We start from the raw sequence: 55,666 nt of genomic DNA, 5'->3' as shown, positions 1-55,666 counted from the left end.
CCATCGCCTGGTCACCGAGGCAGCCACGGCCTGGCAGGCGCATGGCCGCGATCCCGACCTGCTGTGGCGCGGTGAGCGCCTGACCGCGATAGACCGTCTACGCGACCGGCTCAACCCGGTCGAACGTGACTTCCTCGACGCCGGCCTGACGGCGCAGAGCCTCCGCGAAACCAGGCGACGCCGACGGCGACGCCGGCTCAGAGTGCTCATCGCCGCCCTGTCGGTTCTCGTCGTCCTGCTGACGGGAGCCGTCGGCCTGGCCGTCACGGCGAAAAGCGAAGCCGACCACCGGAGAAACGAGGCCATCAGCCTGCGCGCGGCCGACACCGCCCGCGCCCTCCTGCTCACCAAGCCGCGCGACGCGGCGGCGCTCGCCCTGGCCGCCTACCGGATCAGCCCCACGGCCGAGACCCGTGCGGCGCTGATCCTCGCCCACGCCGCAGCGGGGGCGAGGATCCTCGGTGAGGGGTACCAGGACACGTCCGTCCGGGTCGCCGTCACCCCCCGGACCGTTCGGTCTGGCAAGTACTCCGGTTATCGACTCTGGCGCCGGGACGGCACCGCCTGGCGGCCCGGCGGCGTCCTGCCCAGTGGCGCTTTCCTCTACAGCAGCAGCGCCGACGGACGCCGCCTGCTCACCTGGCACGCGCCTACCAGATTCCATCTGTGGGACGTCTCCGATCCTGACCATCCACGAGAGATCGCCGTACCGGACGATCTCCCGATAGTGAACGACCTCACCCGTGACGGCGGACTGCTGGTCGCCACGGGAACCGACCGCAGGACCGTGGTGTGGCGGGTCGCCAATGGATCGGTTCGCCGGCTCCCGGCCAGGGACGTGGAGGGTGCAGCGCTCGTCCCCGACGGCTCAGGGATCGTGCTGACCCGCCGCGACGGCGGGCAGTACGCCGTCGAGCTGTGGAGCCTCGACGGTGCGCGGATCGCAACCCTTATGCGCACCCCAGACGTGGTGTATCCCTACGCCGGGCCCGCCGGGACGGTGGCCGTGGTCGGAACGAAATCGGGGAAGCTGACCGTGCTGAAGGCCACCGACCCAAGGTCGCCGCGCACGATGGTCCACGTCGACGGCATGGGGTCTCCGACCTGGGTCGTCTTCGATCCGCAGGGCCGTACGGCCGCCGCGCTGGACGACGACTCGATCAGAATGTGGGACCTGTCCTCAGGAGCCGTCGTCCTGTCCCTCCACTTCGACGGCCTGCCGCTGACACGCCCCCGGCTGCTGTCCGCGACCGGCGAACTGCTGGTCCTCAACTCCGAAAGCGGCGCCCTGTGGCAGGTGGACCCCAACCTGTCCCGAGTGATCCACCACACGTGCGCCAGCCGGGTGGAACTCGACTGGAATCGGTACCTCCCCGACACGCCGCGGGTCTCCTTGTGCGGATGAATCCACGAGTCTCACCATCTGCGTTCGGGATGGGGTCACGTCCAGGAGAAGACCTCCTCCTGGGGAAGACTCGCCGATCCGAACCGGACGGCCGAGGTGAAGGCGGCCGGCCGTCGAGCACGGAGGACTGAGCCGATTTCTGAGGTGGCATCCCCGGCGAGCGTGCGCGGGATCTGCAGCAGGCCGGACATACAAGCGCCATCAGGAGATCGGCACCGCGCGCACCACGCATGACGCCGCGCAAGGTCGGGTAACCGGGCCCTCTTCGAGGCGCCCGGCCGAACCGATCACGTGCAGCACCCTGTCGACTTCGTCCTCCGTCATGAAGAGGTTGAGCAGGGTCAGTTTGAGCCACACGGACGGCGTCCCCGTGTGGAGCTCGGTACGTCCGACGACGGCTTTGCCCTCTGCCAGGATTCTGCGGCGGAGGGAGGCGTTCACCGCGTCTGACGCCTCCGGAGGACGGCGGCGGTGTCCAGAGGGTCAAGTGGAGGGCAGGAGACCGTCCAGCCGACATCCGTCGGTGGTCTTGCCGTTGTCGCAGTGGTCGAGCTGCAGGCTGTCCAGCGCGTAAGCGAAGGTCTGGCCGGACGGGCTGACCACGGACAGCTGCGCTGTGGCCGCGCCGGTCGGAGCGACCGCCGAGACGCTGTACTCCTGCCAGTTGGAGTTGAGGGCGTAGGTCGCGCTGTCGCTGCTGGAGATCGGCGCGTTGGAGGAGTTGTACCACGACAGCCGCAGCTTGACGTTACCGGAGGTGGCGGTCGTCACCCGGGCGAAGAACTTGTACCGCTGTCCCGCCGTCACCGCCGGCTTGCGGGTGAGCGACAGGATCCCCTCAGACCACGACTGGACGTTCATGGTCAGGGACCGGCGGCCGTCGAAGTACCTGGCTGACACCTGGGCGTCCGATCCCGGTGGGGTGACCTGCATCCAGCCGCCACCGGAGAGGGTGAAGCCCGCCGGGAAGCCGTACGACGCCACGGACTCGATCCCGCGTCCGCGTTGGACCGCCCGCGCGCCAGCGACCGGAGGACATCCTGTTCGCGTTCCGACAGCTCCGGCAGTGGCCTCCCGGTGCGTACGGCGAAGCGTTCGATGACGCCGCGAGTCGAGGCGGGGAAGACCAGTGACTCGCCCGAGGCGACGACGCGGACGGCTTCGATCAGTTCCTTCGGCGGCACCTTTCCAGTACGAAACCGCTCGCACCCGCTCGAAGCGCGTCGAAGACGTACGCGTCAACCTCGAACGTGGTCAGCACCAGGAGGCGGGGAGCGTCCTTCGCGACGGTGATGCGGCGGGTGGCCTCCAGGCCGTCCATGCCCGGCATCCGGATGTCCATCAGGACGACGTCGGGGGGCGGGGAGCCGCCGGTGAGGGCGAGCGCGGCCTGGCCATCGCCGGCTTCGGCGCTCACCTCCCAGTCGGGCTCGCTGGACAGAATGGCGCGCAGGCCGATCCGCACCAAGGGGTCGTCGTCGACGATCGCGATCCGCACGAGCGGGAACCGTGATGACCTTGACTCAGATCTGGTCGCTGACCGTGGGACCACCGATGGGCCACTACATCGCCTACAGCGTCGTCGAGATGTCCGCCACAGCACTCATCACCGTCCTGGCCTGGCGCTGGGTGCGGCGGGACCGCCACTTACTGCGTACTGATCCCCCAATACATGCTGCGCCCCTCCGCTGCCGGCTGTGTGTCCAAGACCCTCAGCCACGAGTACGGCCATCACGGCCGGCGGTCCACACGACTGAAGTGGCTGAAAGGGATATCGCTCGGGCAAGCCAGGTGCGTGCGGCACATGGTCGGCCCCGAAGAGCGAGGTCACGTGACGAGCCAACAGCACCGTACAACCGATCCTGAACCTGAAGAGCTCCCGGTTGATGCGCCGACCGGCCCGCCGCCTCAGGTACGGGTGAACCTGCCGATGGCCGCACCCCCAGACCGCGCGTGACGATCAAGTTGGCAACCACGCTGAGCTGTTCTTGAAGGCTCTGGCCGGGTTGGCTCCCGCTGGGAGCCTCGACACCGGCTATTTCGACAGCTCCGCACCGTGGGTTGGACCGCTGGCCGGTTGAGAAGTGGCGGCCAGAAGATGGTCGCTGATCATTTGATGTCTGAACTGGTAGTACGGGCCGGATCGGCGCAGAATGCCAAGGTCGTAGGCGTATTCCAGAAAGGGCATCAGGCGCAGAGGGGCGCGGCCACGCAAGGCGAACCACAGGCGGGCGGAGGCGAAGCGGGCGGAGGCGCTGGACGCCTGGGACATCAGACCAAGCCCGCCGCCGGACGCCAGGGCGCTGACAAAGGCACCGAGGATGGCCTGCTGCCAGGTGGGGAGGCCGAGGCCCCACGCGTGGTGGGTCTGGAGTGCCTCCTTCAGGCTGTGGGACAACCTGCTGCCTAGCAACGCACCGTCGATCCCGCCCACGAGGGCTCCCGCAAGCGCGCCAAGCCCCCAACTGTAGGCCGTCGCCTTCCGGTCGTTGCTGAGATAACCCTCGGGGGTACCGGCTTCCTTGGGAATGGCCTCCTCGTGCAGTGAACGGGCGATGCCGAAGGTCAGTCCGTAGATGAGAGCGTGGGCCACGACGTACGACATGCCGTCGAAGAGGAGGGCGCTGTCGATTCCGCCCATGACTGCGCCGACCACGCCGAAACCGATGCTGCGATAGAGGGAGCGCCGGGGGTTCTTCTTGTCGCGGATGCTCGGCGCCGACCGACGTGGGGCGTCGGGGCCGACGAGAGTAAGGACGAGGCCGGCCGCCGATCCTACGGCGAACCCGAGCGCAAGGCCGACCTGGAGCAAACCGAACAGTCCGAACAGGATCGCACCGAGGATCGCACAGCCCACACCCCCTCCGATGACGCGGACAATCGGAAAGAAGGCGCGCGTGCGGACAGCGCGGTGCATCTCCCACCACGCCAGGTCCCCGGAGCCCGAGTCGTGGAGGTACTCACTGAGGAAGCGCAGCGTGGTCTGCGCGACGGCCGGTCTCCACGTGGCCGGGTTCGCCCCTGGCCCGGTCAGCGCGGCGGGGATGAACGCGCTGACCAGGTGGCGCTCGATGCGGAGACGGCTGCCGTCGGTGAGCAGGTCGGCGGGTAGCGGGCGGTTGTTCCGGTACTGCGTGAGAGTCAGGAAGAGCATGAGCGGGGTACTGAGCGCGGCGGCCACCTTTCCGTCGGGACGAGTGGTCAGCTCGTCTAGAAGCGGTGCGAGGGCCTCGCTTCCGTCGCGGTCGATCAGATAGAGGGCGGCCACGTGGGCGTCCAGCGGCTGCAGCGTGGTGACCAGCGCCCCGTCCAAGAGGCGTGCCAGGTCCGGGGTGAACTGCTCGGTCCGGCTGGTGAGGACGAACGAACGGCTCCACGGATCGGAGTTCAGCGTCGCCAGGACGGGCGCCCGGCGCTCTTCCGCGAGTTCGTCGAGGCCGTCAAAGATCGGAAGCAGCAGGCCGAGCTCGAACAGCTCGATCACCGTCGGGGACGGCCCACCCCGGGAGCCATTCCTGCTGTCGTCGAGAAAGCCGTAGTCCAGCAGGAGGCGGCGGTTGATCCACGCATGCAGGGTCTCCTCCGGTGACCACGACGAAAGCGGTAGCGTGACCGGCACCGGCGCCGCTGCCGCCGGTTCGGTCATCGCGAGGGTGAGAAGCAGCGCGAAGCTGGTTTTCCCCGATCCCGGTTCCCCAGTCACCACCAGCCTTTTGGGCACCCGGCTGCGTGTGAAGCCGGTAATGAGCTCGCCGGAGTCTCCCGCGGCGGGCAGCTCGACGGCCAGGCCCCCGGCCGCCCGAAGGCCGGTCGCCCGCCAGCGGATCACCATGGGCTGGCCTTCCCAGATGCCTCGCCTGCCCGATTCACGGGTCGCCTGCGCGCGTACTTTGACGCGCAGCTTCTCGGCGCGTTCGGCTGCGCTCCCCCGGGCCGGGCTGGAGGTGCGCAGAGAGACGAGCAGCGCGACGGCCGAGACGGCAGCTGAGACCAGAGCCACCGCGGGCTCGACGTCCTTACCGAGCAGCAGAGCAACGGCACCCACAACGACGCCGGCGGCGAGCAGGAACCATAAAAGAGTGATGATCAGTCGGCGCACCGGGGACCCGATTCGTGGGGAACAAGGCTGATGACCCCGTTTCCGCGCCGGGCGAAGACCAGCAGCGGCGTCCGGGCCGATGACGTACGCGTGAGGCGCCTCGGGTGAGGTAACCGGGAAAGGTAGGCCCAGGCCAGCATGGCGTAGAGCGCGCCGACATAGGGCCGGCTACCCGTCCGGCTGTACAAGTCGTGCAGCGTCGCGCGGGTGGTGCGAAGACGGCGGCGCACCTCCGGGAGGCGCGACTCCCCCCGGGTCGCAGGAGTCGTGATTCCGGCCGCGCGGTCGATGTCGCGGTCGAAGTGGTCGTCGAGCATTTGCAGGGTCACACCGAGATCCTTCAGGAGGTCCTGTTCGCGGGCGGCCATGTACGGATGGGCCAACGTATGCAGGAGCAGATTGGCCGTGGCGCCCTTTCCACGGGTGATCTCCCAAAGCAGGTCCTCGCGGATAGCGGGGTTCTTCTGTTCGCGGGACAACTTCTGGTAGCCGTGCAACGCTCTGAGCGTCACGTGCGGCAGAGCGTCCTCGGGCAGGTCGAGGCGTAGGGCCAGGGATTGGTAAAGATCGTGGAGCAGGGCGTCGAACTCGGTCAGGGGAGTGTAGGGGCCTCCGCTGAAGAGCACATCGAGTCCGCCGTCGAGGTCGGGCCGGCCGGAATGGTCCATGAGGTCGTCGTACAGCCGCGCGATCGCGCCGCCGAGGACGAAGAGATCGGGGCGGCCCGGCTTCCTGACTGTCATGGCGTACGTCGACAGGAGAAAGCCGACCTTGAGCGAGGTGGCCCGCAGTGCTTCGCACACGTGTTGTCGCTCGCCGGGGTTGACGGCCTTGTCCACGAGCGGCGCGACCACCTCGTCGAAGGCCCTGGTGAAGACCTTCAGGTCGCGCAAGGTGAACCTGATGACCGTGGTCAGCGCCAGAAGGAGAGCGCCCAACTTCAGTCCATGTCACATAGGGCGGAGACCGTGCTTTCTCTCACTATGGCCAGCATGTGGCCCAGCTTAGGTCTCGAACGTGGCGATCAGCCAGACGATGAGCCGATCACCAGCCACCGCCGGGCACGCACGTCGAACAGGTCGACGCCCCCAAGCTGCAGAAGGGCCTTGACGATCCCACCGTCGGCGGCCGGCCGTGGTCTGAGTCGTCGAAGCGCCTCACGACTGAAACCGGATTCGCCGATCAAAAAAGACTCCGCCACATGGTCGGCTCCGCCTCCTCGTCATCGCTGAAGTAGCCGATCGGCACGCCGGACAACTCGGCCAGTGTCTTTCGGCGATGAGCGATCCTCCGGACCCTGGCGTCCCGGCAGCTAGCCTTCGCACGGCCCTGCGTAGCTCCAGCCCGGCTCGTACCGTCCCATTGATCGCTGACGTTCGGGAGCTGGTCGCTCGCCGGCTTGGGGCGGTCGGCTCGGACTCTGCCGCTCGGCGGTTCACCGGCCTCATGGCGGGCGAATCACTACCGCGGTGCTTCGAGACCCGACCCATTGGGACGAGGTGGTGACCAAGCTTGGTTTCGAGCACCTTCGGCGCCACGACCTACGGCACACCGGCTTGACGGGTATGGCCGATGCCGGCGTGCCGGTGCACGTGCTCAGAAAGATCGCCGGTCATGGGTCGTTCAGTACGACGCAGCGGTACCTTCACCCGGATGCGCGCTCGATCGCCGACACCGGAGAGGCGTTGACTGCCCATCTCTCAGCGCGCCGGTCCCACGAATGGTCCCCGGCTGCGAGCGGTGTAGCCACGCACGACAGCCGGCCGACATGAAGAAAGGTCTGTTGAACTGGGATCACTCCCAGATCGACAGACCTTTTCGTCTGTCGGGACGACAGGATTTGAACCTGCGACCCCTTGACCCCCAGGCAATGATCATGCTTCTCGGATCACACCGAACACTGCTGCCACCAGCGGCGAGATGTACGCCAACGTTCGCGGGAGTGCACTCGTGTACCCCTGCGTTGTCACTCAGTTAGACACGCACGCACAGCTGCCGGCGTAAGCCGACTTCTAGGGCGTCCAGCCAAGACCGCAGGCATTGTCGAGCACTTTGCCGAGCACTTGAGCCGGACCACACCCGCTCGACACGTCGGCACCAACACCGCCGGCGGGCGCAGCCCCTATGCAATGCTGACCGTCCGGCTCGACGATCGGGCTGGGACCGTCCGGCTCCCACCGTCACTGGAGCCAGCATGCCGGCCTGCCCGCACGGCGACCCCCGCCCCAACGCGCCCTATGCCGCTGCGGCTTCGCCCACCGCGCAGCGTCCCGTCGGGTCACTCAGTCGCTGCGTAGGTCTTTAGGTGCTCAATACTGGATGCTGACAGCAAGCTGAGAGGTGTTCAGATGCCGTTGCCAGGCGGGGCCGCCGACAAGTTGGGCAACCGGTACGAAGAGTGGTGGACCGCGCTCCGCGCGGCCGACCTTCTCCGCGGCCGGGCATCCCGCATGTGGCTGGAGCCCCTCGGACCGGCGGGCCAAGGTATCGAGTTCGAAATTGAGGGACCCGACGGTGTTTGGTGCGAGCAGGTCAAGGACGCCCCCGCTGGCGGCCGGTGGACGCTGCGACGCCTGGAAGATGTCCTTACCGCAGTAGGCGGGCACCTCGCCGAGGGCAAAAACGTCCGATTGATCCTGTCGACTGATGCCGGTGAGCTGCGCGAGCTGAGCTCCCGGGCCCGTGCCGCCGAAAGCCTGGTGGAATTCGAGCGCGTTCTCACGCAGGAACAGCGACCGGACTTCGGTTCCCTCACGGGCTTGTGGTCGGTTAGCAAGGAGACCGGATGGCACCATCTGCGGCTTATCTACGTGGAACATCACTCCCCGGAGTCACTACGCCGCCTGGTCTCCGTGACTTATGAAACGTTGGTGGAGGGCGACCCAGAGACTGCACTTGGTGTACTGCACGGCATCTTCGTCGATCAGATAAACCAGCGAATCAGCGGTCCACAAATATGGAGCCACCTGGCGGCGAAGGGCATCCGCCGACGTCTGCTTGCCGGAGATAGCAACACGCTTACGGCCTTGGCCGAGACGGTCGGGCGGTTCTCACGACGCACCCAGCGGGTCATCCCAGGCTTCGGCGTGGTCCCGCGCCCACACGCTACGCAGCTCCGAGAGCTGCTGGAAGCCGAGGGGGGCCCACAGATCGTGATCTGCGAGAGCGACGCCGGGATGGGGAAGTCCACGGTGGCCGCAGAGGTCCTATCGCTACTCACAGCACAGGGCTGGCCCGCCGCCGCCGTGCGGATGGACTCGGTGGAGACGAGCACGCAGACCGCCGCCGCACTGGGCCAGCACATGGGCCTAGCAGAGTCACCGGCGATCCTGCTTGCGGGCGTCGCCGACGGAGGTCCTGGGATTCTCCTGATCGATCAATTGGACGCTGTCAGCCACTACGCCGGACGGATGTCGGAGGCCTACGAATCGGTCGCAGAAGTACTGGAGCAGTTGCTGACCGCGCCGAACGTCAAGGCACTGCTGGTCGCGCGGACCGTCGACATCGACAGGGACCCGCGCCTGTCAGCGCTGATACGCGAGCCGAGGGTCACCCGCTTCCCGCTGAAGGAGTTGGAGGAGCAGGCGGTCAGGGCGATCCTCTCGAGCGACGGAATCGATCCGGACAACCTCACCCCCGTGACCATCAAGCTGCTCACAGTCCCGCTGCATCTGTCGGTCTTCAGCCGTCTTGCGCATGACAGCCGCCCCACGGCCTACGGCACCCTGCAGGAACTCTACGAGCAGTACACACAGGAGCGCCGAACTGAGATCGCCCGTCGGGTCCCTGGGTTGGACTGGTTCGGTATCACCAGCGCGCTCATCGACCACATGAACGACCACGAGACACTGACGGCTCCTACCCAGGTATTGCTCCCCTTTCCTCCCGAGCACGTTGAGGCGCTGGTCTCCGACGGTGCCCTAGCCCGCGACGGGCACCGGATTGGCTTCTTCCACGAGTCATACTTCGACTTCCTGTTCGCCCAAGCGTTCGTGGCGACCAACCGCGACCTCCACAGGTTCCTAGTGGAGTCCGGGCAGTTCCTGTTTCGCAGGGCGCAGACGCGGCAGATCCTCGAATACCTACACGCGAGGGAGCCGGCGCAATTCCGGGCGACGGCAGCCCAGCTCGCTGCCTCAGAGGAGATCCGCCCCCACCTTAAGGATGTCGTTGTCACCGTTCTGCGCGGGATCCAACCGACGGTCGCGGATTGGCGGGCGATCGAGCCGATCGCGTGGAGCGGCGCCAACGCGGCGGGCAAGGTCCGGGCGCTGCTAGCCCATCCGGCATGGTTCGACGCCGCAGACCACGAAGGCCGTTGGGAGCGATGGCTGGCCGACCAAGAAACCGTCGACCTCGCCTTCCAGCAACTCGTCCCCGTCGCACGGCACCGCGCCCGCCGCGTCGAACAACTCGTCCGGCCGTACATCGGCGATGACCTGAACTGGCGATCTCGGCTGAGCGGACTGGTCGCGTGGTCGCTGACCGCGGAACTGGCTAACCTTACCGTGGACCTTATCGAGAGCGGGCACCTCGACGACGTTCGAGGACCGATTGCAATCAACAGCGACTTCTGGAGCCTGCTCTACGAGATGGCTGAATCCGCCCCCGCCGCAACAGCGCGCATTATGGGTGCGTTTCTACGGCGGACCTTGGAATTAGCACAGGCGGGCGGTTCCAGCGACCCGTTCGACTCGGGCCAATTGAGTGTCCACTCGCAAACTGCGCCCACGGTCATCTCGAAGGTCGCTGCCGGTGCGCCGCGTACCTTCGCTGATGAGGTTCTTCCCTTCGTAGTTACAGTGGCTAGGGCGAGCGCACGGTCTATGGCCGGACTTCCCTTTGCCGGGAGCCGCTGGGCCTACAATCACATCGATAGAGACACGGTCGACGCAGCGCTATTCGAAGGACTCGAGCAGGCGCTCCGAGCTCTGGTCGCGCCCAATCCTTCGGCGGCGGAAAGCGTGCTCTCCCAGTTCGCCACCGAGCCGGTGCAGGAGCTACGTTTCCTGGCGTGTCGGGTGTACGCCGTGATGGACGCCCCGGATCAGGTGCTGCGGTGGCTGCTCTCTGATGAAGGTCACCTGTCTCTAGGATGGCTGGACAGCCCTCGCTGGGCCACTAGAGAGCTCATCGAAGCCGCCACCCCCCGATGTGCGGCAGACACCATGCGACGCTTAATCAACACGCTGCTCGCGCACTACCCTGCATGGGAGCTCCGGCGGAAGAAGGGATATCCCAGCGCGTGGGGCTGGTCCCAGTACGAATTGCTGTCGGCCATCGCGCCCCATCGGCACAATCAGGTTGTCTGCCGCAGGCTTAAGGAGTGGGAACGCAAGTTCTCCGGTCAGCTTCCCGCCCGGCCGAAACCGGTAACCGCACACTTCATTCGCTCGCCGATTCACGATGACGCGGCCGCGCGTATGACTGATGAACAGTGGCGGCGCGCGCTGCGCAAGTACGCGCGGAAAGAGCGTCCGTTTGGGGCGGGCGGTCCGTATGAACTGGCTCAGACCTTGGGACGTCGCGCGGAGCGGGATCCTGAACGCTTCGCCGCGTTCGCCCTCACGCTCGACCCCAGCCTGCCATCTGACTACATCATGGCAATTCTTAGCAGGACCGCCCCCTCCCTCGATGAAGACCGTCTGGCGGGTCTGGTACTGCGGGCGTTCCAGCTCGCCGGAGCTCAGGCTGCGGGAGTCATCTGCCAGGCGATCGAGGCGTCGCCCACTCGTATCCACCCCGAGTTGACGGACCTTCTCGGCCGTTTCGCTGCCGACCCCCATCCCCAGGCCGACACCGCACTTGACCGGGATGACGAGGAAGCCATCCTCACGGCGGGGATGAACTCGACTCGCGGACGGGCCGCACTGGCGATCGCGGCTCTGCTGTTCCGCAGTGACCGCCATCTGACCGCGCTTGCGCCGACCATCACCTCGTTGGCGACCGACCGCGTCCTCGCCGTACGCACCTGTGCGGCCGAGGCCGTCCGAGCCATGATGAACCACGACCAGGACACTGCCCTGGATCTTGCCCAGCAGCTGCTATCCCACCCCGACGTACGGGTGCACAACGCGGGCACCACCAACCGGCTGCTAATCGACGCGCTCATCCGTGCACCCGAGCGCTTCGCTTCCGAGTTGGCGCGCGCCCTCCAAGGGCCCGCACCTGTGGCCCGATACGCAGGCAGAACCTGGGCAATCGCGTGGGTCCGGGGAATTCTCAGTCCCGGTCTTCCCAGGACTGTCCATACCTTGCCTACCGAGGCCCGCCAAGGAGCAGCCGCAACATTCGCCTCCCAACCCGGCTACGCGCTCGCGCCGCTGATCGAGCTGCTCAACGACCCTGACAAACTCGTGCGGACTGAAGCGTCGGCTGCACTGCGCGGTATCGCCGAGCTCAACTCGGAGGACGCCAACGTACTCATCGCAACTGTCATCCATAGCCCTGCCTTCCCGGAGAGCATTCGGGACCTGGTGACCGCTCTCGGCGCGCACGCCGGAATTCTGCCAACGGCGGCGATCGACGCATGCGCGCTCGTTGTCGAGCGCGCCAGAGACGGGATAGGCGACATCAGGACGAGGGATGCAGCGATCGGGTATCACCTGGTCTCGCTCGTACCGCGCCTCTACCGGCAGGGCACGCCCGACGAGCGGAGCCGCTGCCTAGACATCATCGATACTCTCTCCGAGACGGGCGCCCTGGGCCTCGCCGAGGCGCTTGAGACCGAAGGGCGAGATCTCAGGTGATCCCGACGATCAACGGCCGCAGCGCATTGGAGAAACGAATTAGGACTACGGTGCCGGGCTGACTGGTCTGCTGGCGATGTAGCACCGCCTCGGACGCCCTCTCGGCAGCCCAGGCTCGTTGTACGCGGGTACTTTCCGCAGGAGTGTCAGGGGCCCTCACTCGGGATCAGCTGCTGGTACTTCAACTCGTAGAGGTGACCGAGGTCGGCGAGCACGGCCGGCGCGCCCCCTCGGATGCGCCCGCAGCGGCTGAGTGCGGTCCCGGCGACCAGGCTGTGCGGGTAGTACGACCATGACACCTCGACGGGTTCTTCATCGCACAGCATCAAAACGGTGTCGCAGTATGGCCCGCTCCTCGCCCAGCTCCCCGCGATGGACTTAGGGGCGTCGACCTCTGTTATGTCAATCAGGCGATAGGTGATTCTGGGCTCGGCGGGTCGAAATAGGCAGCGGTGCGGACGACAAATGGGCGCCGGTCGCGAACGAACATGCCTTCGCCGGCCCTCGGCGACCGCTTCTCCTCGAACACCCGCACCACTTCGGCGCCTTGCTCTCCGTCTCGCGCCGATGACAGCAGGAAGTGCCCATAGTGAACGTGTCAGCGCCTCGGCATGTGGCGCCACTACAGTGGTGCGCACCACCCAATCACGCAGTTGAGGGGCCCGCTCACATGGGAGAAGTGACGGAGCGCGTTGAGCGCTCGATACGGGAGATGATCGCCTCAGGCGACCTCGGACCGAGCGGGCGGCTGCCCTCGGAGCGGACGCTTGCGGCGGAGCTGGAGGCCGGCCGGACGACGATTCGGCTTGTGCTGATGAAACTCGCTGCGGAGGGGATCGTCCGGAGTGAGCACGGCCGTGGCTACTTCGCCAACTCCGGCAGTGACGAGACGCAATGACGAGTCTGCTCGTTCTTGGCGGGACGGCCTTTGTCGGACGCACGCTCGTGACCGAAGCGGTTGCCCAGGGCTTCGAGGTGACGACGTTCAATCGTGGTCGTACGGGGACAGACGTGCCAGGGGTCCGTGCGATTCGCGGGGATCGACTCGTGTCGAAGGACCTTACACGGCTCGCAGCGTCCGGGCCGTGGGATGCCGTCGCGGACCTTTCCGGCTACGTGCCTCGTAATGTGCTGACCGTTGCTCGTACCCTTGCGCCCGCCACAAGTCGCTACCTGTTTATGTCGACCGTTAGCGTCTATGCTGATTGGCCACTCAAACCGCTCACAGAGGAATCTCTACTACTTGAGTGCCCTCCGGATGCGGACGAAAGTTACGGCGTAGACGTCGAAGACGGGCCAACCAAATATGGCTACCAGAAGTCGGGGTGTGAAACCGCCGCACGAATCACCTTCGGCGAAGATCGCACGACCGTCCTTCGTCCAGGAGTTGTCCTAGGTCCGCATGAGTACGTCGGCAGGCTTCCATGGTGGTTGCAACGGATCGCCCAAGGGGGACGCGTACTAGCACCCGGATCCCCCAGTCGTACGATCCAACCAGTCGATGTCAGGGACGTTGCACTTTTCGCGCTTCGCTGCATTGCCGATGACATCTCGGGATCTTTCAACGTCACGGCGCCTATCGACGGTGACACGTTCGAGGGGCTACTACGATACTGTGCCGACGCCACAGGCACCCGACCAGATTTTGCGTGGGTTCCGGATGACATACTCATCAGAAAAGGCGTTCGCCAGTGGTCTGAGATTCCGCTTTGGCGATCGTTTCCAGGAGTATGGCAAGTCGACTCCAGCAGTGCTTATGCTCACGGTCTCATCTGTCGCCCGTTGAGCGCCACCGTAGCCGACACCTGGAAATGGCTGCTGAGGTCAGCCGGCCCGCAAGTCAACGAGCGGTCCAGCGAAATAGGCCTGGATCGCAGTCGCGAACGTGAGATCCTCGCCAGCCTTGCTTAGTTGGTCTGATCTACGGATTCTGGCTTGGCAGCTGTATCACTAAGCCAGTCGCTGATGCGATCGGCCAAGTCGTAGGCGCCGGCATCACCTCTCCAAGCTGAGGTGCTCAGCAGCGTTCTGACCCTGCTGATACGTGCCGTGAGAGAGGCATTGCGAAGCGCTGACGGGAGAGCGAAGGCAGTGCTCAGTTCTCCCTCAGCTCCATCCCGGTCGCGGAGTAGCAGGTGAGCCGCCGCCAGGTCGATCCGGGCTCCGGTGACCGGGGAGAAGGGGCGGCCGGCCTCTGGCAGCTGTGCATAGGCGTCGAGCGCCAGCTGGGCGTGGCGAGCCGCCTGCTCGCCCTCCCCCAGATGCAGCCACGCGGCGGCCGCACAGGCCGCGGCACGCGCGTCATCGAACGTGAATTCCCCACGGACCTCATCGTGAAGCTCGTCTGGATGAGCCTGAGCTGCTTCACGATCCCGTTCCGCTGTTTCCAGGATGTCCGCAACTGCCCTGGCATCACCGTTGACCGCGTGAGCACGGCTGGCGATGTACCGCAGTCGATATCGAGAAGCCCCTTCAGGAGCGACAGCCAACCCCTGCGCGATGAAGTCGAGCGAACGTTTGGGCTCATCACGCCAGAACGCCAGAGTGCCCTGCAGTCCCCGACTCCACGCTTGCAAAGATCGATGCCCAGCGAGATCAGCGTATGTGGCAGCAGAGTTAGCGAGGGTAGCTGCCGCATGCCAATTGCCCAGATCAAAGGCAATGGACGCCATCAGAATGGTGGTCTTCCCGAGAACAAAGTACAGGTCGATCAAGTCCAACGGCCTGTGTGTTCTATCGATTAGACAACGCGTGAGGTCGCGAATCGCTCGCGCGTCACCGAACACTGTCATAGGCGGCCGGGCGGAGTAAGCGCGCGCCACATCGGTGACTCGGTCATGGAGGTCACCTATGGACTCGGCGTCACACTGTACAGCCCGCAGCGCTGCGTCTTCTGCCGATTCCTGAGCGGCCGTCATCATTACCTCACGTGCTTCGGGAAGTCGAATGCCAGTCGGGACATCTTCTCCCTTTTTCAGCAGCAGAGCAAAACGTGCTTTCGCCGTCTCTGGCGCTCGCTCAAGTGAGAGGTCCAGCAACTGCTGCATCGAGGGTTGCGGAACAATATCAGGCTCCGCATCCCACTTAGCGACCGTGCGAACGCCAATTCCTAGATGCTCTGCGAACGCCTCGACGCTCAGTCGTAGGGCCGCCCTCAGAATGCCTGCCTTGCGTCCCGTCCAAAGATCGATGACCAGCATTGGTCTCCTTGGGTTCGGTTCTCGCTGTGCGTTGCCGTAGGGATAGTGCACCACAGGTGCATGGTCGATGCACTGATTGTGCATCGCCCGTGAGGCGGTCGCAGACGTTCACTTGAGTACGTGAACGAGCGCCACGTTCCGGAACTCCTTGACACTGGTGCGCACCAGTTGCTCTACTGCTGGTGCGCACCAGTTGAGAGAGCGCAAACGTAAGGCCCCAGCGGTGGTCACCGCCAGGGCCTGGAACCGATCATCCCCGTCCTCGACTCGGGGCGCCCATCCGCCAAGACGTCGCCCCGAGTCTTCTAACAAGGAGAACCCAGGATGGCACGACAAACGACGGTTCACCACATCCCCTTACACGCGGGGTGGCCCGATGGCGAGAAGCCCTCGGGGTGGCCGGGCACCGAGCCCAGCAAGAACGTGCGCGACGAGTACGACAACCAGCTCAAGACAGACGTGCGGTCCGGCCAGGTGATCGAGTGAAGGGCAGTCAGTGGCCCGCCGGCGCCAACTCCGTCCCGGCGCGCCCGCTGCACACCTGCAGTTGCGGCGCGGTCAGCTCCAGCCCGATCAACCACGACCACCAGGGCGGTGGGCGCTGATGGCCTACCTCAGGAGCAGCATCGCGATCCGGGATCCGCGGGCCTCGGAGATGCGCATCCATCCGTACGAGGAGGGAGGAGCCTTCTTCTTCAGCGTCTGCGACGACGTGTGGTTCACCCTCCGGCAGGCCACCGCCGACGTCAAGGAGGTGGAGGAGGAGGCCGCGGCGATGGACCGGCTGGCCGAACTGGCGGCCGAGGCCGCCGCCACGCTCCGCAGACGCTGTGTGCAGTGCGGCACCAGGGACAACCTCGCCCAGCAGTTCGACGCGCACGAGGACCGTCTGGTGTGGCTGTGCGCCGGCTGCCACGCCAGCGCGACCTCGCGCGACACCGTCCCGGCCACGCCCGGAGCCACCTCATGAGCCGCCGGGACGTACAGGGCTATGCCCAGGACCTGATCGCGCTGTCGGAAGCCCAACAGTCCAAAGCGGACAAGCCCAAGCCGTCGAAGCTTCCCGGGCCGGTGCTGTACCCCACCAAGCCGCGCCGCCGGTAACCATCCCTTCCATCGAGCCGCTATTGCGGGGACCCGCTCGACCACCGGTCGGGCGGGTGACCGGAGCAGCCGCTCCACCTCCCCGACGATGAAGGGACCGCTCGTGAAGATTCTGCCGATCACCCTCACCTGGACCTGCCCCCACTGCACCCAGACCGGCAACGTGCTCACCCACCGCTGCAGCCCGAGCGCGACGACCAAGAACCGCTGACGAGGCAGATCCTCGCGCCATTCCACCACTAACAGGCCGGCCCCGGCCTCACCGACCAATAGCAGCGCCGGGGCGCCCCCACCGCAGGAGGAACCACAGCTCATGAGCACCGACCGGACCGATCACGAGCAGGAGATGGAGCGCTTGGCCGTTCGCCTCGTGCAGATGAACCGCCGTGACGCCGCGCTCAGCGACACCGACCCGCGCAGCAGGGCCAGCAAGAAGTAACCGCTGATGTTGCGGGTGCCTGCTCCGGCCTTGCCGGCCGGGCGGGTGCCCGGAGCGTCAGCTCCACTACCTGGTTGAAGCGGCCCCGACCTCACCGACCAAAGCAGCGTCGGGGCCGCGCCCCCACCAACGGAGGTACCACCCATCATGACGACCGCGTCTGTCGAAACCAACCTGCCCGAAGACACCCGGCTCTACAGCATTCCCGACGCGATGCGGGTGCTCAGGCTGGGCCGCACCGTCATCTATGAGCTGATGCGCTCGGGGCGGCTGCGCTCGGTCCGCGAGGGCCGCGCCCGGCGCATCACCGCCGGCGCGATCCGTGACTACGTCGCCCTGCTGGAGCGCGAGGCCGAGCAGGCGAGCAACTGATGACCCGCGACCTGAAAGAGACCCAGCCCACAAGCGCGTCGCTCGACGCGCAGGAGGCCGCCGCGGCGGCTGCGTGCGATCAGGAGGTGCCGCGATGAGCATCACGCCCATTCCCGCCCCTGACCCCGACGAGGTCGCGCGTGGCCTGGCCGAACTGGAGCTGTACGTGGCCAAGCAGACACCTGCGGCCCCGGCCGGACCGACTGACGCTGGCCAGGGCGGCGAGCAGATCGGCGAGACCGAGCGGGTTCGCGAACTGCGTGCGCAGGTGGCCGAGGCGCACCGCCTGGTGGAGTTACAGGAGGATGAGGCGCCGCTGCTGGTGGACACGCCAACGGTGCGCAAGCGGCGGGTGCGGGTCGCCGAGGCCGCCCGGCTGCATGAGCTGGCCAACGACCCGGCCGCGCTGGCCTACCGCGACCAGAAGGTGCGCCGCACGACGACGTTCATGGTCATGTCGGCGGCGGGCATCGCGTTGGCCGTGTCCAGCATCGGCGTACAAGCCTCAGTGGCCACGGCGCTGAAGCTGGACGACAAGTCCATCGGATGGTGGGCGGCGTTCGGCGTGGAGCCCGCGCTGTCATTGCCGCTGCTGGCCGCGGTCGGCGTGCAGGCCTACAGCGCGATGCGCGGCCGCGTGGTCGACCGCGACAGCCCGGCGGGCAAGCGACTGTTTTGGACCGAGCTGCTGCTTTTGGGGCTGACGCTGGTCTTGAACTGCTGGCCAGCCTTCTCCGGGGTCTGGAACGGCTTTGACCTGTTACCGCTGATCGTGCACAGCCTGGGCCCGGTCGCCGCGGTGGTCGCGGTGTGGACGCTGCCGACGCTGTGGTCGGTACTGGCGGCGCTGCCGACCGGCGCCCCTACCAGCCCTACGTACAGGGCGAACGTCGCCGCTTTGGTGGTGCGCGTCCGCGAGCTCATCGCGGCCGGCGAGCTGCCAGCCAACCCGAGTGCGAGCCGGATCCAGCGGACGCTGCGGTGCGGGATGGACGACGCTCGCGCCGTCCGTGACGCCCTGGCCGGAGGTGCGTAATGGCCCCCACCACGACCACCGCATCCGCGCCAGCACCGGCGTCGGCCCTGGTGCGGCACCGGCCGGTCATCGCGCGCGGGGTCACTGACCTCGGCCACACGAGCTACCGGCTGGACTGCTCCTGCGGCACGACCAGCAAGGAGCACTCCGCGCGCCGCCTGGCGGAATGGGACCTGGGCGAGCACGTGGCCACCCTGCCCAAGGTCCCGGCCGGCCAGCAGTGCCGCGACGCCAAGCGGCACGACCGCCGCCACTGGGAGCCGTGCACGCTGTGCGCCGGCCAGGCCTCTCTGTTCGACCTGGGGGCGGAGGTAACCGCATGAGAGGCCGCGCCCATCGCCGCGCTGGCGTAAAGAGGATTCTGCTGATCACCGCCATCGCCCGGCCGCGCCAGCGGGCGGAGTGGCGCGAGCAGCTGCGCGCCGCGCTGCAAGGCCTGCTGGCCGTGCTAGTGCTGTTGGCCTCCGCGGCCGATGCGTGGCTGACCGCGACCCTGGGCCTGCCGCCCGCGGCCCCGATGCTGCGCCGCCTGGCCGAGGTCGTCGCCGACGCCTGGCGCACGGGCGCGGCCCGTGCGATCGACGCCGAGATCATCGATGACCCCGAACGGAAGGTGTGGCACTGATGGGCCGCCCAGACATCACCGAGCTGTCCAGCATCGAGTTCACCGGTTCGCTGGGGGCCGCGTTCCTGGCTTACGGCAAGCAGTTGACCGAGCTGGCTGAGCGCTGGGGCCTGGAGTTGGAGATCGCCGCGGTGGACGCCGAGGCCGCGATGGGCTCCATGAAGGGCCATCTGCTGCTGTTCGGCCTGGACTCCAAGGTCCGTGCCCGCCGAGTGGCCAGGCGGCTCAAGCGCGCCCAAGAGCTGACCGCCGCGATGGCCGAGCAGGGCCAGCTGCTGCACCGCACCTACCGCAAGCACTTCACACCCAAGCAGTAATCGAATCGGAGGGAGGTCGGTCATGGGGACCGGACAGGCCCGGCTGGATGAGATCGCCGGCATCGAGTTCCACGGCAAGGTGCCGGTGAAGATCACCGCCTACACCATCGCCACCCAGCAGTTCGCCCACGACCTGGCCCGCGAGCTGGACGCCGCCGAGGCCGCGGCCGAGGAGGCCATGAACCAGCTCAAGGGCCATCCGCTGCTGATGGGCGTGGACGTGCGCGCCCGCGCCTGGCGGGTGGCCCGCCACCTGCGCGACGCCCGCGAGCTCGCATTGGGCATCTCGGCCGAGGCGGTGAAGTTCAACCTGCAGTTCCGCCAGGAGTTCCTGGAAGCCCTGCAGGCGATGGAACAGCGCTCCGCCAAGGGCAAGGACTACAAGGGGAAGGTCGATCTGTGATGTCCCGCAAGAGCGCTCCTTCGCTGCAGCTGGTGCAGGAAGCGACCATGGACCGCCTGGCCGCCTCGGCGGTCTCCAAGGTCGGCGTGCTGGTCCCGCCGTGGGCCGTGCTCGGCGCCGAGGCCGCCGCCGGCGCCATCTCCCACGCCGTGTGGGGGCAGGCGCCCGCCGTCACCTGGGCCGCGGTCGGCTGCACCCTCGGCTCCACCGTGCTCACCGGGCTGACGTGGGCCATCACTCACCAGCGGCGGCTGATCGGACGCGTGCACGCCACCGCCACCACCGCCGCCGCCTCGACGTGGTTCACCACCGCCACCATCACCGGCCTGCACTCCCCCGTGGTGTCCGGGGCGCTGTTCTTCGGCGGCGCCACCCTGGCGCTGTCGTGGAACATCCGCACCGTCATCCGCAACACCACCGGCGACGGCGACGAGCACGGTGGCGATGCCCTGGGGTCGCTGTTCAACCGCGCCAAGGAGCAGGCCGGCCTCAAGGGCGCCCGGGTGCGCGCGGTCGAGGTCACCGCGCACAAGGTCAAGGGGCAGATGCAGCTCCCGCCCGGGGAGAAGACCGCCGAGGACGCTGTCAAAGCCACCGACCGCCTGGAATCCGGCATGCAACTCCCGCCAGGCAGCGTCACCGTCGCCCACGACGAGAACCGCGCCGACCGCGCGTTCATGACCGTTTCCAACCCGCGCAGCATCCGCCAGCCCGTGCCGTGGCCCGGCCCGTCCCGGCCGGGCGCCTCCGTCAGCGAGCCGATCCGCATCGGGCTCTACCAGGACGGCGAGTTCGTGACGTTCCGGTTCGTCGGCGGCCACCTGCAGATCATGGGCCGCACCGGGTCGGGCAAGAGCATCGGCGGCGCGTGGAACATCTGCGCCGAGATCATGACCCGGCCGGACGCGGCCATCTTCTCCATCGACATCTCCAAGGCCGACCAGACGATGGGACCGCTGCGCGAAGGGCTGCACCGCTTCGAAGACAGCAAGGCCGGCGCGGTGCAGCTGATCCGGGCCATGCACGCCGCCATCCCCGAGCGCACCAAGTGGCTGGCCGACCACAACTACAGCGACTGGGAGGAAGGCTGCGGGCTGACGTACTGGTACCTGCACATCGAGGAGATCGCCAAGCTCGTCAACGAACTCAGCGCCGACGATGAGGAGAAGCTGGGCGAGATCCTCAAGGAGATCCGCTCTGCCGGCGGCAGCGTCATCCTGAGCCTGCAGCGCGCCGACTACACGCAGATCCCCACCCTGTTCCGGTCGCAGATGGCCAAGATGTGCTTCGGTCTGTCCGACCCCGACGACGTCAAGTACGGCGTGTCCGCGCGCCAGCGCAAGGCCGACGTCGCCCCGCACGAGTGGGAAGACCACTACCCCGGCATGGCGCTGCTCGACATCCGCGGCATCCCGACCTCGCACTACTCGATGCCGCTGCGCACCTTCGCCTGGGGCCGCGGCAGCGCCGAAGCGCGAGCCGCCATGATGCAGCACGCCGCTGCCTACCCGGCCACGGGCAAGCAGGTGGATGAGTTCACCGCGGCCTTGGCACGCCCCACCGCCCCCACCTCATCTACCGGAGACCGAGCCATGGCCATCCCCATGCCGCCCGTGCCCGCCGCGCCGAGCAACCCGCGTGATGGAGGCGAGGAGTTCGCGGCCGACTTCGCCGAGCTGCTCGCCGACGCCGCGCACCTGGTCATCGCGACCCAGCACGCCTCACCGGCCATGCTGCAGCGCAAACTGCGCATCACCTGGGAGGACTCCCTGCGCCTGCTGGAGGCCCTGGAGCGCAAGGACATCGTCGGCCCGCCCGCCCCCGACAGCGACAACCGGCCGGTCCTGCTGGCCGCCGAAGACGCCCTGGCCGCCGATGTGGTGGCCGCGCTGCGCGCCACCGGCGACGTCGTCACCCAAACCCTGGCCCGCAGCGACGACCCCGACCCGTCCATCACCGCCGGCCCCGCCGACCCGGTCCGCGAGCCGAGCGCCCAGGAGGCCGACGCGCTGCAGGCCGACGGCCCCGCGACGACCATGCACCCGGCCGAGGCGCGCACGCTCGTTTATGCCTGGCTGCGCCACCGGCACCAGACCGGAAAGCCGACCTTCACCGCCACCGATGAGGACCTGACCGCGGTGCGCCGCAAGACCGGCAACAGTCGCCCCTGGATCTACAAGGTCCTCACCGACCTGACCGACCGCGGCGTCCTGACCGTCGCCAAAACCGGCAGCAGCCGCACCTGGACCATCACCGACCTATCCCCCCTCGACCACGAGGACTACGGCCGCGCCGCCTGACACCGGGCACCGGGCGGCCCGTGACGACGGGCCGCCCCCGCCCCTCGTGCGGCTGCGCGTGGAACGCCCACGCGCCGCGCCGATGATCTTGTCACGCGCGTTGTCACAGCCCTTGTCACGGGGCCGCTGTCACGGCGTCACACCGCCGCTGACCTGTAACACCCATCCCCGGCCCCTTTCCGTGACACCCGCGCTGTCACACCCTCCCTCCGCCCGTCCGGCGATCCCGCCATGCCTCGATCCAGGAGACCACCCATGCCCGGCCCGTCCATCCCCACCGCGCTCGCGACCCTCGCCCTCTGCCTCACCGTCCTGGCGGTGCTCGCGCTCGCCTCGGCCGTCGTCTACCGGTCCAGCCTGGCCCGCCACCCCTACACCGACTGCCGCCGCTGCAAGGGCACCGGCCAGCGCCGCAGCCGCCTGTTCGCCCACTCCTTCGGCTACTGCCCCGACTGCACCGGCACCGGCCGCCGTCCCCGCCCCGGAACCCGCCTACTCAGGGTCCGTCACCACCTCTCCCAGGAGGCCGCCCCGGCCGATGAGCAGGTGGAGCGGTGATCGGCCGGACCTACCTCGAACGCGGCCGGCCCGTCGTGGTCCTCATCCGCTGGGGACCCGGCAGCGGCCCCCGCAACGTCCTGATCCAACGCGCCAACGGCGACCTGGTCGTCCGCCCGTTCCGCGGCCTGCGCCGTCCCAAGGAGAACACCACCGATGAGGACTGACATCGTCCGCTACGCCCTCGCCTGCGCCCGGCGCGGCTGGCACGTCTTCCCGCTCGCCCCCTGCGACAAGGTGCCGCTGGCGGGGTGGAGCTGGACCCGGCAGGCCACCACCGACCCGCACACGATCCACGAGTGGTGGGCGCGCCGGGCCTACAACGTCGGCATCGCCTGCGGCCCGTCCGGTCTGGTGGTGATCGACCTGGACGTGCCCAAGCCCGGCGAACACCCGCCGGCCGAGTGGGACCGGCCCGGCATCAGCGGCGGGGCGGACGTGCTGGCGCTGGTGTGCGAGCGGGCCGGCCACAGCCTGCCGACTCCGGAGACCTTCCAAGTGCGCACCCGCCTGGGCGGAGTCCACCTGTACTACACCGCCCCCGCCGGGGTGCGACTGGGCAACACCCGCGGGGAGGACGGCAACGGGCTCGGCTGGAAGGTCGACACCCGGGCCGCCGGCGGCTACGTCGTCGGCCCAGGCAGCGTCGTCGACCTGCCCGACGGGGCTGGAAGCTACGACGTCATCCACCCCGCGCCGCCGGCGCCGCTACCCGGCTGGCTGGCCGAACGGCTGCGCCCGGCCCCGCTACCGCCGCAACAGCCGGTGAAGGTGCCGGTGGCCACCGACCGGCGCGGCTCCTACCTGCGCGCCGCCGTACTCGCCGAGCTCGCCCGCGTCACCGGCTCGCCTCCAGACGGGCACAACAACGCGCTCTACTTCGCCTCGGTCGCGCTCGGCCAGCTGGTCGCCGGCGGCGCCCTGGACCAAGCTGAGGTGTTCGCCTGGCTGTCCGAGGCCGCCGCCACGGTCGGCCAGCGCCCCGGCGAGGCCTTCCGCACCATCGCCTCCGGCCTGCGCGCCGGCGCCAAGCGTCCCCGCCGGGTGGCCGCATGACCGACGCCATCCCCGTGCAAGTCGGCTCAGGCCCCGAGACCATCCGCGTCCTCAAAGCCGCCCTGGCCCGCCAGCTGCTGCCCGACACCTACGTGTCCGGCGGCGCCCTGGTCCACATGGAAACCGTCTCCGGCCACACCAGCCCGGCCGCCGACGAAGACTCACCCCTGCCGGTCACCGCAAGCCCCATCACCCCGGCCACCCTGGCCGGGCTGCTGGCCGAACACGCCTACGTCTACCGGCTGCGCTCCCGCAAGACCGGCAAAGGCGCCACCGAGACCTACGAGGAGGAGATCACGCCGCCCCGGGAGATCCTCGCCTCGGTCCTGGCAGCCAAGACCTGGCCCAAAGTCCCACCCCTGCGCGGCGTCATCGGCGCGCCCGTCCTGCGCCGAGACGGCACCCTGCTGCAACAGCCGGGCTACGACCCGGCCACCGGCCTGTACCTGGCCGCCAAGGTCGCCCTGCCACCCGTCCCGGACCAGCCCACCCCGCAGCAGGTACACGCCGCGCGAGAGTTTCTGCTGGGCCGGTTCCTGCGTGACTTCCCCTGGGCGAGCCCGGCGGACCGGGCCAACTATCTGGCGCTGTTGGCCACGCCGATCCTGCGGCACTTCACCCGCTCGCTCACCCCGTTTGCACTGATCGACGCGACCATGCCCGCCTCCGGCAAGTCCATCCTGACCGGCGGCCCCGGCATGCTCTACGGCCAGCGCGTCATGCCCTGGGCCTACACCGAAGAAGAACTACGCAAGAGCATCACCGCGGTACTGGCCGAACAGGTCGGCGTGGTCGTCTGGGACAACCTCGCCGAAGGCACCGTCATCGACTCCCCCACCCTCGCCCTGCTCGTCACCGCCGGCGTCTGGTCAGACCGCCAACTGGGCGCCTCCCGCAACATCGCCACCGTCAACGACCGGCTCTGGATGGCCACCGGCAACAACCTCCAAGTCGGCGGCGACATGGCCTCCCGCACCGTCCGCGTCCACCTCGACCCCAACATGCCCCGCCCCGAACAACGCGACCAAACCCGCTTCGGCATCCCGCACCTGGACCAGTGGATCACCCTCCCGGCCAACCAGCACACCGTCCTGTGGCACCTGCTGGTCCTGGTCCTGGACTGGACCCACAACGGCGCGCCCCGGGCCGCCGGCCTGTCCATGCGCCAATTCACCCCCTGGGCCCAGCACCTGGGCGGATTCCTCGCCCACCACGGCATAGACGGCTTCCTGGCCAACGCCGCCGACGTCCGCGCCATCGACGAGGACGAAACCCGCTGGCGCTCCTTCCTGGCCTGCTGGCACACCCTCCACGGCGACCAGCCCATGACCGCGGCCGAGCTGCGCCGTTCCGGAGAACCGGTCTGGGTCGGACAAGGGGCCGCCGGGGAGGAACACGACCGGTGGGAAGGCCAGTTCATCACCACCCACACCGGCCGCCTGCCCAACGCTCTCGCCCTGGGCCGCCTGCTCACCGGACAAGTCGGCCGATGGCGCGGCGACTACGTCATCCGCTCCTCCAAGAACGACCGCGGCGACCGCAACGTCTTCTGGGTCGAACACCATGCCTGACCGCACCGAGCGGGCCGGAAGAACGCTGAAACATCTCCGCATCTCCGCAACCCCGCAACCGGCCCTATCACCTGGGCAAACACCTGCGGAGATCAACCTCAAGATCAACACCCCATCTCCGCAACTCCGCACTCTCTGCGGAGATGAACCCCCGTTTGCGGAGATGACCAGCCACCCCCGCACTCCATCTCCGCAACCATCCGCCCAGGTCAAAGCCCATCGTGCGGAGATGCGGAGATGCGGAGATGTTTCAGCCCCTCCCACACCAGAGCCTCCACACCTCGACGGCCAGCACCCCCGCCGCCCCAACTCACCAACCGGAAGGAACCATGAAGATCTCATCATCGGCCTGCCCGACGAAGTCACCCAGGCCGCCGACATCCTCGCCCAGATGCTCGACCTCATCGAGATCTCCGGGCCCTACTCCTGCCGCGGCACCACGCGAAACGTGCGGGTCTACGCCGAAGCGCGACTTCCCTGACGACCACCCGCAAAAGCGGCCGGCCTCACCGACCAAAGCAGCGCCGGCACCAGACACCACCATCTCGAGGAAACCGAATGACCAAACGCAGAAGCCGCGGCGACGGCGGGCTTCACTGGGACGAGTCCCGTAAGCGCTGGATCGCATCCGTAACTGTGGGATACACACCTGCCGGGAAACGGATCGTCAAGAAGGCCAGCGACAAGGACAAGACCAAAGCCAAGGCCAAGCTCAAAGAGCTGATTCGCGACTACGAGGACGGCCTCGCCATCGGCCCGGTCGGCTACACCGTTGCCGACGCCGTCACGAGCTGGCTCACCTACGGCCTACGAGGGCGGGACGGCAACACGGTGGAGAATTACCGCATCCTCTGCCACGGGCACATCATCCCGGGGCTCGGAGCACGCAAGCTGCGCGAGTTGAGCGCGGAGGATGTGGATCGTTGGCTGGACGAGAAGACTAAAACGCTGAGCACACGCACCCTGCGCCTTCTGCACTCGCGCCTCAATCGAGCGGTCAAATTCGCCCAGGCCCGAGACAAGGTGAAGCGGAACGTCGTGGCGCTCTGCGAGATACCGGAGGGAAAGACCGGGCGTCCGTCGAAGTCGTTCACTTTCGAGCAGGCGGAAGCCGTACTCACCGCTGCTGAGGGCACCCGGCTGCACGCGTACGTCGTTCTCTCGTTGCTCATCGGCGCTCGTACCGAAGAGCTTCGGGCGCTGCGCTGGACGGAGGTGGACCTCGTCGGCAAGCCGGACGTGGGCATTCCGCCTTCGGTCGCGGTCTGGCGATCCGTGCGAGCGGACGGAGATACCAAGACCAAGAAGTCGCGCCGCACTTTGGCGCTCCCCCAGCGCTGCGTGCAGGCGCTTCGCGAGCACCGCGAGCGGCAGGCCCCGGAGCGCGAGAAGGCGGGCGAGCGGTGGCAGGACCATGGCCTTGTCTTCGCCTCGAGGCTGGGCACGGAGCCCGACGCGCACAACGTGCGTCGCGACTTCCGCAGGATCGTCACCATGGCCGGCCTCGTCGGTAAGGACTGGTCACCCCGGGAGATGCGGCACAGCTTCGTCTCTTTGCTCTCGGACGAAGGCGTCCCTCTGGAAGACATCGCTCGTCTCGTCGGACATAGCGGGACGGCCGTCACCGAGGCCGTCTACCGCAAGCAGATCCGGCCCGTGCTCCTGGGCGGCGCCCAGGCGATGGATCGCATTTTCAGGGAGTAGTCACTCAGAAAGAGGAAAGGGTGTCACGCGATCTCGTGACACCCTTTCCGACCAGGCGTTACCTGGTTGGGACGACGAAATTTGGACCTGCGCCCCCTTGACCCCAGGACGTGGGGGTAGCGTTTTTGCAGCTCAACGGCCTTCAGATGGGAATGAATGACGTTAGGTGACGTGCCATACGTTCGACCGTGTGCATGACGTGTGGTCCCCAGATGGCCCCAGGCCCCAACGTGTCTCGCTCAGTAGGCCGGGTTCTTCCGCCAGTACCTATCTGGCCTGCGACTGTTCACCGCAACCGGTCGTGAGCTGGGACTATGGTTCTCAGCAGTTGCCAGCAGTTTCAGAGATCTTCCGCGTTCCTGCGGAACAGAGACGGAACCAAGTCCTGGCCTTGGGTGATGATTTCTACTACCGGCGGAAGTGATCACGCGCGCTTGCGACCTGGACTATCTCGCTAATCACTCAGATTACCCGGCATCGGCTATCCCAGCAACGTTTCGCGCCTGATTACGTGTAGCGCACCCCATTCTCAATTGATCTCGCCATTGTATTGCGCTATATGGTCCGCCAATACCGCACATTGCTCAAAGAACGCTACAGCCGCTTCCCAGGCAAAATAATCTGGCATCCCCCAGTCGTCCTCAATATAGTCAATCAAGGAGCCCCAGTGATTGTGGGCTTCTTCTAAACTTACTAAAATCTCAATTAGGCGCGGTTCATAACCGAAGTCGATAATCCGCGGGGTAACCACATCTCGAAGATACTCGACATGGGGAAGTATCGATTGAAATTTCACCCTTGAGGAATCTTCATTTAACCATTGTTGGTGAAGTTTATTGGCAACCTCTTCATTGGGAACAAAATAGATAGTTCCCCCATTGCCGGAGGGTTCCGAGCGATAGGAAAATAAATCGCCAGGCCGGGCTAAGCCCAACGGGTCTTGACTGGCATCTTCGATCACTACTTCTCTACGCGATTCGGGGCGGTACGACTCGTCCGCGCGACTGGAATTCAAATACGAAACATACTCTCTTATTTCTGCCCCCATTGATTCGGATGCCTTTTCGTAGTCTGTCCCTGGATTGGACAACTGCACCAAGAAAAACATCTCATTCAGACGAAATTCGACCGCCCTGATAGTGTAGCGTCTAACGCGCCCCCACTTCAGTCGAGATTCTGTCTCTATAAGCTTGTCGACCAGCGCAAAACCAATGATGACACTAGCTAGTATGCCAGCACCTTCCCCCAGAAGGTTGCTGGAGAACTCCAGACCATATGCACCAAATCCGAGTGCAAGCAGTACAATTATGGCACTACTGAGCGATGCATATACTTTCGACTTCCAGGGAACGCGTGACGGCGCCTCGCGCAATACGCCACCTAGGGACTTGATTCGTTGACTCCCCTTATCCAGCCAGGATGGCTGTGAGATGCTTCCAGGATCGTCGGTTAACCGAAAATATGCGTCCTGAATTATATGTAGATTTTGATAGAAGAAATCTCTTGAAGTTTTAACATATCTTCGAAGCATGTGTCTCCACGTAATCATGAAACGATGTCTATCACAGAACATGTCGCCTCGAGGGATCATCTAGACCGTATCCCGTTTGTCGTCGACCCATCTGCGGAGCGGCAGCGCGGGAACCTAGTGCCCACACTTCCCTGACCCCGATAGCTGCGACCGTGCGCGACTGCCGGCCGGGCTGGGTCAACCGCGGCTTGGCGTGTTCCAGCTTCCCGGTGACCTTCCGTGCTCGCTGGTTGTCCTGCGGTCACAGCCGTGGTTGACGCGGGCCGGTCGCCGCGCATAATCGGCAGCTCGGGGCAGGGAGGTGCGCCTTGCACCTTCCAGGGTCATTCGAGGCGCTCTGACCTCGGCGCGACATGGGCAGGTGATCGCCTGATGAGATTGCCCCGCACTTGGCGTGCCGGCGCCCTGGTCCAGGCGGATGACTGACTGAGATTGCTGTACAGCTCTTCGGCGGCCCGTCCACTCGTCCGCGCCAACCGTCCGGCGTTTTGCGCGTCGCCGCCCGGAGCGAAGCGGGAGGCGGCGTGCGCCGTGACGGCGGCGCGTGCGGCACGGTCCGGGCCGCCTTGAAGAGGTCAGAAAGTCCTCACGAGATCATCGTCGGACACAGTGAGAGGGCCGTTACAGAGGCCGTCCATGGAAGCCAATTCGCCAGTGCTACTGGGTGCGGCGCCCGGGCGATCAATCACTCTTCAATACCTAGTCACCCAGTTAGTCACTCAGAAACGAGGAAGGATGTCACGTGATCTCGTGACACCCTTGCCAACCAGGCGGTACCTGGTCGGGACGACAGGATTTGAACCTGCGACCCCTTGACCCCCAGTCAAGTGCGCTACCAAGCTGCGCTACGTCCCGTTGCCCGCCGTGGCGAGCAAGAACAACCTTAGCGCAGATCGAGCAGTCCTGCGTACGGGTGAGCCTGGCGGGCGGGCACTCCTGTCCCACTGGTCGCGCGTCTTAGCTGCGAGCGTCGCGGGATGGCCGATGATCGATCTTCGGAGCTCGTGGCGCGATGAAGCGGTGGAGCCGACTGAAGGCGGGATGGGCATATGGGGCGGAAGGCTCATATCGATCGGGATGAGCTGGGGCGGCTGGTCGCCGGCGGATGGTCCAACGCGCGACTGGCCGCGCACTTCGGGGTGACCGAGTCGGGGATTCTGCAGGCCAAGCGGGCGGCCGGGCTGGCCAAGCCGATGCTCGACCACAGCGCGGCCATTCCGTGGAAGCTGAACCGCGCCCACAACCAGACCGGGCCGGCCACCAACCTGAGGAACCTGTCGGCGGTGGCCCAGGGGGGCGAGGTCCCTCGCATGAAGGTCAACACGGCTCTGCGCTGGGCTCACAGGCTCGTGGACAGCGGCCTGGACATCTCCTACGACCCGGAGGAGGGGTTCTTCGAGACGCCGGTGGCCGGCGAATCGCACGTGGAGTCGGTGCTCAAGGGCGCACTGGCCGTCCTCGGCGAAGGGGAAGGGGAACAGGAGGAACCGCCGCAGAACGGGTCCTGACCGGCAGTTGGGCGATCCGGGACGGTTCGGGCGAATGGGGTCCTGGGCGGTGGCCCGCCGGGGGTTCGGCGGGGAGATTCCCCGTGTCGGCGAGGGGGGTCGTTGACCGGCGCTCGAGCGGGTCGTGGCACTGGAGCGGACGTCGAGGAAAACCGGGGGATCGTGTCGTTTTGGCATCGTCTTCTCGGGCAGTCGGGGGGTTACAAAGGCAGACATAACCGGAGGCAGACATGACCATCACCTGGGTGGCCGTCGTTGTAGCCGCGGTGGTGGCGATCCTGGCCGTCGGCTACCTCGTGGCGCAGCAGCAGCGCAGGCGTCGACTCCAAGAACGCTTCGGACCCGAGTACGAGCGCACCGTGCGTGAACGCGAGAATCGCCGTGAGGCGGAGCAGGAACTGCTCGAGAGGGAGCAGCGTCACGCCAAGCTGGACATCCGGCCGCTGTCCGCGGAGAGCCGGTCGTCCTACTCCAAGAAGTGGACCGAGGTTCAGGAGCGGTTCGTGGACGCTCCCGGTTTCGCGGTGACCGAGGCGGATCACCTGGTCACCTCGGTCATGGCCGACCGGGGTTACCCGACCGAGGGCTTCGAGCAGCAGATCTCCGACCTGTCGGTCGCCCATGGCCAGACCCTGGACCACTACCGCAAGGCTCACGAGATCAGCAGCCGCGCCGCCCGCCGGGAGGCCTCGACCGAGGAGCTGCGGCAGGCGATGGTGCACTACCGCGCGCTGTTCCAGGAACTGCTGGAGGACGCGGCGGACATCGGCGCCGAGCGGCGCGAGGCCGAGGACCCGCGCGACGAGCGTCGCCGGTACGAGGAGGCGCGCGAGGAGCGCCGCGACGTCGAGACGGCTCGCGAGGCCGAGACCGCTCACGGCGAGCGGCAGGCGTACGAGGGCGACGCCGCCGGGCGGCGGGCGGACGGCGAGACGGGAACGGACTCCGGCGGGCACGACGGGCAGCGGCGCAACGGCGCCGGGTTCGGCGACGCGGAGCTCGACCGGCAGCAGTTCGAGCGCCGTGAGCAGGACCGACGGCAGTACGGCGGCCAGGAGCCGGGCGGTCACGCCTCCTCCGAGACCGGCACCCGAGTCGCCGGCGGCCGGACCTACCGCAACGCCCAGGGGAGCTGACCGATGGAACCGTACCGCCGCGACACCACGCCCGGATCGGTGCACGACCCGGACTCCGACCGGCCCGAGAACGGCGACGCCTCCGGTTCCGCCGTCGATGACATCCGCACCGTCTACGACCCCTCCCGGCCCAACTGGGCGGGCGACGCCGGCGGGGCCGGCGAGCGCGGGCTGGACGAGGACGACGACCCCGACGACGACCGGCACGACAATGACGGACTCGGCGTGCGGAACGACGTGAACGTGTCCCACGCCCGAAACGACGATGGGCTGAACGTGCGGAACGACCACGACACGCGTAACGACCACGACGGGCTGGACGTGCACGACGACCACGGCACGCGAAACGACCACGACGGGTTCGGCACGACGGACGACCACGACGGACCGGGCGTGCGGGACGAGCACGACCGGCTGGACGAGGCCGATCAGCGCCACGCGGTCGACCGGGGGTCGGACGACCTGACCGGGCGGGACGACGACGACTCCACCGACTCCACCGACTCCGCCGACCGCGCCGACCGCGCGTCCGGGCTGAGCACCGGCGCGGCGGGTGACCCGGATCCGGCCCACCACTCCCCCGGCCTGGGCGACGCCCGGTCGGAGGACGCCTCGGACGAGCAGGCCGCCGCTGGCGGGCGGGCGACGCCGGTGGGACAGACGACCCCCGAGCGGGACCTGATGGTCTACCCGGAGGAGGCCGACTACCCGACCCGGGCGGATGACGCCGAGCTGTCGGCCGTACCCCAGGTGGAGCCCGAGCCGGTGAGCGCCAGGGACGACCTGGACGAGCGGTCCGGCGAGACGCACGCCGGAGTCCCCTACGGCACCGGCACCACGACCGGGCTGGACTCCGTGGCCGGCGTCGGGACCACGGCCGGCGAGGTGGGCACCGCGGCCGCGGGGACGGCCGTCTCCGGTGGCACCGGGGGGAGCGACCGCAGGTTCGGGGCCGAGGACTTCGAGCGGCGGTGGCGCGAGGTCCAGGTGAGCTTCGTCGACGACCCCCGGGAAGCCGTCGAGCGAGCCGACGGGCTGGTCGACGAGGCCGTCGCCGCGATCACCTCCCGTAAGCAGGCCCTGGTCGACCAGTGGAAGGACGGCGACCAGAACGACACCGAGCGGCTCCGGCTCGCTCTGCGCGACTACCGTTCGCTCCTCCAGGACCTGGTGGGGCTCTCTTACTCCGGCGCCCCGCGCAGCGGTGGCCCGGCCGACACGAAGTGAGGTAATCCGATGCTTGCCATCGTCGCGGCGATCGTCTTCGGCATCGCTTTCCTGTTCAGCCTGCTCGGCACGAGCATCGGCATCTCCACCACGGCGCTGATCGCGCTGGGCCTGTGCCTGCTCGCCCTGCACCAGGGCGGCATCGGCACGGCCAGCATGGGCGGCGGCGCCCCGTGGCGCGGCTACCGGCGCACCCGCCGCTGACGGCACGGCGACTCGAGGGCGGAGATGGGGTGCCGATGATGAGCCAGAAGGTGCGGGACGTCATGACGCATCGGCCGGTCTGCCTGCCGGCGGACGCTCCGGTGTCCAAGGCGGCGCGCCTGATGCGCGACCAGGCGATCGGGGACGTGCTGGTGACCAGGGACGACCGGCTGTGCGGCCTGGTCACCGACCGGGACATCGTCGTGCGCGCCGTCGCCGAGGCCAGGGACGCCGATTCGACTCCCCTGGGTGCCCTGTGCACCTCCGACCTGGTGACCGCCCGGCCGGACCAGGACGTCGAGGACGTCATCCGGCTGATGCGGGAAAGGGCCGTCCGCAGGCTGCCGGTGGTCGTGGACGGCCGGCCGGTCGGCATCGTGTCCCTGGGGGACATGGCGCTGGAGAACCGGCCGTCGTCACCGCTGTCGGAGATCAGCGGCGCTCCCCCGAACGGCTGAGGACCCCACCGCGCGTCCCCTCCGGGCCTCGGGGCACGCGGTGAAGGAGGAAGGGCGCCGTCCGTCACGGGCGGCGCCCTTCCGCGTCTCCGGGACGCGCGCGGCGGAACCTCGCCCCCTCCCCCAGAGCACCCCCTGCGCGCCGTACGGCCCACCCTCCTCCCGCGCCGCGTCGCCAAGGGTCACTCGCGGGCGCCGGAGGCGGCCGGGGAGCGGGCGGGGACGGGGCGGTGGGCGGTGCGGGCGGCCAGTTCGAACTCCTGGCGGGGGTCCTGCATGGCGCCGAGGGAGACGATCTCGCGGGCGAACAGCAGGCTGAGAGTCCAGTCCATCAGGATGCGGGCCTTCTTGTTCATCGTCGGGATCTTGCTGAGGTGGTAGGTCCGGTGCAGGAACCAGGCGGGGAAGCCGCGCATCCGGTGCCCGTAGACGTTGGCGACGCCCTGGTACATGCCGAGGCTGGCGACCGATCCGGCGCTGCGGTGCCGGTACGGGCGGCGCGGCTCGCCCCGCAGGGTGGCGATCAGGTTGTCGGCGAGCCGGACGGCCTGGCGGGTGGCGTGCTGGGCGTTGGGCGGGGTGGTCCGCCCGGGCCGGGTGAGGTCGGGGACGGCGGCGCAGTCGCCGGCGGCGAAGGCGAACCGGGTGCCGTCGACGAGCAGTCCCGCGTCGACCTTGACCCGGCCGTGCTCGTCGAGGGGCAGGTCGGAGGCGGCGGTGAGCGGGTTGGGCTTGACGCCCGCCGTCCAGACCAGGGTGTCGGCGTCGAAGGCGTCGCCGTCGCTGAGCATGATGTGGCGGTCCACCGCGGACTCCAGCCGGGTGCCGGTGCGCACCTCGATGCCGCGCGTGCGCAGCTGGGATGCGGTCCACTTCCCCATCTCGACGCCGATCTCCGGCAGGATCTTCCCGGACGCCTCGACGAGGATCCATTGCATGTCCGAGGGGCTGACGTGGGCGAAGTAGCGGCAGGCGTCGGCGGCCATGTCCTCCAGTTCGGCCAGGGCCTCGACGCCGGCGTAGCCGCCGCCGACGAACACGAACGTCAGGGCGCGCCTGCGCACGCGCTCGTCGGTGGTGGAGTCGGCCAGGTCGAGCTGGGCGAGGACGTGGTTGCGCAGGTGGATGGCCTCTTCGAGGGTCTTGAAGCCGATGCCCCACTCGGCGAGCCCGGGGATGGGCAGCGTGCGGGAGACCGATCCGGGGGCGAACACCAGGTAGTCGTACTCGAGCACGCGTTCCGGCCCTTCGTGGGGGTGGAAGCGGGCGGTGCGCGAGGCCAGTTCGACCCGGCTGATCCTGCCGCTGAGGATCTGGCAGCGGGGCAGCACCCGGCGCAGGAAGACGACGACGTGCCGGGGTTCGACGCTCCCCGCGGCGGCCTCGGCGAGGAACGGCTGGTAGGTCATGTAGGAGTCGAGGTCGGCCACGGTGACGCGGGCCTCGCCGCGGTGGAGCCGCTTCTCCAGGCGGCGGGCGGCGAGCATGCCGACGGCGCCGCCGCCCACGACCAGCACGTTCGGGATTCGCAGGGTCATAGCCGGGGACGTACCCCGGACCCTCAAGGACTACATGGGGATTTACGGCAGTTTGAAGCGCATTATTAGTTCTGTGCCGTTTTGCCCGGTTCGCAGGACGAGCTCCTTGGTGAGCCGCCGGGCGACCCACAGGCCCATGCCGCTGGTGGAGTAGTCGTGCGGGGCGATCATTCCGGGCGGTTCGTCGGGGACCCAGTGCCCGTCGTCGTGCACGCCGACGAGCAGGTCTCCGCCGTCGCACCAGACCCGCATCCGCGCCTTGGCCGCCCCGTGGGTGACGGCGTTGGTCGCCACCTCGTTGACGGCCACCAGGTAGTCGCCGATGGAGTCGTGGCGCATCCCCACGCGGCGCGCCTGAAGGGCGGCGAAGTCCCGCACCTCGGGCAGGTCTCCGACACTGAAGGTCAGTTCCTTGACCACCACGCCGGACGGGAGCGGCATTGGGCCGCCCCCGTCCGAGAGGAAGCGGGGAGGAGGGACTTCGTCCTCGTTCACCCGATAACCGCCTCCAGAAGCGATCAGCTATGGAAAGGTCACCCTGCTCGGGGCCGATTACATCGACGAAGATACCCCGGGATATCGGCCCGTAAGGGAAGTGCCCCCTCCACGCGACTACTGTTCCGCCCTTCAGTGCCCCAGGAAGGGCGGCTTAATCAGCCCGCGGCCACCAGTTGCGAGCGGAGCTGGTCGAGCACCTTGCGCAGGATGCGCGAGACGTGCATCTGCGAGATGCCGAACTCCGCCGCGATCTCCGCCTGGGTCATGTTGCCGTAGTAGCGCAGCAGGAGGATGTTGCGCTCCCGCTCGGGGAGCTGGTCGATCAGAGGCTTGATGGCCTCGCGGTCGACCAGCGTCGCCAGCTCGTCGTCCTCGTCGGGGATGAGGTCGCCGAGCGCGGCCGCGTCGTCGTCGGCGCCCATCGGGGCGTCCAGCGACAGGGTGCTGTAGGCGGCGGAGGCGTCCATCGTGAGGAGCATGTCCTCCTCGGAGATGCCCATCCTCTTGGCCAGCTCGGCGACGGTGGGGAACCGGCCGAGCTCCTGGGTGAAGTCGGCGACCAGGCGGTTGAGCTCCGAGCGCCGCTCCTGGTACAGGCGCGGCACGCGTACGGCCCAGGTGCGGTCGCGGAAGTGGCGCTTCACTTCGCCGGTCATGGTCACCATGGCATAGCCTCTGAAGCTATGTCCGAGCTCGGCGTCGAATCCGTTGATCGCCTTCATGAGGCCGACGTACGCGGCCTGGAGCAGGTCCTCCATGGGCTCGCCCCTGTGGAGGTAGCGCCGCGAGATCTCGCGGGCCATCGGGAGGTGCATCTCCACGATCATCTCTCGCAGCCGCGCCTGCCGGTCGTGCGTCGTGCCCGGCTCGTGCAGCTCGCGCAGCAGGTCCTCGGCGGTGACGTCGGTCTGGGAGAAGGTGTGGTTCTCGGCAGCCATTGCTGCTCCCTCGTATGCCTTGCAAGCGAGGCGGAACCGACAATGCCCATGCAGAGCCGACATCGCCTCGCGTACTACTGTCGAGACGAGGCCCTCTGCTGGACCTCGGCTCCAGTATTCCCCAAAAATCAAGAGTATTGCTACCCCCCAGGCAACAGTAATGTTGCGATTGACCCCCGATGGGGTTGGCGCCATGCGCCAGGGAAGCGGCTTGGAGGCGCGTGGTGACCGTTCCAGACAGGGCGAATTCCGCTCTGACCCTTACGTCCGAGCTCACGGACGATGTGCCGGTGGTGCGGGTCAGCGGCATCCTCGACGCGACGACGCGCGACCGGTTCACCGACCGGCTGGCGCAGATCGCCGACGACCACGGCCCCGACCTGGTGCTCGACCTGGCCGGCGTGACCTTCATGGACTCCCGGGCGCTCGGGCTGATCGTCCATCACTGGCAGCGCACCATGGCGGCGAAGGGACACTTCGCCCTGGTGGGGGTGCAATATTCCAACTCCAAGGTGATGTGGGTGACCGGCCTGGCGCAGCGGCTGCCGCTGTACGACACCACCGAGGAGGCGCTCGCCGCGTTCAAGGAGTGACCGATCGCCCCGCTTCGAGCAGATATATGGCGCTAAAGTGCCTCGAAGCATGAGAAGTCACAAGAACGCGGTCAGGACGGCAGGGCGCCGCCATGCTTGCTCTGGTGCTCGCTGACCAGCAGGCGGGCAAGGTCGGCCACCTTCACCTGGTGGTGCTGCGAGAGCCGGCGCAGCTCGTCGAAGGCAGCCTCGGCCGAGCAGCCGCTCGCGTGCATGATGATGCCCTTGGCCTGGTCGATGACCGCGCGCCCCGCGAGCGCCTCCTGCATCTGGGCGGCGTCGGTGAGCACCTCGTCGTAGTCCGACACGTTGGCCAGGGCCACGGTGAGCTGCTCGGTGAGCAGGGCGGCCAGCGGGTCGGCCGAGCCGCCGGCCAGGGCCCCCGGCCGCGTGGCGTACAGGCCGAGCACCAGCGTCGCGCCGTCCACCGAGATGGGCAGCACCAGCGACGAGCGCACCCCGTGCTTGACGGCCGTCGCGGCGTACCGGGGCCAGCGGGTCTCCTGCAGCACGTCGGGGATCAGGACGTTCCTGCCCGTCGCCACCGCCTCGACCGACGGCCCCTCCCGCAGGGCGCTCTCGCGGTCGACCAGGGCGATGAGGTCGCTGTGCGAGGCCGACAGCATCAGGCGCTCGTCGCGCCGCAACTCCACGGTGCCGCCCGCGCACCCCGGCACCCCGACGGCGACGGCCCTGGTCACGCCGCTGAGGACGCTCTCCATGGAGGTGCCCTCGTTGACGCGGCCAAGGGCCGCGAGGTCCCGGGCGAGGGCCGGACTGAACATGCGCATCGTCTCCATACAGGCCTTCCGCTTCCCTTCAGAGCCAGGTTAATTCCCGCCGGGAGGTGCTCATCGATGACGGGCGTCTCCTTGGCGTACGGTCTAGCAGGGGGACCCCACGCTCCCCGCCGCCATCCGAAGGACGCAACTTGACCGACCCCACTGATCTTCCCGCACTGGAGCAGGCGCTGAGCGGCCTGACGGCCCGCATCTCCTCGCTCCGGGACGCCCGCTCGGCCTACCCCGGCGACCCCGGCCCGACCCTGGACGCCGCGCTGGTCGAACTGGACACGGCCCGCGACCTGCTGCGGGCCTCGATCGGCGAGCTGGGCAAGACCAGGCGCAGGTCGGGCGGCAAAGAGAGCAGCTCCAACCGCGAGTTGAAGCTTCTGCGGACGGTCTACCGCACCCTTCCCGTCCCGGTGATCATCCTGGACACGACGGGCACGGTGCGGCGGGTGAACGCCGAGGCGTCCCGCCTGCTGGGCAGCCCGGACGGCTACCTGACCGGCCGGGCCTTCCCGCTGCTGGTGGACGTCTCGCGCCGGGCGGCGTTCCGCTCCCATCTGACCTCGGTGCTGCACACCGGCGAGACGGCGGCCTTCCCGACCCGGCTGGCCCACCAGGGACGCGCGCACAACGTGCGGCTGGTCCTGACCCAGCTGCGCATGGCCGGCGAGCCGCAGGAGATGATCGCCGCGGTGGCGCTGCCGGTCGAGGTGCGCGCGCCCGAGGCCGGCCAGGTCGCGCCGGAGCCGGAGCAGTCGCCCGAAGAGTCCTTCATCATGGCCGCCGCGCGCCGCCAGGAGCTGATGTCGCGGCTCACCCGCCTGCTGCTTGACGAGGAGAGCCTCAGCGAGCCGGTCGCGCTCATCCGCGCCGGCCGGCTGCTCGCCTCGCACACCGCCGACTGGGTCTTCGCCGACGTCGTGCGCGAGGGCGCGCCGCAGCGCTCCCTGGTCATCGGGCCGGCCAACCAGCCCGTCGCCCGCCTGGTGCAGACGCTGGAGCGCATGGACCCCTCGGGGGCGGCGCTGGTCGCGCACGTGCTGGCGAGCGGTGGCGGCGTGGTGCACGAGATGGTCGAGGACGACACCGTGTTCGGCGCGCTGCCGGACGGCTCCTCCGTCCTGCACGCCACCCGGGCGGGTTCGGTGCTGAGCGTCCCCATCCTGGCCGGAGAGGAGGTGCACGGCGTCATCACGCTGCTGCGGATGCGCGAGCGGCCGCCGTTCGGCCTGGCCGACCTGGCGCTCATGGAGGACGCCGGCGCGCACATCGGGCTGGCGTTGCGTGCCCAGCGCGTCTTCCAGGGCAGCGCGCAGGCGGCCGACACCCTGCAGACCGGCGTGCTGCCGCGCACGCTGCCCGACGTCCCCGGCTACGACGTGGCCGCGTCGTACCACACCGGCGCGGGGCCGAGGGCGATCGGCGGGGAGTTCTACGACGTGTTCCCGGTCAAGGACGGCTGGGGCTTCGCCGTCGGCGGCGTCGTCGGGCAGGGCGAGGAGGCCGCGTCGGTCACCGCGATGGTGCGCGGCGGCCTGCGCACGCTCAGCGTGTGGGAGGACGACCCGGGGACGGTGGTCGCCCGGCTGAACGACGCCCTGGTGGCGCAGGACACCGGCATGTTCGTCATGGTCGCCGCCGGGTTCGTCACCCCGGGCAGGCGTGGCGGGCGGGTCAGGCTCGCCTCGGCCGGCAACCATCCGCCCGCGGTCCTGAAGAACGACGGCGGGGTGCGCTACACCTCCGGGGGCGGCATGCCGCTCGGCATCGAGACCGGCGTGGCCGTCCCGGTCGAGGAGGTCGCGCTGGCCCTGGGCGAGACGCTGGTGCTGTACTCCGACGGGCTGGCCGGCTCGCGGGGCAGGTCGGGTCAGGAGGAGCTGGCGTACGGCGAGAGCCGGCTCACCGAGGTGCTCGCGCGGTGCACGGGCCAGCCGGGAGCGGCGGTGGTGAAGGCCGTCGAGGAGGACCAGCGGGCCTTCTGCGGCGGTCAGATCCTCGACGAGGCGACCATCCTGGCCATGCGCCGCACGCGCTGACCTGCGCGGACACCGTCCGCACGTACGGGGACGTTTCTCCTGCAACCAGGGCAACAAGGTTTTTCTAAGATTTTTTGCCCTGAGGGGTTTGTCGAGTTCCAGACGCCGGTAAGCTTAGACACAGATTCCGTGCCTAAGACGCAGGCACAACTCAGTACGCCATTCGGGTCCTGTGCGACCCGGCATCCCTGAGGTGTGCCCCAGTGAACATCGCCATCGTCTCCGTGCACGTGCTTCCCGCCGACATTCCGGCCATCGCCCGCGAACTCAGCAGTTCCCACCGCGTCACGATTTACACCCGCCGCAACGCTCCCGACCGCAAGCCGCGGGTGAAGGTGGCCACCGGTGTGACGATCGAGTACATCGACGCGGGCCCCGCGCAGCCGCTGCCGGAGAGCGACCTCATGCCGCACATCGCGGAGTTCAGCGAAGAGCTGCGGCGGCGCTGGACCAAGGAGAGCCCGGACGTGGTCCACGCCCACTCCTGGACCGGCGGCCTGGCCGCGGTGGCCGCGGCCGACGGCATGGACATCCCGATCGTGCAGACCTTCCACCAGCTCGGCTCCTCGCGCATCCGTCCCGGCGGCGCCGGGCAGGCCGCGCGGGTGCGGCTGGAGCGGGCGATCGGCCGCCGCGCCGACGCGGTCATCGCCTCCTGCGGGAGTGAGGGCGAGGAGCTCATCCGGCTCGGCGTGCCGCGCAAGAACATCGCGGTCGTCCCGCACGGCGTCGACACCGAGCGGTTCCGCCGCCAGGGCCCGTCCCTGTCGCGTGGCGAGCGCCCCCGCCTCGTCCACGTCGGCCACATCACCCAGGGCGGCGGCGCCCACACCGCGATCCGGGCGCTCGACGGCATCCCGGGCGCCGAGCTGCTGATCGCGGGCGGCCCGGTCGCCGGGGCCCCCGACACCGAGACCGACCTCGAGCGGCTGCGCCTGCTGGCCAAGGAGGTCGGAGTCGAGGACCGCGTGACCCTGCTCGGGCACGTGCCGCACAACTCGATCGCCAAGCTGATGCGCAGCGCCGACGTCGTGCTCTCGCTGCCGGTCGCCGTCCCCAACGGCAAGGTGGCCCTGGAGGCCATGGCCTGCGGCGTCCCGGTCGTCGCCTCGGCCGTCGGCGCCCACCTGGACTCGGTGGTGGACGGGGTGACCGGCCTGCTGGTGCGCCCGAACGACCCCGCCCCGATCGCTCGCCGCACCCGCCTGCTGCTGGGCGACCTGACCCGGCGCACCGCCCTCGGGTTCGCCGGCGCCGACCGCGCCGGCTCGCGCTACTCGATGGAGCGCATCAGCCGCGAGCTGGTGCGGGTGTACGACACCGTCACCGGTGTCGCGCTGCCCGCCGAGGCCGACGCCGAAGAGGCCGAGGCCGCCTGAGCCGGCTCCCTCCACACTCCTCGAGCCCGCGCCACCGGTGGTGGCGCGGGCTCGTCGGTTCTCTCAGGACGCGGGGACGAACGGTCAGCTGTACGTCACCGACTGCGGGCTGCAGGTGGTGAGCCACGGACCGGGGTACACGGGGGCGGCATAGCACCCCCAGGTGGCGGTCACGGTGGTCGTGCCCGCGGGGATGCTGACGGAGCCGACCGACCCCGCGTAGTCGCCGTACTGGTGCCCGCTGCTGCACGTCGCGGGGACGCTCGCCGCGGAGGTGCTGCCGGCGGGCAGAGTCACGGTGTACTGCCACGCGTGTGTGGCCGGGATCGCGGTCATGGAGCTGTAGGGCAGCGCCGTGATCGTTGGATACCAGTCTCTGGTGTCCCCGTAGTAGTCGTTGTTGAGGCAGTCCACCGTGGCCTGCAGAACGATGCCATCGGCGGCGGCGGGCGGCGACGCCACCACGCCCAACGCGCCGATCGCCACCAGCGTCGAGCCGAGCGCCAGCACCCGCCGGACCGGATTCCCAGCAATCATGGACATCCCTTCATGTAGCGCCGACTTCGAGCAAAGCGAATTCAGCACCTTCCCGGACCGGCGGTCAACGCCCGCGGGTTTCGTCCGGGCTCAAACGCCGGTGCGGGGCGGGACGTATCGACGGCGCGCTCCGCCGGCGGCCCGCTCCGCGATCGCGGAGCCCGCGGCCCGCGGGAGACCGCGCGCCCGGCGACGAGCCGGAATCCGCACCCGCGACCGGCAGGCGCACCCCGGGCCGGGAACGACCCTCCGGCCGGCCACGCGGTCCACGGTCCGCTGAAACATTCACTGTTCGAAAGCGACCGGTTCGCGCGGAGGGACGAAAGCCCGTGCCACCTCCCTCGGCACGGGCTTTCGCCGTTCCACCCCGGGCGGGGCGGAACGGCCTTCGGCGCGGGGTCTCGGCCGGCGGATCTCAGTCGGCGAAGCGGGCCATCCTGCGGATCTTGTTCATGGCGTCGAGGGCGGCGACCTTGTAGGACTCGGCGAGGGTCGGATAGTTGAAGACCGCGTCCACCAGGTAGTCCACCGTGCCGCCGCAGCCCATGACGGCCTGCCCGATGTGGAGCAGCTCGGTCGCGCCGGTGCCGAAGACGTGCACCCCGAGCAGGGCGTGGTCGTCGGGCGAGACCAGGAGCTTGAGCATGCCGTAGGTGTCGCCGATGATCTGCCCGCGGGCCAGCTCCCGGTACCGCGAGATCCCGACCTCGAAGGGCACCAGTGCCTTGGTGAGCTCGTCCTCGGTCCGGCCGATGTAGCTGATCTCGGGGATGGTGTAGATGCCGATCGGCTGCAGGTCCGACATGCCCTTCAGCGGCTCGCCGCAGGCGTGGTGGGCGGCGATGCGTCCCTGCTCCATCGAGGTGGCCGCGAGCGAGGGGAAGCCGATGACGTCGCCGACCGCGTAGATGTGCGGCACAGGTGTGCGGTAGTCCTGGTCCACCGCGATGCGGCCCCGGGCGTCGGCCGTGAGCCCGGCGGCCTCCAGGTTCAGCGCCTCGGTGACGCCGTGCCGGCCGGCCGAGTACATGACGGTGTCCGCGGGGATCTTCTTGCCGCTCTCCAGGACGGTGACGCAGCCGCGCGCCCGCCGTTCGACGGCGGCCACCGTCTCGCCGAACCGGAAGGTGACCGCGAGGTCGCGCAGGTGGTACTTCAGCGCCTCGACCACCTCAAGGTCGCAGAACTCCAGCATGCGCTCGCGCCGCTCGACCACGGTGACCTTGGTGCCGAGGGCGGCGAACATCGAGGCGTACTCGATGCCGATCACCCCGGCGCCGACGACGACCATCGAGTCGGGCACCTTGTCGAGCTGGATCATGCCGTCGGAGTCGATGATCGTGCGGTCGTCGAACTCCACGCTGTCCGGGCGGGCGGGCCGGGTGCCGGTCGCGATGATGATGTTGTCGGCCGTGATCTTGGTGCCCCTGCCGTGCTCGTCGGCCACCTCGACCGTGTGCGGGTCGAGGAAGCGGCCCGAGCCGAGCAGCAGCGTCACGCGGTTGCGCGACAGCTGGCTCCTGATGACGTCGATCTCGCGCCCCACCACATGGGCGGTGCGCATGGTCAGGTCGGCCACCGTGACGTCTTCCTTCAGGCGGTAACTCTGGCCGTACATCTCTCGTTGGTTGAGGCCGGTCAGGTAGAGAACGGCTTCGCGCATGGTCTTGGAGGGGATCGTGCCGGTGTTGATGCACACGCCGCCGATCATGCTGCGCCGCTCGACGATCGCGACGCGGCGTTCGAGCTTGGCGGCCGCGATGGCCGCCTTCTGGCCGCCGGGTCCGGAACCCAGGACAAGTACCTCGTAGTCGGACACAACGCCAAGTGTGCGGCTAACGACCAGATTGGTGAAGCGGTGCGTCCGACCGGGAACGCCAAATCGCTATAACCCTGTGATCAGGGGACGATGCTTGCTTTCATGGGCGCATGTCGATTCGTAGCGCATACATGATCGTAGCGGCGACGACGTTGACCCTCTGTCCTGGCCCCGGCCACGACGGCCCGCACGGGCGGCGCCCCGGCGACGGGCGTCCGCCCGTCCACGCCGGCGCGTCCCCCTCGGCCGGCGACCGGAGCTTCCCTCCGCACGCCGGCCCGGTGACCAGCCGGGTGCCGCGCGCCGCCTCCCCGGGCGGCTCCTCGGGAGCTCCCCTGGGCGCGCCCGGCTACCCGCCTCCCCCGGTCTACGACCACCGGTACGGGCCGCGCGGCGGCCCGTCGTACCGGCCGCCGGGCCCGGGCGCTCCCTTGGACGTGCCGCCGGGCACGTCCCCGGGGGCACGGCCGGGCGGGCCGCCGACCGCCTCCAGCACCGTGCCGCCCCCGGTCGCCACGAGCGCGGCGCCCACGGCGGGGCAGCGCGCCACGTCCGGCACCGACCCCCGGTGGGGCGCCCCGGTGCTGGTGGAGAACTTCGACGGCACCCAGATCGACCGCGGCACCTGGGAGGTGTACCACTCCCCCGACGCCAAGGTGAACCCGCGCACGGCACAGGCGACCAGCGTCGGCGGCGGCATGCTGCGCATGACCGGCGGCTTCTACGGCGGCAAGGACCTGTCCGGCGGCGTCGCCTCCCACCTGTCGCAGACCTACGGCCGGTGGGAGGTGCGCTTCCGCGGCGAGGCGGGCGCCGGGTACTCGCTGGTCGCGCTGCTGTGGCCGAGCAGCGAACGCGGCGAGTACGCCGAGATCGACTTCGCCGAGGTGATCGACCCGACCCGGCGCACCGGCGGCATCTACGTCCACCGCGGCGAGGCCCCGCAGGCGCAGAGCCAGATGCGGGCCGACTTCACCCAGTGGCACACCGTGGCCGTCGACCGGCTGCCCGGCCGGCTGACGTTCTGGCTGGACGGCAGGCAGGTGTGGGACTACACCGGGCCGCGCGTGCCCGAGGCCCAGCCGATGCACCTGACCCTGCAGAACGACGTGGTGTGCAACCAGTGGTCGCCGTGCAGGAACGCCTCGACGCCGCGCACGGTGTCGATGTTCGTCGACTGGGTCAAGATCTACCGGGCTTCTTGACGGGCGCCCTGACGGTCGCCGGCGAGTAGCTCGGCGGCCTTGAGCCCGAGATGCAGGACCAGGCGGTTCTCACCGTCGTCGAGGTCCAGCCCGGTGACGCGCTCGGCCTTGGCCAGCCGGTAGTACAGCGTCTGGCGGTGCACGCCGAGCCGGGCGGCGGTCTCGCGCGCCCGGCCGCCCTGGTCCAGGTAGGCGCCGACGGTGGCGGCGAGCTCGCCGGACAGGGCGGCGGCCTCGGCCGCCAGGTCCGCCAGCTCGGCCGGCGACAGCCGCACCAGCAGGCGGTGCACCCCCAGATCGGCCCAGACGGCGACCGGGGCCAGGCGCGGCACCCGCTGGGCCGCGCGCAGCGCCAGGGTCGCCTCCCGCCAGCTCCGCCACGCCTCGCCGGGGTCCTCGCGCGGGCCGCCCACGCCGGCGGCCGTGCCGTACATGCCCTGGACGCGGGCGGCGACGGCGGCCGCCTGCCCGGCGGGCGCCAGCAGGGCGGTGAGCGGGTCGCCGGCGTCGGCGAGCACGCCGCGCGGGAGCGTCCACAGCGGCGCGACGACACCGGAGGCGGTGCGGACGGCGACCGCCGCCACCGGGCCGGACAGGTCCAGCGGGACCGCGGCGCGTACCTCCGGGTCGGCCGAGAGCAGATCGCGCAGGCGCACCCCGAGGTCCTGGCGGCTGCGGGCCTCCTGGGCGAGCGTGGCGGCGGCCCGCGCGACCAGCGGCGCGACGGCGTCCAGGCGCTGGTCGGTGAGCGCGCCGGCGTCCAGCAGCCACAGGTATCCATAGGTGACCCCGCGGTGGCGCAGGGGGACGCACACGCGGGCCAGCACGCCGAGGCCGCGGTCGGCGGGGATGCGGACCGGCCCGGCGGCGGTGGCGACGCCGTAGCCCTCGAAGTAGGCGCGCACCTCGTCGGAGGCGCGGCGGCGCAGGATGGACTCGCGCCGGACGGCGTCGATGTCGCCGCTCTGGGCCGCGTAGGCGAGCAACTGGAAGGCCCGGTCCTCCAGCGTCGCCGAGGCGTCCAGAATGCGCGCGATGTCGTCCACGATTTCCTGCAGATCCACCCGCCCATTGTCATACATCTGTATGAAGCGGGTAGACGAGGCCCGTGGCGGATGTCCATAGAAGCCGCTCACCTGCGCATTTATGGTGGTGAACATGCTCGGTTCCGTACTTCTGGCGGTCTCGCGGAGCCCGCTCGCGCGCCGCGCCGTCTCCGGTTTCCCGGTCACCCGGCTCGTGGTCGACCGGTTCGTCGCGGGTGAGGACGCGGGGTCAGCGCTCGCGGCCGTCCAGCGCCTCACCGACGCCCGCCTGACGGTCACCCTCGACCACCTCGGCGAGGAGACCAGGGACGCGCGGGCCGCCGCCGAGACGGTCAAGGCCTACGTCTCGATGCTCGACGCGCTGCGCCCGATCGGTCTCGGCACGCGGGCCGAGGTCTCGGTCAAGCTGTCCGCCGTCGGGCAGATGCTCGACCGCGGCATGGCGCTCGACCACGCCCGGGAGATCTGCGCCGCCGCGCGGGACGCCGGGACCACCGTCACGCTGGACATGGAGGACCACACCACGGTCGACTCCACGCTGTCCATCCTGCGGGAGCTGCGCGAGGACTTCCCGGCGACCGGCGTCGCCGTCCAGGCCTACCTGTTCCGCAGCGAGGGCGACCTGCGCGACCTGTCCCGCGAGGGCTCGCGGGTGCGGCTGGTCAAGGGAGCCTACGCCGAGCCGGCGTCGGTGGCCCACCAGAAGAAGGCCGACGTGGACAAGGCGTACGTGCGGTGCCTGCGCATCCTCATGGAGGGGAAGGGGTACCCCATGGTGGCCACGCACGACGACCGGCTGATCTCCATCACCGAGCTGCTGGCCGACCGCGCCGGACGCGGCCGGGACTCCTTCGAGTACCAGATGCTCTACGGCATCCGGACCGACAAGCAGGAGGCGCTGGCCCGCGCCGGCTCCACGGTCCGCGTGTACGTCCCCTACGGCGACGACTGGTACGGCTACTTCATGCGCCGCCTGGCCGAGCGCCCCGCCAACGTCGCCTTCTTCCTGCGTTCACTCCGCTCCAAGTGAGGTCTTCCATGGATGCCGTCAGCAACGTCCCCGTCCCGGCCAACGAGCCGGTGCACGGCTACGCACCCGGCAGCGCCGAGCGCTCGGTGCTGGAGAGCCGCCTGAAGGAGCTGTCCGGCACCGCGATCGACCTGACGATGACGATCGGCGGCGAGCGGCGCATGGCCGCGGGCGCCTCGATCGACGTCGTCCAGCCGCACAACCACGCCCACGTGCTCGGCCGCACGGCCGACGCCTCCGCCGGCGACGTGCGCGCCGCCATCGACGCGGCGCTGAAGGCCGCGCCGGCGTGGCGGGCGCTGCCGTTCGAGGAGCGGGCCGCGATCTTCCTCAAGGCCGCCGACCTGCTGGCCGGGCCGTACCGCGCGACGCTGAACGCCGCCACGATCCTCGGCCAGTCCAAGTCGGCGCAGCAGGCCGAGATCGACGCGGCGTGCGAGCTGATCGACTTCCTGCGCTTCAACGTGTCCTTCGCCCGCCAGCTCCACCAGGAGCAGCCGATCTCCTCGCCGGGCGTGTGGAACCGCATGGAGTACCGGCCGCTGGAGGGGTTCGTCCTGGCGATCACCCCGTTCAACTTCACGGCCATCGCCGGGAACCTGCCGACCTCCGCCGCCCTGATGGGCAACGTCGTGGTGTGGAAGCCGTCCCCGACCCAGCAGTTCGCCGCGCACTTCACCATGCGGCTGCTGGAGGAGGCGGGCCTGCCGCCGGGCGTCATCAACATGGTCACCGGCAACGGCGCCGCCGTGTCCGAGGTCGCGCTGACCGACCCGAACCTGGCGGGCATCCACTTCACCGGCTCCACGGCCACCTTCCAGCACCTGTGGGCCACCGTCGGCGCCAACATCGCCGGCTACCGGAGCTACCCGCGGCTGGTCGGCGAGACCGGCGGCAAGGACTTCGTGCTCGCCCACCCGTCCGCCGACCCGGCCGCGCTGTCCACCGCGCTGATCCGGGGCGCGTTCGAGTACCAGGGCCAGAAGTGCTCGGCCGCCTCCCGGGCGTACGTCCCGCGGTCGGTCTGGTCTGCCATCAAGGACGACCTGGTCGCGACGGCCGAGTCTCTGACCGTCGGCGACGTGGCCGCCGACCTGTCGACGTTCATGGGCGCCGTCATCGACGACCGCGCCTTCGCCAAGAACAAGGCGGCCATCGACCGGGCCCGCGCGACCGGCGGCATCGAGGTGCTCACCGGCTCCTACGACGACTCCACCGGGTACTTCGTCAAGCCCACCATCCTGGTCGGCGACGACCCGGCCGACGAGATCTTCGTCAAGGAGTACTTCGGCCCCGTCCTGGCCGTGCACGTGTACGACGACAGCCGGTTCGACGCCGTCCTGGACCAGATGGAGAGCGTGTCTCCGTACGCGCTGACCGGCTCGATCATCGCCCAGGACCGGTACGCCATCGCCTCGGCGACCGAGCGGCTGCGCTTCGCGGCGGGCAACTTCTACATCAACGACAAGCCCACCGGCGCGGTCGTCGGCCAGCAGCCCTTCGGCGGGGCCCGCGCCTCGGGCACCGACGACAAGGCCGGCTCGATCTTCAACCTGGTCCGCTGGGTCAGCGCCCGCGCGATCAAGGAGACCTTCGTCCCGCCGACCGACCACCGCTACCCCCACATGGGCTGAGACCCCGCGGCCACTCCACCGGCCCGGCAGGACGCACCACGCGCCCTGACCGGGCCGGCCGTCATCGCGGCGGCGTGTCGTCCGGCTCCGCGTGCGCCATGACGACGTACGCCGCGCCCGTCCGGCCGAAATGGAGCAGCAGAACGCAGCTTCCCCTGAGCGTCACGGCGGCGAACCGCCGGACCTTCGCCCGCCAGCCCTCGCCACCCATGCCCGGTCCTTCCTTGTGAGCGATCGCCATACCCGAGGATCACAACGAGGGACAGAGCCTCCCTGGAGACGCACTCGCGGCGAGCGCCCACATCCCAGGAGATGCCGGGAACCTGCAGGCCGGGAGCGGCCCCGTGAACCGTGGAAATGTCGGTGCCGACCGGCAGGATGCCTTCCGCGTGTCCGCCGCCGTGGCGGGTCTGCGCTCGGATGGCCGTCACGGGTCCGGCCACCGCCACGAGCATCGCCGCGACCCTTCCGATGGCCGAGCGACCCCGGTCGTTCGCCTTCCCTGACCCTCCCCATCCGCCCCTCCCCCGCCACCAAGCAGGCCATCTGATCAGAGGCCTTCGGGTACGACGAGCAGGCGGCCGGGATCAGGACCGACCAACCGGTCCAGCAGATACTTGTAGTCCTCCTCGGGCACTCGAGTGTCGGCGAAGAACTCGCGAATCGCCATGCTGATGCGGGCCGCCGCCGACGCGGAGCGGTGCTGCTCGCGTACGATGACCCGCTCCCACTCCTCCAGCAGGTGATCGCTCCAGACCACGGCGTGCACCGCGTCCTCGGTCAGGGAGAGCATCAGGTCCATCAGCGAGAAGGGGAACAGCACGTTGGTGTCAACGAAGACCCGCACCATCGGCATGCTCCCCGGGAGGTCAGAGGTCAGTAGGGTAGATCCGCCTCTTCGGCTACCTCCATGATCCTGCGACGGCCTTCCGCGCGGCGTTCGCGACGAGCCTGGAACTCCAGGACATCCGCGAGGCGCACCAGACGATGACGGCTGTCCGGCAGATGTTGCGAGGGGATCTCTCCTTCGTCGAGCAGTCGCGCGACGAAGGGGCGGGACAGTCCCAGCAGTTCGGCGACCTCGTTCGGAGTCAGCCGAGTCTCGACCGGCAAAGCGAGGACGGCATTACCCTTCGCCAGGTCGTGCGCTGCCGCCACCAGGAGGCTCACCAGTGACCGGGGCAACTCGATGTCGGCACCGTCGGGCTCTCGTAGCACCAGCGACGCCTTCGTCGAGGCCGCTGCCGCCTCCAGGTGGGCAAGCAGCTCGCGATCGCCGCTGTCCGCCTCGACACGGGTCGCGCCGGCCAGAACGCCTGTGCGGGGCATGACCACCTCCCACCGAGAAATATCTGAAATAAGTGTAACCTGGCGTGGCCGGACACGCCAGCGCCAGAACCCGATGTACGACACCACGACATCACCGCACGTCCGCGCCGTTGGCAGGCGGCCTCCGCCGACCGGCCGCCGCCTGTTTCGCTGTGGAGGCGCTTCCCGGCCGGGGTCGCGCATGGGAGCGTGGCCGGGGCCCTTGATTCGCGTCGGTGGACGGCGGCAAAGTGAGCCCAGGACGCGGTCGGCAGGGCGGCGCCGTCGGGACGAGATCACCGCAAGGGATCCCCGCAATTCCGCAACGGGTCGCCTCAAGGGGTCACCAGGGCGGGGTCACCGCGACACGGGCCTCGGGACGGGATCGCCTGGGCGGGGACGGCCGTATGGGTGATGACGGGGAGTGCTGTGGACGTGCAACGGGGAAGGCCTGCTCTGCTGGAGCCGGGCGTGGTGGTGCTGTTATGGCTGCGGGTGCTGCTGCTGGTGGTGTTGTCATGGGGGGCGCTCGTCACCGCCCTCTCGGGGAACCCGCCCCTGCGCCCCCTCGGGGAGTTCCGCGCGGCGCTGCGGGCGGGAGAGGTGAGCTACGTCATCGCCGAAGGGTCCGGGCGCGTCCTGCGCGACCTGCGGTGGTCGTCCGGGACGCTGTTCTGGTCGCGCGCGATCCTCTCCGTGCCGGGCACCAGCGGCTATTCGCAGACCGATCTGAACGCGGACCTGAGCGTCGTGTACGGGCCGCCTCCCGTGGACCGGCGGATCGGCACCCAGAACGGGCGAGGCTTCCTTCCCCGCTGGCCCTTCCACGTACCGGTGCCCTACGGGTCGTGGCCGGTGGGCGCGGCCTGGGTCCTGGCCTTGCTGGGCATGCTGTCCGTGGAACGGCCGCGCGCCGGCAACCGCTGGGCGTGGTTCTGGCTGTTCACGGTGGGCCGTGTCGGGGCGATCTTGTTCCTCGTCCTGGAGTCCCGCCCGCTCTGGCGGCCGTTCGACGACCTGCCACCGCCCTCTTCGCGGCTGGGCGGCGGGCGGGGATGCCTGTTGTCCCTCGTCATGGGCGTCATCTCTGCTGTTGCCGCATACGCGGTCGGCGAGGCGGTCGAAGCGGTGGTCCTGACCGCCACCGGCCTCTGAACGCCGCCTCGCTCCTCGTCGAGGGCGGGCGCCTGATGGCCGTGCGTGCTTCGTGAACACGGAGGCGAAGTCGTGCCGAGCCGGGCGGAGCGGCTTCGCCCGGCTCGGTGATTCCGCCTCGCCTGCTCCGCCCGGGTGCCCACCGTCGTGTCGGGCCGTCGGGCCGTCGGGCCGTCGGGCCGTCGGGCCGTCGGGCCGTCGGGACGCCGGGACGCCGGGCCGTCGGGCCGTCGGGACGCCGGGACCATGCCGGCGGCGGGGTGTGCCGTCAGGTGCGGGTGGGACTCGGGGACGGGGTGGTCTTGCGGCCGGGCTGGTTGACCAGGGTGTTGTGGAAGGACCTGACCAGCCATTGGCCGGACTTCTTGACCACGACGCTCGTGTTGTAGGACACGGTGTTGGGGCGGCACTTGTTCTCCGCGCCGAAATGCACGCACCCCTTGCGGATGATGAAGGCGACCGTCGGGGAGACCAGGTCGATCTTCTCCTCCAGGGTGACGATGCGGCTGTGGGCGAGCTGGGCGTGCAGGTAGCGCTGGAACTTCTCGCCGATCTCGGCGCTGGTGCGCAGGTGCTCGCCGGTGACGTTCACGAAGTCGGCGTCCGGGGTGTAGGTGGCGGCGTACGCCTTGCCGTCGCCCTTGGACCACGCGTCGGCCTGGCGCAACCACAGCCGCCTCAACGCGGTGAGCTCGGCCGCGATGTCACCGGCGGCCGCGGCGGGCGATGCGAGGGCGGGTGCGGCCGCGCCGGAGGCTGAGAGGCCTGGTGTGGCCGCGTCGGGCGGCGCGAGGGCGGGGGCGTTGGGGGCGACGGGAGGCGGCTGGGCGGCGGCGAGCGCGACGGAGGGGTGGTCGGGGGCCGGGCCGCCGGTCATCCTGAACGGGCGCTGGCGCTCCTCCTGGGGGCTGACCAGGGTGTTCTGGAAGGACTCGATCAGCCAGTGGCCCTGGCGCTTGACGGCGACGCTGCTGTTGATCGACAGGTTGGACGGGCGGCAGACACTCTCGGCGGCGTACAGGACGCAGTCCTTCCTGAGGATGATCGCCGTCAGGGGCGCCACCATGCGGACACTCTCGGCCAGCCGCGTGATCTGGGTGTTCCTGAGCTGGTTGTTGAAGTAGTACCCGATGCGGGCCGCGATCACCGAGCGGCCGTGCAGGTGCTCGCCCTTGATGTTCACCAGGTCGGCGTCCGGGGTGTACATCGCGGCGTAGGCGTCGGCGTCGCCCTTGCCCCACGCCTCGGCCTGCCGGCGCCAGATGTCGCCGAGAGCGGCCGCGTCCGGGTCGGCGCCCCGCGGCGCGGCCGCGGCCGCGGCCGGTGGCAGGGCGCACAGCAACGCCAGACCGGCTCCTCCGATGGCTGCCAGGCCGCTGGCCCTGTTCCCGCGTCGACGGTTTTCCATTCGTGCCCCCCGATTATGCGCTCCTGCGGCAAACATATATGCGGTTCGCGTCCTCACCCGGCCATGCGGCCGCGTGTCCCCGCTCCGGGCGGAATTATGCGTGTATATACCCCTCTCCCCCATGACACCAATCAACGAGCGCGAAGTCCGCCCTCATCACACATGAATGACATCCCAGCTCAGCACCCCGGCAGATCCCCATCTCCGGCCTTCTCCAGCGAGTCTCCGCGGCGAGAGCAGCGCTTGCGGCGACAATTGGCGACAGGGGGATGACATATGCAAATAACTGTCCTTGGAATGGGCAACATGGGGCGTGCGGTGGCCGTGCGGCTGGCCGCTCAAGGGCATCGGCCGCGGGTGTGGAACCGCACGCCGGGCAAGGCGGAAGAGGCGGTGGCGGCCGGGGCGGTGGAGGCGTCCTCCCCCGCGGAGGCGGCCCGGGGCGCCGACGCGGTGCTCATGTCGCTCGCCGACGACCAGGCCGCTCTGCAGGTCATGGAGAGGCTCACCGAGCAGGCGTCCAGCACCGACGGGCCGATCGTGGTGGACATGAGCACCGTCTCTCCGCGCACCTCCCGACGGCTGGCGGACCTCGCGCCCGGGAGCCGGTTCGTGGCCGCGCCGATCATCGGCGCGCCGAGGACCGTCCTGGAAGGCAGGGCCTCGGGCCTGCTCGGCGGCGAGCGCCATCTGGTGGAACGGCTGGAGCCCCTGTGGGGCCGCCTCTTCGACGTCCACTGGTACTGCGGCGAGGACCCGGGCGGCGCGACCACCTTCAAGCTGCTCAACAACTATCTCCTGATGGCGGAGGTCGCCCTGGTCGCCGAGGTGGTCGCCACGGCGGAGGCGACGGGGCTGGACACCAAGCTCCTGCGCGAGGTCCTCGACCAGTGGCCGACCGTGCCGATCGCCGTCCGCAACCGCGTCGACGACATCATCGGCGGCGAGCACCACGGCTGGTTCTCCACCCGGCTCGGCGCCAAGGACGTGCGGCACCTGGTCGAGGCGGCCGACGCGCACGGGCTGTCGCTGCCGATCGCGCGGCTGGTCGGGCGCCGGTACGAGGAGACCGCGGAGCGGTGCGGCTCCGGCGCCGACATCGCCGCGGTCGTGGAGGTGCTCCGCGCCGAGCGCGGCGCCGCCCCTCCCACCGCGGAACAGGTCTGACGTGGGCGGCCACGCGGTGCCCGCGCCCGTGCGGGGCGGTACCCGGAGATGACGGCCAACGGCACCCGGCCGCAGGTCGCGCTGGTGACCGGCGCCAACCAGGGCATCGGCCGCGAGATCGCCGCCCAGCTGGCGGAACGGGGCATGACCGTGCTGCTCGGCGCCCGCGACCCGGGCAGGGGCGAGGAGGCCGCCGCCGCGCTGCGGTCGGCGACCGGCGCCGACGTGCGCACGGTCACGCTCGACGTGACCGACCGCGCGTCGATCGACGCGGTCACCCGGTACGTCGCCGAGCGGTTCGGCGTGCTGGACGTCCTGGTGAACAACGCGGGCATCCTCGGCGACGTGGCCGGGCAGGACCCGTGCGACGCCGACCTGGATGTGATCAGGGAGGTCTTCGAGACCAACGTCTTCGGCCTGATCGCGGTGACCACGGCGATGATCCCGCTGCTGACGCGCTCGCCCTGCGGGCGGGTCGTCAACCTCACCAGCGGCCTCGGCTCGCTGACGCTGATGAGCGACCCGGCGGGGCCGTTCGCCCGCAGACCTCCGTCGGCGGCGTACGTGCCGTCCAAGACGGCGGTGAACGCGCTGACCGTGCAGTACGCCAACGCGCTGCGCGAGCACGGGGTGCTGGTCAACGCGGCCGACCCGGGCCCGTGCGCGACGGCGTTCGCCCCGGCCCTTTCGGGTATGGCGCGCACCGCGGCCGACGGCGCCGCGATCGCCGTGCGGCTGGCCGTCCTGGCGCCGGACGGTCCGACGGGCGGCTGCTTCGGAGCCGACGGCCCGCTCCCCTGGTAACGCTCGCGACCCTGGTGACACGGCCCGCACTCGTCGGGAGTGTCGTCTCAGCCAGGAAGGTCGTCCCCGTTCCCTTCGGCGGGGAAGGGGACGGCCTTGCCGGGGTTGAGGATGCCGTGCGGGTCGAGCGCCCGCTTGACCGCGCGGGTGACCTCCGCGCACTCGGCCGACATCTCCCGTTCGAGCCAGCGCCGTTTGAGCAGGCCGACCCCGTGCTCGCCGGTCAGGGTGCCGCCGAGCTCCAGCGCGCGGGCGAAGATCTCGTCGGCGGCCCGCGACACGTTGGCGGGGATTCCCGTCGTCCCGTGCGGCAGGACGAACAGCGGATGCAGGTTGCCGTCCCCGGCGTGGGCGACGGTGGCGATCTCGCAGGCGTGGGCGGCGGCGACGGCCTGGATGTGGCGCACCATCTCGGCGAGCCGTGACCGGGGCACGCACACGTCCTCGGTGAAGGGGACGCCGCGCCGGGCGAGCGCCGGGTAGGCCAGGCGCCGCAGTCCGACGAGTTCGGCGGCCTCGGAGGCGGTCTCGGACCGCAGAGCCGTCCCCGCGCCGCCGCGGGTGAGGACCGCCAGGGCGGCGTCGGCGGCGTCCTCGCGGCCGGCGCCGTCGAACTGCACGAGCAGCAGCGCCGCCGCGTCCTCGAAGTCCATGCGCGTGTGGTCGCTCAGCGCGGCGAGAGTGGCCGCGTCGAGCAGTTCCATCAGGCCGGGGTCGAGCCCGGCCCTGGTGATCTCCAGCGCGGCGGTGGCGGCGGCCTCCAGCAGCGGGAACTGCGCCACCACCGTGACCGGCGCGCCGGACGGGCGGGGGCGCAGCCGCAGGGTGGCCTCGACGATGACGCCGAGCGTCCCCTCGGAGCCGACCAGCAGGCCGGTGAGGTCGTATCCCGCGACGCCCTTGACGGTGCGCCGCCCGGTGGCGAGCACGCGGCCGTCGGCGAGCACCGCCCGCAGGCCGAGCGTCCAGTCGCGCGTCACCCCGTACTTGACGCACCGCAGCCCCCCGGCGTTGGTGGCGAGGTTGCCGCCGATGGTGGAGGTCTCGTGGCTCGAGGGGTCGGGGGCGTACATCAGCCCGTGCCTGGCCGCCGCGCGGTCGAGGTCGGCGGTGATCACGCCGGCCTGGACCACGCAGTACTGGTCGTCGGCGCGCATCTCGACGACGCGGTCCATGCCGGCCAGGCTCACCACCAGGCACCCGTCGACGGCCGTGGCGCCGCCGGCCAGACCGGTCCCGCCGCCGCGGGGCACGACGGCGACGTGGTGCCGGTGCGCCCAGCGCAGGGCCTGCTGGACGTCGCCCTCCTCCCGGGCGCGCACGACGGCGAGGGGCACGCCGGCCGCGGCGAGCGGGGCGGCGTCGTGGCGGTAGGCCTGCACGGCCTCGCCGGTCAGCAGGCGGGGGCCGAGCCGGGCGCGCAGCTCGCCCACGCTTTCCGTCATATCACGGGATAAAGAAGTCACGGGGCCTCGCCATTAATTCGGGAGCGGTATCACATCCGGCCTTTAGTCATTTCTCACCGGTATAGCACAGACACCGCCGGGAACAACCGGGCGAGGAGACGCGCCGATGACGTGCGAGCGGGCGCGACCGGCGTCGATGACGGTTCGCCCGTCACCTAACCATCCCTCGGATAACGTGGTCGGCGTCGTCCCGGGCGTCGGCGGAGACTGCTCGTCCATCGGCGCGACGGCCCAGCGCCGGCGGCATGACCGCGCCGCCGTAAAAGGGCTGCCCGCGTTTTCCGATTCCGTGGACCGCAGTCCCGCCGC

At 69.2% G+C, this 55,666-nt stretch carries 56 protein-coding genes and 1 tRNA gene (1 of these 57 running past the window's edge); 36 read left to right on the top strand and 21 right to left on the bottom strand.

The genetic code is table 11. The annotated features are described in order from the left end of the window. Positions 1-1,405 carry the 3' portion of an NACHT and WD repeat domain-containing protein gene (locus tag ABZU32_RS08940; RefSeq protein WP_354919194.1) on the top strand. It extends 1,334 nt beyond the left edge of the window, so 1,405 of the gene's 2,739 nt are visible here — the last part of the coding sequence; the start codon falls outside the window, past its left edge; it ends in the stop codon at positions 1,403-1,405. 201 nt (positions 1,406-1,606) lie between these two features. Here the strand turns inward: ABZU32_RS08940 and ABZU32_RS08935 are convergent, their stop codons facing one another. The 5 genes from ABZU32_RS08935 to ABZU32_RS08915 all read right to left on the bottom strand — a co-directional run bounded on the left by ABZU32_RS08935 (position 1,607) and on the right by ABZU32_RS08915 (position 6,397). Then, a complete protein-coding gene (locus tag ABZU32_RS08935; RefSeq protein WP_354919191.1) occupies positions 1,607-1,846 on the bottom strand; it encodes a hypothetical protein in 240 nt (79 codons plus the stop codon). Between the two features lie 42 nt (positions 1,847-1,888). Next, positions 1,889-2,389, bottom strand: coding sequence for a hypothetical protein (locus ABZU32_RS08930; protein WP_354919188.1), 501 nt, complete (start codon positions 2,387-2,389; stop codon positions 1,889-1,891). A 181-nt stretch (positions 2,390-2,570) separates the two neighbouring features. After that, complete coding sequence (locus tag ABZU32_RS08925) at positions 2,571-2,903, bottom strand: response regulator transcription factor (protein WP_354919185.1); 333 nt, start codon at positions 2,901-2,903, stop codon at positions 2,571-2,573. Positions 2,904-3,440: 537 nt separating this feature from the next. After that, positions 3,441-5,504: a hypothetical protein gene (locus tag ABZU32_RS08920; RefSeq protein WP_354919182.1), complete on the bottom strand. Its 2,064-nt coding sequence runs from the start codon at positions 5,502-5,504 to the stop codon at positions 3,441-3,443. Beyond that, positions 5,492-6,397, bottom strand: coding sequence for a class 1 isoprenoid biosynthesis enzyme (locus ABZU32_RS08915; RefSeq protein WP_354919179.1), 906 nt, complete (start codon positions 6,395-6,397; stop codon positions 5,492-5,494). Before ABZU32_RS08915 ends, ABZU32_RS08920 begins: the two co-directional genes overlap by 13 nt. A gap of 576 nt (positions 6,398-6,973) precedes the next feature. On the opposite strand from ABZU32_RS08915, the gene ABZU32_RS08910 reads away from it, so the two are divergent. Further along, entirely contained in the window at positions 6,974-7,276 is a 303-nt protein-coding gene (locus ABZU32_RS08910) for a tyrosine-type recombinase/integrase (protein ID WP_354919176.1), read from the top strand. 576 nt (positions 7,277-7,852) lie between these two features. Then, entirely contained in the window at positions 7,853-12,253 is a 4,401-nt protein-coding gene (locus ABZU32_RS08905) for a hypothetical protein (RefSeq protein WP_354919173.1), read from the top strand. A gap of 146 nt (positions 12,254-12,399) precedes the next feature. Here ABZU32_RS08905 and ABZU32_RS08900 read toward each other — a convergent pair whose 3' ends face one another. Then, the gene (locus tag ABZU32_RS08900; protein WP_354919170.1) at positions 12,400-12,579 is read right to left on the bottom strand and encodes a hypothetical protein; all 180 of its coding nucleotides are present in this window, start codon (positions 12,577-12,579) and stop codon (positions 12,400-12,402) included. Between the two features lie 344 nt (positions 12,580-12,923). Between ABZU32_RS08900 and ABZU32_RS08895 the strand changes: the two genes are divergently transcribed. Then, positions 12,924-13,151, top strand: coding sequence for a winged helix-turn-helix domain-containing protein (locus ABZU32_RS08895; RefSeq protein WP_354919167.1), 228 nt, complete (start codon positions 12,924-12,926; stop codon positions 13,149-13,151). Beyond that, positions 13,148-14,164: an NAD-dependent epimerase/dehydratase family protein gene (locus ABZU32_RS08890; protein WP_354919164.1), complete on the top strand. Its 1,017-nt coding sequence runs from the start codon at positions 13,148-13,150 to the stop codon at positions 14,162-14,164. Before ABZU32_RS08895 ends, ABZU32_RS08890 begins: the two co-directional genes overlap by 4 nt. Here the strand turns inward: ABZU32_RS08890 and ABZU32_RS08885 are convergent. Beyond that, positions 14,161-15,453, bottom strand: coding sequence for a hypothetical protein (locus tag ABZU32_RS08885; protein ID WP_354919161.1), 1,293 nt, complete (start codon positions 15,451-15,453; stop codon positions 14,161-14,163). The genes ABZU32_RS08890 and ABZU32_RS08885 overlap by 4 nt on opposite strands. A 324-nt stretch (positions 15,454-15,777) precedes the next feature. Between ABZU32_RS08885 and ABZU32_RS08880 the strand changes: the two genes are divergently transcribed. From ABZU32_RS08880 to ABZU32_RS08800, 17 genes are all read left to right on the top strand, one after another. Next, positions 15,778-15,939 carry a hypothetical protein gene (locus tag ABZU32_RS08880; RefSeq protein WP_354919158.1) on the top strand — a complete coding sequence of 54 codons (162 nt, stop codon included), beginning with the start codon at positions 15,778-15,780 and terminating at the stop codon, positions 15,937-15,939. Beyond that, positions 15,936-16,058 (top strand): hypothetical protein, encoded by a 123-nt coding sequence (locus ABZU32_RS08875; protein ID WP_354919155.1) that lies wholly within the window; start codon positions 15,936-15,938, stop codon positions 16,056-16,058. The genes ABZU32_RS08880 and ABZU32_RS08875 overlap by 4 nt, the downstream gene beginning before the upstream one ends. Then, on the top strand, positions 16,058-16,423 hold the full coding sequence (locus ABZU32_RS08870; protein ID WP_354919152.1) for a hypothetical protein: 366 nt from the start codon (positions 16,058-16,060) through the stop codon (positions 16,421-16,423). Before ABZU32_RS08875 ends, ABZU32_RS08870 begins: the two co-directional genes overlap by 1 nt. Then, positions 16,420-16,557 (top strand): hypothetical protein, encoded by a 138-nt coding sequence (locus tag ABZU32_RS08865; RefSeq protein ID WP_354919149.1) that lies wholly within the window; start codon positions 16,420-16,422, stop codon positions 16,555-16,557. Before ABZU32_RS08870 ends, ABZU32_RS08865 begins: the two co-directional genes overlap by 4 nt. A 313-nt stretch (positions 16,558-16,870) precedes the next feature. After that, complete coding sequence (locus tag ABZU32_RS08860) at positions 16,871-16,996, top strand: hypothetical protein (RefSeq protein ID WP_354919146.1); 126 nt, start codon at positions 16,871-16,873, stop codon at positions 16,994-16,996. Positions 16,997-17,143: 147 nt separating this feature from the next. Further along, the gene (locus ABZU32_RS08855; RefSeq protein ID WP_354919143.1) at positions 17,144-17,368 is read left to right on the top strand and encodes a helix-turn-helix domain-containing protein; all 225 of its coding nucleotides are present in this window, start codon (positions 17,144-17,146) and stop codon (positions 17,366-17,368) included. 94 nt (positions 17,369-17,462) lie between these two features. Next, positions 17,463-18,404: a hypothetical protein gene (locus ABZU32_RS08850; RefSeq protein ID WP_354919140.1), complete on the top strand. Its 942-nt coding sequence runs from the start codon at positions 17,463-17,465 to the stop codon at positions 18,402-18,404. Further along, entirely contained in the window at positions 18,404-18,727 is a 324-nt protein-coding gene (locus ABZU32_RS08845; protein ID WP_354919138.1) for a hypothetical protein, read from the top strand. The genes ABZU32_RS08850 and ABZU32_RS08845 overlap by 1 nt, the downstream gene beginning before the upstream one ends. Then, entirely contained in the window at positions 18,724-19,029 is a 306-nt protein-coding gene (locus ABZU32_RS08840; protein ID WP_354919135.1) for a hypothetical protein, read from the top strand. The genes ABZU32_RS08845 and ABZU32_RS08840 overlap by 4 nt, the downstream gene beginning before the upstream one ends. Beyond that, positions 19,029-19,346 (top strand): hypothetical protein, encoded by a 318-nt coding sequence (locus ABZU32_RS08835; protein WP_354919132.1) that lies wholly within the window; start codon positions 19,029-19,031, stop codon positions 19,344-19,346. Before ABZU32_RS08840 ends, ABZU32_RS08835 begins: the two co-directional genes overlap by 1 nt. Positions 19,347-19,368: 22 nt before the next feature. After that, entirely contained in the window at positions 19,369-19,749 is a 381-nt protein-coding gene (locus tag ABZU32_RS08830) for a hypothetical protein (RefSeq protein WP_354919129.1), read from the top strand. Beyond that, complete coding sequence (locus tag ABZU32_RS08825) at positions 19,749-22,049, top strand: DNA translocase FtsK (protein ID WP_354919127.1); 2,301 nt, start codon at positions 19,749-19,751, stop codon at positions 22,047-22,049. Before ABZU32_RS08830 ends, ABZU32_RS08825 begins: the two co-directional genes overlap by 1 nt. Before the next feature lie 255 nt (positions 22,050-22,304). Further along, positions 22,305-22,607 (top strand): hypothetical protein, encoded by a 303-nt coding sequence (locus ABZU32_RS08820; RefSeq protein ID WP_354919124.1) that lies wholly within the window; start codon positions 22,305-22,307, stop codon positions 22,605-22,607. Continuing rightward, positions 22,604-22,774 (top strand): hypothetical protein, encoded by a 171-nt coding sequence (locus ABZU32_RS08815; RefSeq protein WP_354919122.1) that lies wholly within the window; start codon positions 22,604-22,606, stop codon positions 22,772-22,774. The genes ABZU32_RS08820 and ABZU32_RS08815 overlap by 4 nt, the downstream gene beginning before the upstream one ends. Continuing rightward, positions 22,764-23,663 carry a bifunctional DNA primase/polymerase gene (locus tag ABZU32_RS08810; RefSeq protein WP_354919119.1) on the top strand — a complete coding sequence of 300 codons (900 nt, stop codon included), beginning with the start codon at positions 22,764-22,766 and terminating at the stop codon, positions 23,661-23,663. Before ABZU32_RS08815 ends, ABZU32_RS08810 begins: the two co-directional genes overlap by 11 nt. Continuing rightward, positions 23,660-25,234, top strand: a complete 1,575-nt coding sequence (locus tag ABZU32_RS08805) for a hypothetical protein (RefSeq protein WP_354919116.1) — start codon at positions 23,660-23,662, stop codon at positions 25,232-25,234. Before ABZU32_RS08810 ends, ABZU32_RS08805 begins: the two co-directional genes overlap by 4 nt. A gap of 558 nt (positions 25,235-25,792) precedes the next feature. Then, positions 25,793-26,938: a tyrosine-type recombinase/integrase gene (locus ABZU32_RS08800; RefSeq protein ID WP_354919114.1), complete on the top strand. Its 1,146-nt coding sequence runs from the start codon at positions 25,793-25,795 to the stop codon at positions 26,936-26,938. 529 nt (positions 26,939-27,467) lie between these two features. On the opposite strand, the gene ABZU32_RS08795 is transcribed toward ABZU32_RS08800, so the two are convergent. Next, positions 27,468-28,469 carry a hypothetical protein gene (locus ABZU32_RS08795; protein WP_354919111.1) on the bottom strand — a complete coding sequence of 334 codons (1,002 nt, stop codon included), beginning with the start codon at positions 28,467-28,469 and terminating at the stop codon, positions 27,468-27,470. Positions 28,470-29,247: 778 nt separating this feature from the next. Next, positions 29,248-29,324 (bottom strand) — tRNA-Pro (locus ABZU32_RS08790). Positions 29,325-29,518: 194 nt separating this feature from the next. Here ABZU32_RS08790 and ABZU32_RS08785 point away from each other — a divergent pair. The 5 genes from ABZU32_RS08785 (at position 29,519) to ABZU32_RS08765 (ending at position 33,002) form a co-directional block, all read left to right on the top strand. Continuing rightward, positions 29,519-29,977, top strand: coding sequence for a hypothetical protein (locus ABZU32_RS08785; protein WP_354919108.1), 459 nt, complete (start codon positions 29,519-29,521; stop codon positions 29,975-29,977). Positions 29,978-30,207: 230 nt separating this feature from the next. Beyond that, positions 30,208-31,113, top strand: coding sequence for a hypothetical protein (locus ABZU32_RS08780; protein WP_354919106.1), 906 nt, complete (start codon positions 30,208-30,210; stop codon positions 31,111-31,113). A 3-nt stretch (positions 31,114-31,116) separates the two neighbouring features. Next, positions 31,117-32,340 carry a hypothetical protein gene (locus ABZU32_RS08775; RefSeq protein WP_354919103.1) on the top strand — a complete coding sequence of 408 codons (1,224 nt, stop codon included), beginning with the start codon at positions 31,117-31,119 and terminating at the stop codon, positions 32,338-32,340. Positions 32,341-32,349: 9 nt separating this feature from the next. After that, positions 32,350-32,544 carry a hypothetical protein gene (locus ABZU32_RS08770; protein ID WP_354846378.1) on the top strand — a complete coding sequence of 65 codons (195 nt, stop codon included), beginning with the start codon at positions 32,350-32,352 and terminating at the stop codon, positions 32,542-32,544. A 62-nt stretch (positions 32,545-32,606) separates the two neighbouring features. Then, complete coding sequence (locus ABZU32_RS08765) at positions 32,607-33,002, top strand: CBS domain-containing protein (protein WP_354919100.1); 396 nt, start codon at positions 32,607-32,609, stop codon at positions 33,000-33,002. Between the two features lie 182 nt (positions 33,003-33,184). Here ABZU32_RS08765 and ABZU32_RS08760 read toward each other — a convergent pair whose 3' ends face one another. From ABZU32_RS08760 to ABZU32_RS08750, 3 genes are all read right to left on the bottom strand, one after another. Next, positions 33,185-34,540: an FAD-dependent oxidoreductase gene (locus ABZU32_RS08760; RefSeq protein WP_354919097.1), complete on the bottom strand. Its 1,356-nt coding sequence runs from the start codon at positions 34,538-34,540 to the stop codon at positions 33,185-33,187. Between the two features lie 42 nt (positions 34,541-34,582). Beyond that, on the bottom strand, positions 34,583-34,981 hold the full coding sequence (locus tag ABZU32_RS08755) for an ATP-binding protein (protein WP_354846369.1): 399 nt from the start codon (positions 34,979-34,981) through the stop codon (positions 34,583-34,585). 212 nt (positions 34,982-35,193) lie between these two features. Then, complete coding sequence (locus ABZU32_RS08750; protein WP_354846367.1) at positions 35,194-35,976, bottom strand: SigB/SigF/SigG family RNA polymerase sigma factor; 783 nt, start codon at positions 35,974-35,976, stop codon at positions 35,194-35,196. A gap of 224 nt (positions 35,977-36,200) precedes the next feature. On the opposite strand from ABZU32_RS08750, the gene ABZU32_RS08745 reads away from it, so the two are divergent. Next, positions 36,201-36,569, top strand: a complete 369-nt coding sequence (locus tag ABZU32_RS08745) for an STAS domain-containing protein (RefSeq protein ID WP_354846364.1) — start codon at positions 36,201-36,203, stop codon at positions 36,567-36,569. A gap of 71 nt (positions 36,570-36,640) precedes the next feature. Here ABZU32_RS08745 and ABZU32_RS08740 read toward each other — a convergent pair whose 3' ends face one another. Then, positions 36,641-37,354, bottom strand: coding sequence for a GAF and ANTAR domain-containing protein (locus tag ABZU32_RS08740; protein WP_354919094.1), 714 nt, complete (start codon positions 37,352-37,354; stop codon positions 36,641-36,643). Positions 37,355-37,500: 146 nt separating this feature from the next. On the opposite strand from ABZU32_RS08740, the gene ABZU32_RS08735 reads away from it, so the two are divergent. Together ABZU32_RS08735 and ABZU32_RS08730 are read left to right on the top strand one after the other, a co-directional pair. After that, positions 37,501-39,399 (top strand): SpoIIE family protein phosphatase, encoded by a 1,899-nt coding sequence (locus ABZU32_RS08735; protein WP_354919091.1) that lies wholly within the window; start codon positions 37,501-37,503, stop codon positions 39,397-39,399. A 203-nt stretch (positions 39,400-39,602) separates the two neighbouring features. Further along, on the top strand, positions 39,603-40,778 hold the full coding sequence (locus ABZU32_RS08730; RefSeq protein ID WP_354919089.1) for a glycosyltransferase: 1,176 nt from the start codon (positions 39,603-39,605) through the stop codon (positions 40,776-40,778). A gap of 84 nt (positions 40,779-40,862) precedes the next feature. On the opposite strand, the gene ABZU32_RS08725 is transcribed toward ABZU32_RS08730, so the two are convergent. Together ABZU32_RS08725 and sthA are read right to left on the bottom strand one after the other, a co-directional pair. Continuing rightward, the gene (locus ABZU32_RS08725) at positions 40,863-41,315 is read right to left on the bottom strand and encodes a hypothetical protein (protein WP_354846354.1); all 453 of its coding nucleotides are present in this window, start codon (positions 41,313-41,315) and stop codon (positions 40,863-40,865) included. A 415-nt stretch (positions 41,316-41,730) separates the two neighbouring features. Beyond that, complete coding sequence (sthA, locus tag ABZU32_RS08720) at positions 41,731-43,134, bottom strand: Si-specific NAD(P)(+) transhydrogenase (RefSeq protein ID WP_354919086.1); 1,404 nt, start codon at positions 43,132-43,134, stop codon at positions 41,731-41,733. 110 nt (positions 43,135-43,244) lie between these two features. Here sthA and ABZU32_RS08715 point away from each other — a divergent pair, with 110 nt between their 5' ends. Beyond that, a complete protein-coding gene (locus ABZU32_RS08715; protein WP_354919083.1) occupies positions 43,245-44,339 on the top strand; it encodes a family 16 glycosylhydrolase in 1,095 nt (364 codons plus the stop codon). Here ABZU32_RS08715 and ABZU32_RS08710 read toward each other — a convergent pair. Further along, positions 44,324-45,403 carry a helix-turn-helix domain-containing protein gene (locus ABZU32_RS08710; RefSeq protein ID WP_354919080.1) on the bottom strand — a complete coding sequence of 360 codons (1,080 nt, stop codon included), beginning with the start codon at positions 45,401-45,403 and terminating at the stop codon, positions 44,324-44,326. The genes ABZU32_RS08715 and ABZU32_RS08710 overlap by 16 nt on opposite strands. Before the next feature lie 94 nt (positions 45,404-45,497). On the opposite strand from ABZU32_RS08710, the gene ABZU32_RS08705 reads away from it, so the two are divergent. After that, positions 45,498-46,415, top strand: a complete 918-nt coding sequence (locus ABZU32_RS08705; RefSeq protein ID WP_354919077.1) for a proline dehydrogenase family protein — start codon at positions 45,498-45,500, stop codon at positions 46,413-46,415. 8 nt (positions 46,416-46,423) lie between these two features. Next, positions 46,424-48,049, top strand: coding sequence for an L-glutamate gamma-semialdehyde dehydrogenase (gene pruA, locus ABZU32_RS08700; protein WP_354919074.1), 1,626 nt, complete (start codon positions 46,424-46,426; stop codon positions 48,047-48,049). Between the two features lie 61 nt (positions 48,050-48,110). Here pruA and ABZU32_RS08695 read toward each other — a convergent pair whose 3' ends face one another. The 3 genes from ABZU32_RS08695 to ABZU32_RS08685 form a co-directional block, all read right to left on the bottom strand. Further along, positions 48,111-48,260, bottom strand: a complete 150-nt coding sequence (locus ABZU32_RS08695) for a hypothetical protein (RefSeq protein ID WP_354919071.1) — start codon at positions 48,258-48,260, stop codon at positions 48,111-48,113. A gap of 339 nt (positions 48,261-48,599) precedes the next feature. Next, entirely contained in the window at positions 48,600-48,899 is a 300-nt protein-coding gene (locus ABZU32_RS08690) for a hypothetical protein (protein ID WP_354919069.1), read from the bottom strand. A 26-nt stretch (positions 48,900-48,925) separates the two neighbouring features. Beyond that, positions 48,926-49,378: a helix-turn-helix domain-containing protein gene (locus tag ABZU32_RS08685; RefSeq protein ID WP_354919066.1), complete on the bottom strand. Its 453-nt coding sequence runs from the start codon at positions 49,376-49,378 to the stop codon at positions 48,926-48,928. Positions 49,379-49,786: 408 nt separating this feature from the next. Between ABZU32_RS08685 and ABZU32_RS08680 the strand changes: the two genes are divergently transcribed. Then, positions 49,787-50,512: a hypothetical protein gene (locus ABZU32_RS08680; protein WP_354919063.1), complete on the top strand. Its 726-nt coding sequence runs from the start codon at positions 49,787-49,789 to the stop codon at positions 50,510-50,512. A 268-nt stretch (positions 50,513-50,780) separates the two neighbouring features. Here the strand turns inward: ABZU32_RS08680 and ABZU32_RS08675 are convergent, their stop codons facing one another. Beyond that, entirely contained in the window at positions 50,781-51,920 is a 1,140-nt protein-coding gene (locus ABZU32_RS08675) for an SgcJ/EcaC family oxidoreductase (protein WP_354919060.1), read from the bottom strand. Positions 51,921-52,196: 276 nt separating this feature from the next. Between ABZU32_RS08675 and ABZU32_RS08670 the strand changes: the two genes are divergently transcribed. Both ABZU32_RS08670 and ABZU32_RS08665 read left to right on the top strand, forming a co-directional pair. Continuing rightward, positions 52,197-53,087, top strand: coding sequence for an NAD(P)-dependent oxidoreductase (locus ABZU32_RS08670; RefSeq protein WP_354919057.1), 891 nt, complete (start codon positions 52,197-52,199; stop codon positions 53,085-53,087). A 48-nt stretch (positions 53,088-53,135) separates the two neighbouring features. Then, on the top strand, positions 53,136-53,891 hold the full coding sequence (locus ABZU32_RS08665) for an SDR family NAD(P)-dependent oxidoreductase (protein ID WP_354919054.1): 756 nt from the start codon (positions 53,136-53,138) through the stop codon (positions 53,889-53,891). A 47-nt stretch (positions 53,892-53,938) separates the two neighbouring features. On the opposite strand, the gene ABZU32_RS08660 is transcribed toward ABZU32_RS08665, so the two are convergent. Continuing rightward, positions 53,939-55,336, bottom strand: coding sequence for an FAD-linked oxidase C-terminal domain-containing protein (locus ABZU32_RS08660; RefSeq protein WP_354919051.1), 1,398 nt, complete (start codon positions 55,334-55,336; stop codon positions 53,939-53,941). Positions 55,337-55,666: the final 330 nt, after the last annotated feature.

Source organism: Sphaerisporangium sp. NPDC005288, assembly GCF_040607475.1.
Lineage (GTDB): Bacteria > Actinomycetota > Actinomycetes > Streptosporangiales > Streptosporangiaceae > Sphaerisporangium > Sphaerisporangium rhizosphaerae.
Note: the sequence above shows the minus strand (reverse complement) of the source record. Positions and strands in the feature narration are given on the sequence as shown.

What these genes read in the sequence shown, in the direction of transcription:
- ABZU32_RS08905 (WP_354919173.1), top strand. Translation starts at nt 7,853, where the DNA reads ATGCCGTTGCCAGGCGGGGCCGCCGACAAGTTGGGCAACCGGTACGAA.
- ABZU32_RS08900 (WP_354919170.1), bottom strand. Translation starts at nt 12,579, where the DNA reads ATGCTGTGCGATGAAGAACCCGTCGAGGTGTCATGGTCGTACTACCCG.
- ABZU32_RS08895 (WP_354919167.1), top strand. Translation starts at nt 12,924, where the DNA reads ATGGGAGAAGTGACGGAGCGCGTTGAGCGCTCGATACGGGAGATGATC.
- ABZU32_RS08890 (WP_354919164.1), top strand. Translation starts at nt 13,148, where the DNA reads ATGACGAGTCTGCTCGTTCTTGGCGGGACGGCCTTTGTCGGACGCACG.
- ABZU32_RS08885 (WP_354919161.1), bottom strand. Translation starts at nt 15,453, where the DNA reads ATGCTGGTCATCGATCTTTGGACGGGACGCAAGGCAGGCATTCTGAGG.
- ABZU32_RS08880 (WP_354919158.1), top strand. Translation starts at nt 15,778, where the DNA reads ATGGCACGACAAACGACGGTTCACCACATCCCCTTACACGCGGGGTGG.
- ABZU32_RS08870 (WP_354919152.1), top strand. Translation starts at nt 16,058, where the DNA reads ATGGCCTACCTCAGGAGCAGCATCGCGATCCGGGATCCGCGGGCCTCG.
- ABZU32_RS08865 (WP_354919149.1), top strand. Translation starts at nt 16,420, where the DNA reads ATGAGCCGCCGGGACGTACAGGGCTATGCCCAGGACCTGATCGCGCTG.
- ABZU32_RS08860 (WP_354919146.1), top strand. Translation starts at nt 16,871, where the DNA reads ATGAGCACCGACCGGACCGATCACGAGCAGGAGATGGAGCGCTTGGCC.
- ABZU32_RS08855 (WP_354919143.1), top strand. Translation starts at nt 17,144, where the DNA reads ATGACGACCGCGTCTGTCGAAACCAACCTGCCCGAAGACACCCGGCTC.
- ABZU32_RS08850 (WP_354919140.1), top strand. Translation starts at nt 17,463, where the DNA reads ATGAGCATCACGCCCATTCCCGCCCCTGACCCCGACGAGGTCGCGCGT.
- ABZU32_RS08845 (WP_354919138.1), top strand. Translation starts at nt 18,404, where the DNA reads ATGGCCCCCACCACGACCACCGCATCCGCGCCAGCACCGGCGTCGGCC.
- ABZU32_RS08840 (WP_354919135.1), top strand. Translation starts at nt 18,724, where the DNA reads ATGAGAGGCCGCGCCCATCGCCGCGCTGGCGTAAAGAGGATTCTGCTG.
- ABZU32_RS08835 (WP_354919132.1), top strand. Translation starts at nt 19,029, where the DNA reads ATGGGCCGCCCAGACATCACCGAGCTGTCCAGCATCGAGTTCACCGGT.
- ABZU32_RS08830 (WP_354919129.1), top strand. Translation starts at nt 19,369, where the DNA reads ATGGGGACCGGACAGGCCCGGCTGGATGAGATCGCCGGCATCGAGTTC.
- ABZU32_RS08825 (WP_354919127.1), top strand. Translation starts at nt 19,749, where the DNA reads ATGTCCCGCAAGAGCGCTCCTTCGCTGCAGCTGGTGCAGGAAGCGACC.
- ABZU32_RS08820 (WP_354919124.1), top strand. Translation starts at nt 22,305, where the DNA reads ATGCCCGGCCCGTCCATCCCCACCGCGCTCGCGACCCTCGCCCTCTGC.
- ABZU32_RS08810 (WP_354919119.1), top strand. Translation starts at nt 22,764, where the DNA reads ATGAGGACTGACATCGTCCGCTACGCCCTCGCCTGCGCCCGGCGCGGC.
- ABZU32_RS08805 (WP_354919116.1), top strand. Translation starts at nt 23,660, where the DNA reads ATGACCGACGCCATCCCCGTGCAAGTCGGCTCAGGCCCCGAGACCATC.
- ABZU32_RS08800 (WP_354919114.1), top strand. Translation starts at nt 25,793, where the DNA reads ATGACCAAACGCAGAAGCCGCGGCGACGGCGGGCTTCACTGGGACGAG.
- ABZU32_RS08795 (WP_354919111.1), bottom strand. Translation starts at nt 28,469, where the DNA reads ATGCTTCGAAGATATGTTAAAACTTCAAGAGATTTCTTCTATCAAAAT.
- ABZU32_RS08785 (WP_354919108.1), top strand. Translation starts at nt 29,519, where the DNA reads ATGGGGCGGAAGGCTCATATCGATCGGGATGAGCTGGGGCGGCTGGTC.
- ABZU32_RS08780 (WP_354919106.1), top strand. Translation starts at nt 30,208, where the DNA reads ATGACCATCACCTGGGTGGCCGTCGTTGTAGCCGCGGTGGTGGCGATC.
- ABZU32_RS08775 (WP_354919103.1), top strand. Translation starts at nt 31,117, where the DNA reads ATGGAACCGTACCGCCGCGACACCACGCCCGGATCGGTGCACGACCCG.
- ABZU32_RS08770 (WP_354846378.1), top strand. Translation starts at nt 32,350, where the DNA reads ATGCTTGCCATCGTCGCGGCGATCGTCTTCGGCATCGCTTTCCTGTTC.
- ABZU32_RS08765 (WP_354919100.1), top strand. Translation starts at nt 32,607, where the DNA reads ATGACGCATCGGCCGGTCTGCCTGCCGGCGGACGCTCCGGTGTCCAAG.
- ABZU32_RS08760 (WP_354919097.1), bottom strand. Translation starts at nt 34,540, where the DNA reads ATGACCCTGCGAATCCCGAACGTGCTGGTCGTGGGCGGCGGCGCCGTC.
- ABZU32_RS08755 (WP_354846369.1), bottom strand. Translation starts at nt 34,981, where the DNA reads ATGCCGCTCCCGTCCGGCGTGGTGGTCAAGGAACTGACCTTCAGTGTC.
- ABZU32_RS08750 (WP_354846367.1), bottom strand. Translation starts at nt 35,976, where the DNA reads ATGGCTGCCGAGAACCACACCTTCTCCCAGACCGACGTCACCGCCGAG.
- ABZU32_RS08740 (WP_354919094.1), bottom strand. Translation starts at nt 37,354, where the DNA reads ATGTTCAGTCCGGCCCTCGCCCGGGACCTCGCGGCCCTTGGCCGCGTC.
- ABZU32_RS08725 (WP_354846354.1), bottom strand. Translation starts at nt 41,315, where the DNA reads ATGATTGCTGGGAATCCGGTCCGGCGGGTGCTGGCGCTCGGCTCGACG.
- ABZU32_RS08715 (WP_354919083.1), top strand. Translation starts at nt 43,245, where the DNA reads ATGTCGATTCGTAGCGCATACATGATCGTAGCGGCGACGACGTTGACC.
- ABZU32_RS08705 (WP_354919077.1), top strand. Translation starts at nt 45,498, where the DNA reads ATGCTCGGTTCCGTACTTCTGGCGGTCTCGCGGAGCCCGCTCGCGCGC.
- pruA (WP_354919074.1), top strand. Translation starts at nt 46,424, where the DNA reads ATGGATGCCGTCAGCAACGTCCCCGTCCCGGCCAACGAGCCGGTGCAC.
- ABZU32_RS08695 (WP_354919071.1), bottom strand. Translation starts at nt 48,260, where the DNA reads ATGGGTGGCGAGGGCTGGCGGGCGAAGGTCCGGCGGTTCGCCGCCGTG.
- ABZU32_RS08690 (WP_354919069.1), bottom strand. Translation starts at nt 48,899, where the DNA reads ATGGTGCGGGTCTTCGTTGACACCAACGTGCTGTTCCCCTTCTCGCTG.
- ABZU32_RS08685 (WP_354919066.1), bottom strand. Translation starts at nt 49,378, where the DNA reads ATGCCCCGCACAGGCGTTCTGGCCGGCGCGACCCGTGTCGAGGCGGAC.
- ABZU32_RS08675 (WP_354919060.1), bottom strand. Translation starts at nt 51,920, where the DNA reads ATGGAAAACCGTCGACGCGGGAACAGGGCCAGCGGCCTGGCAGCCATC.
- ABZU32_RS08670 (WP_354919057.1), top strand. Translation starts at nt 52,197, where the DNA reads ATGCAAATAACTGTCCTTGGAATGGGCAACATGGGGCGTGCGGTGGCC.
- ABZU32_RS08665 (WP_354919054.1), top strand. Translation starts at nt 53,136, where the DNA reads ATGACGGCCAACGGCACCCGGCCGCAGGTCGCGCTGGTGACCGGCGCC.
- ABZU32_RS08660 (WP_354919051.1), bottom strand. Translation starts at nt 55,336, where the DNA reads ATGACGGAAAGCGTGGGCGAGCTGCGCGCCCGGCTCGGCCCCCGCCTG.